This window comes from Ciceribacter ferrooxidans (assembly GCF_004137355.1).
In the GTDB taxonomy this organism is placed as follows: Bacteria; Pseudomonadota; Alphaproteobacteria; order Rhizobiales; family Rhizobiaceae; genus Allorhizobium; species Allorhizobium ferrooxidans.
In genome coordinates, this window is record NZ_SDVB01000253.1 from 664,160 (window position 1) to 714,105 (window position 49,946).

The window sequence follows — 49,946 nt, forward strand, 5'->3', positions numbered from 1 at the left end:
GTGGATCGCGAAGCTCGCCCGGTTGGCGTCGACCATCGCCTTGGTCAGCGGCAGGCCGAGCCCGGTGCCGTCGCTGCGGCCGCGCCCGCCCGCGGCGACCTGGCGGAACGGCTTCATCGCCATCTCGAGTTCGGTGCGCGACATGCCGATGCCGGTGTCGCGGATGCGCAGGACGACGCTACCGTTGCTCTCGTAGGAGGTCGACACGATGATCTGTCCGCCCGACGGGGTGAAGCGGATGGCATTCGCCAGGATGTTGAGCACGATCTGCTTGATCGAACGAAGGTCGGCGACCACGTTCGGCACAGACTGCGACAGGGCAGTGCGGATGATCACGCGCTGCGTGTTCGCCTGCGGCTGGACAAGCGAAACGGCAGACGCAACGGCTTCGTTCAGGCCGACGGCCTCGAAGTCGAGCTCCATTTCACCCGCCTCGATCTTGGAGATGTCGAGGAGGTCATTGACGATGTCGAGCACGTGGCGGCCGGAGCGAACGATGTCGTTGGCGTATTCGGTATAGCGCGGATGGCCGATCGGGCCGAAGCGCTCACCGGCCATCATGTCGGCAAAGCCTATGATGGCGTTGAGCGGCGTGCGGATTTCGTGGCTGACGCGTGCGAGGAAGTCGCTCTTGTGGGTGTTGGCGGTTTCGGCGGCGCGCTTGGCGTTGCGCAGCTCCTCCTCGGTCCGCTTCCATTGCGTGATATCGCGGATGACGGCGCAATAGCCGTTCGAGGCGGCGAGCTTGCCGATGGTCATGAACAGCGGCAGGAACCCGCCGGACGCCTCGCGGCCGATCACCTCGCGCCCGTCGTTCAGCACGCTTGCGACGCCGTGGCCGGCAAGACCCGCCAGATAGTCGAGAACCGCCTTCTGGCTCTCATGGGCGAAGAGCATCACGAAGGGTTTGCCGCGGGTCTCCGCCTCGTCGAAGTTGAAGAGTGCGCTTGCCGCGCGGTTCATCGAGCGGATGTCCCCTTCGGGACCGAGGACGACGACGCCGTCGGTGGCCGTTTCGAGGATCGAGCGCAGTTCCTCGATTTCCGCCTTCAGCGCCTGGTCTTCATCGGCAGGCTTCGGTGCCGGCTCGACGACGGTGAGCTGGACGGGTGGCCGGGTGGCCTTCACCGGAGCTTCGGTGGGGATGAGAGCAAGCAGGAGCGCACTCGACTGCTCCCAGCGCACCGACTGCAGGCGTGCGGTGACCGGCACCAGCTGATCGTCGGCGCGCACCACCACCATGCCGCTCGCCTGGTCCGCGGCGCCTTCCAGCTCCTGCCGCTGAAGCAGGGCGTCGAGGCCTCCAGCCTCTCCCAACGCCTCCAGGGAGGCGTACCCGGTGAGGTTCAGGAATTCGGGATTGGCGTGGATCAGCCGGTCGCCGACATGGACGAGCAGTGCCACCGGCATCAGGTCGACGACGTCCGGCGACAGGCCGATATCGCGACGGCTGCGCGGCAGGGCACCGGAGGGCGCCTGCGGGACTTCCCCTGCGGGCTCGTCCGGGATGGTTGTCGCGGTGTTCTCCGTAAGGACTGTGGCCTGTTCTTCCGTCTTTTCTTCCGTTTCCGGCGTCGTGGTTTGCGGCTCGGGCCTATCGATTCCGGCAACCGGCGGTTCCACCGTCTCCGCGCGGGCTTGTTCCTGTTGCGGCGCTTCGGCGCCGATCAGGCCGTTCGCTTCGAGCCGCCGGGCGATCTCGCGGAAAGCCGCCTGCTCGCCCGGCGTGAGGCCGTCGCGGCTGCGCGCGCGCCGCTCTTCGAGCTGCACCACCTTGTCGGAATGCCTTTTGCCGGGTGTCTCGGAGATGAGAAGCGCCGGCGGCTCGCCTTCTCCGGTTTCACGGGCAATGGAGGTTTCCGGCGGCACGGCTGCCGCGGCTTCCGGGGTCTCTGCGGCGGGCTCTGCGACCGGCGGCGAAACCTCGTCGGAAGGAGCGCCGAGCGTCAGGCCGGTGCCGGCGGGGTCCACCACGGCGTCCGCCAGCCGCACGATACCGAAGCCGCGGAAGCCGTCGAAATCGCGGTTGCGGTCGTAGGTGGGAAGCGCGGCGAGATCGACGGGCACACGCAAGGTCGTGCCTTCCACCGGCCAGGAAACCGAGCGCCCGGACCACGTGTCGCGACGCTTCAGGAGGTCGGCGATCTTTCCCTCTGGATCGAGGTTGAACGTCTGCGCGACTTCGATGAACGACCGCCCTTCGATCGCCGCCGAATGCGGTCCGACGGCTTCGGCAAATTCCTTCGAGACTTCGCTGAAACGGCCTTCGGCATCGATCTTCCAGACGAAGCGGGAGGCGCGATTGCTCGGACGGTAGACGAAGCCGCCGCCGGATTTCGTCTCGGACGTGGCCGCAGGCTGTTCGGAGGCGGCAACCGTTTCAACCGCAGCCGGAAATTCCGCTTCTTCGTGCAGTTCCTCCGCGGCTTGCGGTTCGACAGATGTCACGGCTTCTTCGACCGGAGCTTCCGAAGCGTACGCGACGAGAGGGACGATTTCTTCCGCCGCGACCTCTTCCGTCTCTGCTCCTTCCGCGTCCGGTGTCAGGACCTCGGGCGCCGTCTCGATTTCCTCGATGTCGCCGATCGCGTCGACCACGGCACCGTAAGCGGTTGCGGCATCCTCGACCGGCGGTTCTTCGGCCGCCGGCGATTCTGTCGCTGGCTCGTCGAAGCCGCCGCTCGGATCGAGATTGCCGAGGATCGTCTCTACTGCGAAGAGGAGATAGAGCGGCGGTTCGTCGGCGACCCTGCCGATCGCCGCCGGCAGATAGCCACGGCCGGTCGGGATCGGACGCTTCACCAGCCGGTCGCGGTCGGCATCGACGAGCGCCACCAGCGTGCGTGCCGTCTGCGGGGTGATCGACAGGCCGGAAAAGGCAGGCGAGGCCGCAACGATCCTGCCGTCGGCGGCGAGCATCGCCATGTGCGTGTCCGGATCGTCGAGCCCGGTCAGCATGTCGCTCGCGCATTCGTCGACGCTGGGCCGTCGGCCGGTCGGCGGGATTGCGAGCAGGATCACGGGCTCTCCGGCGCGGATCTCGACCATTTCCGCCGTCGCCTGGACGGGGACGCGCTGGAAACCCTGGGTCAGGCGGAGAAGCAGCGAACGCTGTTCGCCGACCTTCTGCAGCTGCCTCGCCGTCGATTCGATCTGGCGAAAGGCGAGGTCGCTCCTGTCCGGTCCCTGGTCGAGAAAGTCGTAAATGGAGCCGTTGCCGAAGAAGTGCGCGCCCGCGCCGTTCGCCCAGAGCACCTGCTCGAGTCCGGTGGAAAACAGCACAAGGGCCTCGCCGCGCGCAAAGCGCCCGCGGACACTCTCGTGCACGGCGACGTCGATGAACGGGTACTGCTGAACGGGCATGATGGACCTAAGTTAGCAACCGCCGCACTGTTCGGCAATTAACAGATTCTTAATATCTCCGGGTGTCGCGAGGGTCCAGCGCGGCACGGGGCTTTCGGGGAACACGGTTAACCGATCCGTTCATTGTGCGACGCACAAAAATGTTGCAATGCACAAGAGGGGGTGCTATATAAGGGATATCCAAACAATTCGGGACGCATCAGCGGTCCCAACAAAGGAGTGCATTGAAATGGCAAATGCAAAGAACAGCGACGTCTTCTCCTTCTCGGCCTTCGACCCGTCGAAGTTCACCGAGACCTTCCGCGACTTCGCCGAAAAGGGCGCCGCCCAGTCGAAGGACGCCTACGCCAAGATGAAGACCGCCGCCGAGGAAGCCAGCAAGACCGTCGAGAACACGATGCAGACCGCCCAGGCCGGCACCGTCGAACTCGGCCTCAAGGCCATCGAAGCCCTGCGCACCAATGCCGATATGTCGCTTTCCCACATGGAAGCGCTGCTCGGCGTGAAGTCGGTTGCCGAACTCGTCGAGCTCCAGACTGCGTTCCTGCGCAAGCAGGCCGAGGTGACCGTCGAGCAGGCGAAGGCCATGCAGGAAGCCGCCAAGAAGGTCGCCGAAACTGTCACCAAGCAGGGCAAGGAAGCCGCCGACAAGGCCATGTCCTCGCTGAAGGTCGCCTGATCCGCGCCTATCCGCATCATCGGAATAAAAGGACCGGGGCTTTGCTCCGGTCTTTTTTTGTCCATGTCGAAAAGGGCTTGAAAAAATCGCCGAGTGCTCGTATGTGACCCCCTACAACGTCCCCTGGACGCTGGTTGTGCGGTTGTAGCTCAGTTGGTTAGAGCGCAGGTTTGTGGCACCTGAGGTCGTAGGTTCGATTCCCACCAACCGTACCATTTCTCCTTTGTCCGACCCGGATACATAGGTAACAGTTTGTCCCTGAGACATGGGTAACAAGCTCGTCCCGGCCTTACCGCTATCTCTCCGCGCCGAGAAGCGACAGCGTGCGCGGATCGGGACTGCCGTAGAAGTGCGGGAGCGCCGCGCCGAAGGGATGTTCCGCGGCACCCGCCGCGAGAAACAGCGTCAGGCACGAACGGAACTTGGCGTCGTCGGGTATGCCGAAGATCGCGTTCGCGCTCCGCTCGGGATGCGTGAGCACGGCTTCGACGCATTCCGTCAGCCGAGGTCCGAGCAGGGGATGGGCGAGATAGGCGCGGGCTTCGTCGAGCGAGGCGATGCCATAATATTGCGCCATCGGCGAGTGGCCGAGGCCGGAAAGCTGCGGAAAGATGAACCACATCCAGTGCGTCCGTTTGCGGCCGTCGCGTAGCTCCCGCAATACGTCGGAATAGACCGGCGCCTGCGCCTCGACGAAGCGTTCGAGATCGAAACCGTCGCTCTCCATGTCCCTCCTCCATCTTCCCCCCACATGCGGGCGCCGCGGAACGGCTGCCCGCACCGGGCAGACGATTTTCGCGCAGCCGTGCAGGATTGCAACAGGTAGCATTCTGCCCATTTTTCGCCTGAAAGAGCCGTGATCTTGGCTGCCGGGGACAAAGAAGGCGCTCGGCGAGGACCAGCCGCGCGGAATTCCCGCCGTGACTTTGCCGTCCGAATCGGATGAGAGAGCCCGCTCGAATAAGAAGCATGAGGGAGGTAACCCTTGGATATTTCTGAAGACGACGTCACCCTGATCCGGGTGATGAAGCGCTACTTTGAAACCAAGGCCGAGGTCGGCGCCCTGAAGGCACAGCTCGAAGCGGCACGTCGCGCCGCCGGGGCGGAGATCGCGACCTTCTACGATCCGCGCAGCAATCTCGAACATGCGGATGTGATTGTCCGCCAGGAGCAGCTGAAGCGCGACATGCTGCGCCTGATGGACTGGGCCGAAGCCTGGGGGCGCGGCGAGACCAGCGGTTCGGCAGGCTAAGCCTCGCGGCGATCGGGCGATTGCGGCGAGCCCGTCGGTGGCGTTATGCTTGCGGTTCGAACGTGCAAGCTGCTCTTCGAAGGGAGATGGCCCCATGTCCTTTGCCGATCGGGAAGAGGCGGGCGAACGGCTCGCCACGGTGCTTGCCGCCTATCGCGGTACGGACGCTGTCGTGCTGGCGCTGCCGCGGGGCGGCGTCGAGGTCGGCCTGCCCGTCGCACGGGCGCTCGGCCTGCCGCTCGATCTTCTGCTCGTGCGCAAGATCGGCGTGCCGTTCCAGCCAGAGGTCGCCATGGGCGCGATCGTCGACGGTGACAGGCCGGAGGTCGTGCGCAACGAAGACGTGATCCGCTATGCGGGGGTGTCGGACAAGGATTTCGAGGCCGCCTGCCGCAAGCAGCTCGAAGAGATCGAGCGCCGCCGCGGTGTCTACCTCGAGGGGCGCGAGCCCGTCCCGGTCGGCGGCAGGACCGCCATCGTTGTGGACGACGGCGTGGCGACCGGGGCGACGCTGAAGGCGGCGCTGAAGGGCCTCGCCGCAAAGGACCCGCGCCATATCGTCGTCGCCATGCCGGTGATCCCCGCAAGCCTGATCCCGGAGCTGGAGGAACTCGCCGAAAAGGTCATCTGCCTCGAAGATCTCGGTCCGATCGGTGCCGTCGGCGCCCACTATCGCTATTTCCCCCAGCTCGAAGACGCCGACGTCGTCGCCTGCCTGGATGCCGCGGCGAAGCCAACCGCCGCAAGTCCGGCGGGCGGTGGCCCTCCGCCGGCCTGAGATCGCGGGCGATCAGTCGCCGGAAGGCACCTGGCAGCGAGTGATGGCCGCCGCGAAGGTCTCTGCGACCGAAACGGTTGCCAGCCGTTCGCCGAGCGGCGAGGCGGCGGCATCGACCTGCACGGTGTCGGTGATCAGCAGTTCAGCGATCGGCGCCCTGGCGAGACGTTCCTCCGCCCCTTGCGAAAACAGCGCGTGGGTCGCGATAAGCCGGACCTCCCTGGCGCCGCGCGCCATGCAGGCTTCGGCCACCCGAACCATCGTTCCGCCGGAGCTGATGAGATCGTCGATGATGATCGCCACCCGATCCTTCACGTCGCCGGCGAAAAGGTCGCCGGAAACGACGCCGGCGCTCCGCTGCTTTTCCATGAAGGCCTTGCCGACCGGTCGCCCGAGCTGCTTCTCCAGCCGCTCGCGGAAGCTGTCGGCGCGTTTGCCGCCGCCGAGATCGGGGGAGACGACGGTGACCTCTGCAGAGCCGACCTTTTCCGCGGTGTGGCGGGCGAAAGCGTCATAGGCGTCGAGGTGCAGCGTCGGAATGCGGAAGGACGACTGGTAGGCCGCGACATTGTGAGCTTCGATCGTGATCACGCGGTCGGCGCCCATCGCCTCGATGAGTTCGGCGACGTAACGGCCGGTCAACGGATCGCGCGACTTGGTCTGACGATCCTTCCGGAGATAGCAGAGATAGGGTGTGACGGCGGTCACGCTCTTCGCCCCGTTGGTCTTCAGCGTGGCGATGAAGAAGAGTAGCCGGCAGAGCCGGTCATTGGTCGAATGGCCACCGCCACCATTCAGGCTCGCGATGACGAAGGCGTCACGGCCACGCACGCCTTCGAGCGGTCGGGCCTTGTGCTCACCGTCCTCGAATTCCCGCTCTTCGAGCAGGCTCAATTCAAGTCCCATCGCGCGTGCGACCCTGCCGCCGAACTCGATATCGCGGGCGAAGGCGAAGAGGAGGGGCGCGTCTGTGGATGTGGTCCTGGCCGGGGCGGCCGCGGCCACGGCGACCGGGCGCAACAGCACGCCGCCGAATACCGCGTCGACCGATCGACCATCGCCGGAGAGGGGCGCGACGACGAGCTCGGCAACGATGCGGCCGCCGTCCGCGGCATGCGTCGTGAAGGTGGCGGAGATCGGTTCTCCCGTCCGGCAGACGAATTCGAACAGCATGCGCAGGCGCACACTTCCGCGCGGAAAGGCCGCATCCGACAGCAACCGTGTGTCGCCTTCCTCGCCAATCAGCGGGCGGACGGCTTCGGCGCCTGTATGGAGCACGTAGTCGCGCTCGGCCGTCTTTGCCCGGCGAAAGATGAAGGCCGCCCGGGGGCTGGCCAGCGCCGCGGGTTCGAGCGCGGCGACCGTTGGGGCGATCAGGTCGGCGCGCTTGTCTTTCCAAACATCAAGAAGCGTCGCGAGTACCTCGTCGCGCGGACTGGGCGCGCTGTCGATGCGGTCGAAGAACTGCTTCAGGCCGGGGTCGAGTTGGGCAAGCACCGTCATGATAACCTCGCATTGGATGCGTGAGCGTCGGCCTTGAGCCTTGTCACGTCTGCAGGGCCTCCGTCTTGATCGGCATCAAAAGACAGTACGCGGCCTTCCGCAAGACGCACGTTGACACGCGTCAAGGCATCCCTGTCTAATCCTTCGCATATTATGATGCCTTCATGAACGGAAGCCATAGGCCTCATGCCGGTTACGATCGAAGAAAAGCTCGACGCGCTCCGAAATCCCGCGATCTACGGCAACGCGGCGGGTGAGGTGAAGGCCGTAGAAACCCATATGTCCTGGGTCTTTCTCGTCGGTGACGAGGTCTACAAGATCAAGAAGCCGGTGCATTTTCCCTTCGTCGACTTTACGGCGCTCGAGGCGCGCGAGCACAATTGTCGGGAGGAGGTGCATCTGAACCGCCGGCTGGCGCCGGATGTCTATCTCGGCGTCGTCGCGCTGGTTCGCCGGGCAGACGGTTTCCTCGCGCTCGGAGGACCCGGCGAGGCGGTCGACTGGCTCGTCCGGATGCGTCGTCTGCCGGCCGAAAACATGCTGAGCGCGGTGCTCATTGCCGGTGGTGCCGACGGGATAACGGCAGACCGGCTGACGCGGGTGCTCGCGGACTTCTATCGCAAGGCGGAGCGCTCGCCACTCTCCCCGCAGGAGCATGTGCAGTGTTTCGAGAGTCAGCAGGCGCAGAACCGCCAGGTGCTCTGCCATCGGGATTTCGATGTCGATGCGCAGGCGATCCGGCGGGTGCTGAACCGTATCGACGAGTGCCTGCACGCGCTCCGGCCGTTGATCGAGGCAAGGGTTGCGGCTGGACGTTTCGTCGAGGGACACGGGGACCTGCGGCCGGAACACGTCTGCCTTACCGAGCCGATCACCATCATCGACTGCCTGGAGTTCAGCTACCTGCTTCGCCTTGTCGACCCCTTCGAGGAGATCGCTTTCCTCGGCATGGAATGCGCCTTCCTGGGCGTGCCTGAGATCGGCCGGGAGCTCTTCGCCCGTCTCGGGGTGGCGTTGAACGATACGATCGCGCCGGAACTCTATCAGTTCTATTCCGCCTTCCGGGCGGCGATGCGAGCCCGCATGGCGCTCGGCCACCTCGTCTACGGGCCGGCGACGAACCGCGCCGCCTGGGAACACAAGACCGACCGCTACATCGCACTTGCTGGGCATTTTCTCGCCATGCCGGAACTGGCGGCCGTCTCCATCCGCGGTATGTAATGGACGCCGCGCCGGACCTGCCCCGCGCGGAACAGGGGAGATGTGATGCTGCTTCGACTGCGAAAGGTCAGCAAGTCCTACATGACGGCCGAGGGGCCGCTCGAAATCCTGCACGAGGTCGATCTCTCGCTCGATGCCGGAAGCACGCTGGCGCTCACCGGGGAATCGGGTAGCGGCAAGTCGACCCTCCTTCATCTGGCCGCCGGCCTCGACGCGCCGGATTCAGGTGTGGTCGAGGTTGCAGGTCAGGAGATCGCGACCCTCGACGACGCAGGGCGGGCGGCGCTGCGGCGCGGCACCGTCGGGCTCGTCTTCCAGCAGTTCAACCTCATTCCCTCGCTCGATGTGGCGGCGAACCTTGCCTTTCATGCGCGGCTCGCCGGCCGACATGATCCCCGTTGGCAGGCGGAGCTGACCGAAAGGCTCGGCCTGACCGGTCTCGCGCGGCGCTATCCCGAGCAGCTTTCCGGCGGCCAGCAGCAGCGGGTGGCGATAGGCCGGACGCTTGCGGCACGCCCGAAGCTGGTTCTCGCCGACGAGCCGACCGGCAATCTCGACGAGCCGACGGGCGACGCCGTGCTGGCCTTGATGCTGACTCTGGTCGCCGAGACCGGGGCCGCTCTCCTGATGGTCACGCATTCTGAGCGGCTCGCCGCGCAGCTTGATCGTCGCGTCCACCTCAAGGCCGGGCGGATCGCGTGATGTGGCTCGCGGGGCTTGGCGCACTCCTTTCCCACTGGCGGCGCCAACCGCTGCAATTCGCCATGCTGTTTGCCGGGCTGGCACTTGCGACCGCACTCTGGTCGGGCGTGCAGGCGATCAATGCCGAGGCGCGGTCAAGCTATGGCCGGGCTGCAGCCATGCTCGGGCAGAACCGGCTCGAACAATTGGTGGCGAAGGACGGGGGATCGATCGCCGGTGACCGGTTCGTGGCGCTTCGACGTGGCGGCTGGCTTGCCTCGCCAGTGGTCGAGGGCGAGTTGCGGGTGGGCACCCTGCGCCTGCGGCTGATCGGCATCGATCCACTGACCTTGCCTTCGGAAGCGCGGCAGGTCGAGGTGACGGGTGGTGAGGCACTGCGCCGCTTCTTGACGCCGCCAGGCCTCCTCTTTGCAAATCCCGAGACGGCAGGGCAACTCGTCGGTGAAAGTCTCCCTCCCGTCGAGGTCTCGGAGGATCTGCCGGCGGGAACCGTCATCGCCGATATCGGCGTCGCCCGACGGCTTCTCGGGCAGACGGATTCCGTATCGCGCTTCGTGCTAGCTCGGGAGCAACCGCTCGGGCGGGCACCGCTCTCGGTCATCGCGCCGGATCTGGCGCTGCGAAAACCCGACGCGCAGGGCGATCTCGCCCGCCTCACCGACAGCTTCCACCTGAACCTCACGGCCTTCGGCATGCTCGCCTTCGTCGTCGGCCTCTTCATCGTCTATTCGGCGATCGGTCTTGCCTTCGAGCAGCGGCGGCCGACCTTGCGCACGCTTCGTTCGCTGGGCCTTCCGGCTTACGCCCTGACTGTCCTGCTCGTCGCCGAGCTGGCAACCCTTTCGCTGGTCGCCGGGCTCGTCGGCGTTGCGCTCGGCTATCTCGTCGCCTCGGCGCTGCTGCCCGATGTCGCGGCGACGCTCCGCGGCCTCTATGGCGCCGACGTGCCGCGGACGCTGCAGCTGCGGCCGGAATGGTGGGCGACGGGGCTCGCGATCGCCGTCGCCGGAACGCTCGCCGCCGCCGGCCAGAATCTCTGGCGTGCGGCCCGGATGCCGCTTCTCGCGCCGGCCCAGCCACGCGCATGGGCGCGCGCCTCGGAGGCGGGGCTGCGGGTACAGGCGGGCGCCGCCGTATCTCTGTTTGCCGTGGCACTCGCGCTTGCCCTCTGGGGACAGGGCCTCGTCGCTGGCTTCGCTCTGCTCGGCGCCTTGCTGCTCGGCGCGGCGCTCCTGCTGCCGGTGCTGCTGATGGTGCTGCTTGCGCTGTTCGAAAGGCTTTCGTCGGGACCGGTCTCGGCCTGGTTCTGGGCCGACACGCGTCAGCAGCTGCCGCGGCTTTCGCTGGCGCTCATGGCGCTGTTGCTGGCGCTTGCCGCCAATGTCGGCGTCGGCACCATGGTTGCGAGCTTCCGGCTCACCTTCACCGGCTGGCTCGACCAGCGGCTGGCCTCCGAGCTCTACGTCACCGCAAGGACGGAGGACGAGGCGCGTGTGCTGCGCAGCTGGCTTGAACCGCGCGTCGATGCCGTGCTGCCGATCTGGCATGTCGAAGGAGAGGTGCTGGGCCAACCGGCGGAAATCTACGGCGTCGCCGATCATGCGACCTACCGGGAGAAATGGCCGCTCATCGAGTCCGTGCAGGGAGTCTGGGACGCCGTTGCTCGCGGAGACGCAGCGGTGGTCAACGAGCAGCTCGCCCGCCGCCACGGGGTCGCGCCCGGCGACCGGCTGGCCCTGCCCGGTGGATGGAGGGTTACGGTCGCCGGCGTCTATTCCGACTATGGCAATCCGATCGGACAGGTGATCGTCGGCATCGATGCACTCACCACGCACTACCCTGAGGTGCCACGGCTGCGCTTCGGCCTCAGGCTTCCGCCGGCCGAAGCACCGGCGCTTGCCGAAGCTTTGCGGACGGAATTCGGCCTGCCGCCGCAGAACGTCCTCGACCAGGCGAGCATCAAAGAGCGCTCGCTGCAGGTCTTCGAGCGCACCTTCGCTGTGACGGCGGCACTCAACGTGCTGACGCTCGGGGTTGCGGGCGTGGCGATGTTCGCGAGCCTGACCACCCTTTCCGGCATCCGCCTCGCGCAGATCGCGCCGGTCTGGGCGATGGGCCTCACGCGAAGGCGTCTGGTTCTGCTCGAACTCCTGCGGACAATGCTGCTTTCGGTCTTCACGCTGGTTGCGGCGCTTCCCACCGGCATCGGCCTCGCTTGGGTGCTGCTTTCGGTCGTCAACGTCGCTGCCTTCGGCTGGCGGCTGCCGATGCACCTCTTTCCGCTCGACTGGCTGCGCCTCGCCTTCTTCGCCGGACTTGCCTCACTCGTTTCGGTTGCGTTACCGTTGCGGCGGCTCGCACGGGTGACGCCGGCCGATCTTCTCAAGGTCTTCGCCAATGAACGCTAGGGCGTACCTCCTTCTTCTGGTTCTTTCGGTTGTCGTCGCGGTGCCCGCTTCACCACAGGCGCAGGGGTTCGCCGGCCTCGGCACGCAGGCCGAGGGTTTTGCCGTTCCCGAGCGGGGCGTGCCGCTTGCCTTCCCGCGCGATCACGGCGCTCATCCCGACTACCGTATCGAATGGTGGTACCTGACGGCGAACCTGAAATCGGCCGACGGGCGAAGCTTCGGACTGCAATGGACGCTGTTCCGCTCCGCGCTGGAGCCCGGCGGCAAGGATGCCTCGCAGATCTGGATGGGACATGCGGCTGCGACTTCGGCCGAGCGACATTTGGTCGCCGAACGTCTCGCCCGCGGCGGCACCGGGCAGGCGGGTGTGACATTGGCGCCGTTTTCGGCCTGGATCGACGAGTGGAAGATGGAGACTCGCGTGGGCGAGGAGGCACTTGCCGCCGGTGCCGACCCACTGTCGAAGCTCGTCCTCGGCGCCTCGGGCACGGATTTCCGTTACTCGATGGAGCTGGAGGCGAAGGGGCCGCTGGTGCCGCAGGGGGACCGCGGCTATTCGGTGAAATCGGCCGAGGGGCAGGCGAGCTACTATTATTCGCAGCCCTTCTACACGATCAGTGGCACGCTGGTTCTGCCCGAAGGCGAGGTCGAGGTCACGGGCGAAGCCTGGCTCGACCGCGAATGGTCGTCGCAGCCGCTCTCCGCCGGCCAGACCGGCTGGGACTGGTTCTCCCTGCATCTCGAAAGTGGCGAGAAGCTGATGGCCTTCCGGCTGCGCGGCGATGCTCAGGGCTACATGTCCGGCACCTGGATTTCCGCCGACGGGCGGCCGACGCCGCTCGGCCCCTCCGATCTCGTGGTCACGCCGCTCGACACCGCGAGGGTGGCCGGCCATGTCCTGCCGGTTCGCTGGCGGGTGGAGGTTCCCGGCCACGGCGTCGACGTGACCACAGAAGCACTGAACGACGATGCCTGGATGGCCGTCTCGTTTCCCTACTGGGAAGGGCCCATCCGCTTTTCGGGATCGCATGAGGGACAGGGCTATCTGGAAATGACCGGATACAAATAGCCGCCCGGTTCAGGCGAGTTCGATCCCGTGCGAGGCGAGGTTGGCGGCCAGCTCCACGGCATTCCGGGCCTGCATCTTGGCGAGGATACGGGCGCGGTGGACCTCGACCGTGCGCATGGAGATGGAAAGCGCATCCGCGATCTGCTTGTTCAGCATGCCGGCCATCAGCAGCTTCAGAACATCGACCTCGCGTGACGAAAGCTGCTGCAGTTGCTGTTCGATGATCGCCCGCTGACGGCTCTCCGACATCTTGCCGAAGCGCTTTTCGAGGCAGGCGATGACGGTGTTGACGAGCTGGTTGTCGTTGAAGGGCTTCTCGATGAAATCGGCAGCGCCGGTCTTCAGCGCCTCGACGGCGACCGGCACGTCGCCGTGTCCGGTGAGGAACACCACGGGCGCCTCGGAGCCGGCGGCCTTCAGCCGGTTGAAGGTCTCGAGCCCCGACAACCCGCCCATGCGCATGTCGAGAATGATGCAGGAAAAGGGTTCGAGCGGCAGCGCGGCAAGCAGTGCTTCGCCGCTCTCGAACGGAATGGCGCGCATGTGCCGGGACATCAGGAGGAAGGCGAGCGAATCGCGGATGGCCGGATCGTCGTCGACCAGATAGACGGCGGCGTCCTTCAGGAAGGGCTTTGCTGAGATCATTCCGCCGCCGCCCTTTCGGGTTGAGGCACCGGCAGAACGATCGAGAAGATGGTGCCGCCGGTCGGGTTCGGCCGGTGTTCCAGGCGTCCGTGATGGAGCTCTATGATCGTCCGGCAGATGTTGAGCCCCATGCCCATGCCGTCCTGCTTGCTGGTGACGAAGGGCTCGAAAAGACGACCGGCGACCGTCGGCGAGATGCCCGACCCGCTGTCCCGGACCTCGATCACCTGGTGATCGTCCTCCTGGCGCAGCTCGACCTCCAGCCGCACGCGCCGCGTCGGCGGCCCGGCCATCGCCTCGATGCCGTTACGCATCAGGTTGATCATCACCTGCTCCATCAGGATGCGGTCGGCCCGCACCGGCGCCAATCCCTTCGGCGCGACGACCTTGATCGTCGCGTGGCGGTTGCTGGCATCGGCTTCGAGGAAGGAGGCCGTCTCGACGATGACGGAGGCGAGCTCGACATCCTGGAACTTCGGGTCGCGCTTGCGCACGAAATCCTGGATGCGGCGGATGATCTGGCCGGCACGCTCGGTCTGGACCGAGAGCTTCTCGAGCGCCCCGACCACCTGCCGGTGATCGCAATCGGGAGACTGCAAGAGGTTCAGCGAGCCCGCCGCATAGCTCGCGATCGCCGCCAGTGGCTGGTTGAGTTCATGGGCGAGGGAGGACGCCATCTCGCCGAGCGTGACGAGGCGGCCGGTGCGCTGCAAGTTCTGCGACTGGATGCGGGCGATCTCTGCGGCCCGCTTCTGGTCGGAAATGTCGATGATCGAGCCCATCCAGCCGCGATGCCGGCCATGGGCGTCGACGAGCGGCGCCTCGAAGACCTGCACCTCAAGGTCGGAGCCGTCGCTGCGACGGAAGCATGTCTCGAAGCTCTGGATCTTGAGCCCGCCCTTGTTCAGCGCGTCGTGGCGTGCGAGCGTCTCGGCGATGCGGTCCTCATGCCAGTAGGGCATCGGCGGCTTGCGCCCGGTCAGTTCCTCGACGGTGAAGCCGGTCATCTGGCAGAAGGCGTTGTTGACGTAGAGGATCTTGCCGTCGTGGTCGCGGGCGCGCAGGCCGACGGTCAGGCTTTCCTCCATCGAGCGCCGGAAGGCCATCTCCGAACGCAGCCGCATTTCCGCCGCCTGGCGCTTGAGGCCGTTGCGGTAGAGGACGAGGAGCGAGAAGACGGCGAAGAGCGACAGCCCCAGAATACCGGCGACCAGCAGGTTGTTCGAAAGATTGCCGCCGACACGATAGCTCGAAATGGTAAGCCACGCACCGGCGAGCGGCGGGTCGAAGCTGATCTTGTGTGTGAGGCCGGTATCCGTCGGCTCGACGCGGGTCTTTTCCGCAAGCACCACATTGTCGATGTCGACGAGCTGTACGGCATATTTCTCGGTGATCCACCAGGGGATCTGGCGTGCGATCAGCGAGCGGATCGATATGATCGCCGAGACACTGCCGCCGTCCCCCAGCGCCGTCGAGATGCTGGTGACGAGATCGCCGTCGGCCGTCCTGGTGAGCGGCCCGTAGATCGGCCGGACGCTCGCAGCCGCGGTTGCCCGCACCGGAAGCGGCGACGTCCCGTCGCCCCCGGATGCGGCACCTTCCGGAACGGAGAAGACCGGCCGGCCATCGGCGTCGAAGAGGGCGATGCTCAGGACTTCGGGATTGTTCTGCAGATGGATGCGGGCGCGGTCGCCGAACTGCGGCAGGCCGATCTGGTGATGGGCATGATCGAGCGCCAGCCGCGCGATGGCGTCCTCGTCCACCGAGAGCTGGAAGCGCAGCGTCTGTTCCACCCAGAGCGCGTCCGAGATCAGCGTGGTGCGCAGCCGCTCGTTCTCGTTGTAGTTGATGGCCCAGAGAAGCAGCGAAATCATTGCCGTGAGTACGACGATAGTGACGAGCGGGATCACCTGCAGCAGGTCGTGCCTGCCGCCGTCACCGGAATCGGGTCCGTCACTGCTGGATCTGAAGATCGTCAAGCCGCTTTTGATGCCTCCCAGCGCGACTTCTACGCCAAAAGCTGCGGGATTTCGACAAAAAAGCGCACCGGCGTCCAGCCGCCGGAGCAGGCATCAAGGGACGGTGTGGCGGTCATGATCCGGCGTTCCGGCTCGGCGACGGGCCGGGCACGCTTCGGCGGGGAAAGGGCCGCGACGCTCAGTCGGTCAGCCGCTTCTTGCGTTCGTCGAACTCCTGATGGTCGATCTCGCCGCGCGCATAGCGATCCTTGAGAAGGTCGAGCGCCTTGCCGCTGCCGGACGCGTTCGAAGGCAGGTTGATCGCGCCCATGTACTTGAGGGCGTAGATGATCCCGACGACGATCGCCACCAGGATGAGAATCATGAAGATCGGGCCGAATATCATGCCGAAACCTCCCCATTGATCGCCCCACATCATGCCGTGGCCGTAGTAATACGGCCTGTCCCGAGGGTCGGACCCGGCCTGGGCGAGAACCGGAACTGCCGATGCTGCGAAGATTGCGGCTGCGGCCGCCGTGTGGGCGAAAGTCTTGCTGTACATTTGAGACTCCCAAGCTGGCGAAAATTCACGATGAGCTCAATTAGTAACCCGGAAAGTACTTTCCGGCAATGCCGGACCGCTGCGACAAATGCGCGAAGTGATTGACGGAACGTGAAAATTGGCTTTCCCGAACAGGCGGAAAAGCGGGCCAGAGGAGCGGGCGTCGAGAGGATATTTGCACCAGCTCCCGTCCAGGCCCGGGCACGTCATGTGGAAATCCACAATAGCGCCACATTTCACGAGGGCCTAAGACAACGACAGTCCGGGTGGTGGAACGCGGGGGGACAGTTCTCGCGTGGGCCCGGAGCATACCAGGAGGAGATATCCAATGTTCGACCGCCGCACGTTCCTGCGGACTGCTGCCGCAATCTCGCTTTCCGTTTCCGCCTTCGCGCTCGCCGCATCCGGCGCCGCCGCTGCCGATCCGATCGTGATCCGTTTCTCGCATGTCGTCGCACCCGATACGCCGAAGGGCAAGGGCGCCGACAAGTTCAAGGAACTCGCCGAAAAGTACACGAACGGCGGCGTGAAGATTGAGGTCTACCCGAACTCGCAGCTCTACAAGGACAAGGAAGAGCTCGAAGCCCTGCAGCTCGGCGCCGTCCAGATGCTTGCACCGTCGCTCGCCAAGTTCGGTCCGCTCGGTCTCAAGGAATTCGAAGTCTTCGACCTTCCTTACATCTTCTCCGGCTATGACAGCCTGCACAAGGTGACCTACGGCCCCGTCGGCAAGAGCCTGCTCGACAAGCTCGGCTCCAAGGGCATCCAGGGCCTCGCCTTCTGGGACAACGGCTTCAAGATCATGAGCGCCAACAGCCCGCTGAAGACGCCTGACGATTTCCTCGGCCTCAAGATGCGCATCCAGTCCTCGAAGGTGCTCGAGGCTGAAATGAACGCACTCGGTGCCGTTCCGCAGGTCATGGCCTTCTCGGAAGTCTATCAGGCGCTGCAGACAGGCGTCGTCGACGGCACCGAAAACCCGCCGTCCAACATGTATACCCAGAAGATGCACGAGGTGCAGAAGCACGCCACGCTCTCCAACCACGGCTATCTCGGCTATGCGGTGATCGTGAACAAGAAGTTCTGGGACGAACTGCCGGCTGACGTCCGCGGTAACCTCGAAAAGGCGATGACCGAAGCGACCGAATATGCGAACGGCATCGCCAAGGAAGAGAACGAGAAGGCTCTCGAAGCGATGAAGGCCGCCGGCACCACCGAGTTCCACGAACTCACTGCCGACGAACTCGCCGCCTGGCATAAGGCGCTGCTGCCGGTTCACGACGAGATGGCCGACCGTATCGGTGCCGACCTCATCAAGCAGGTGCAGCAGGAAGCCGGCGTCGCCAACTAAGGCGCGCCTCAGCGATAATCGGCGCCGCATCGTCCCGCTCCTCGACGCGGAGCGGTGCGGCGCACTTTACGGACAATCGGCCCGCGCCGGTCCGGCCTTTCGGGGTATCGGCAAGCGGGCGTGACCGGCACGACCCAGCAGCCCGCCAGACGGTTCGATGCTCCGGCTTTTCCGGAGCCGACGAGCGGGCAAGCTTGGAACCGACCGATGCGACCGAGGAGGTCCCTTTCATGCTTCGTATCCTTGACAGGCTCGAGGAAATCCTGATCGCCACGCTGATCGCCGTGGCGACCGTGATCATCTTCGTCGCCGTCGTTCACCGCTACTCGCTCGGCCTTCTCGCCGATCTCGTGACTTTTTCGCGAGGGCTGGAAAACGCCTGGCTGATGGGCTTTTCGCGCACGCTCTATTTCGGTCTTCGCTCCGTCAATCTCGTCTGGGCGCAGGAACTCTGCATCATCCTCTTCGTCTGGATGGCCAAGTTCGGCGCCGCCTACGGCGTGCGCACCGGTATCCATGTCGGTATCGACGTCCTGATCAACCGCATGCAGGCCAAGAACCGCGCACGAATGGTCCTGTTCGGCCTCCTCGCCGGCGCCTTCTTCACCGGCGTCATCGCGACGCTCGGCGCGAACTTCGTCTACCACATGTACCACACGGACGCGATTTCGCCGGACCTCGAACTGCCAATGTGGCTCGTCTATCTCGCAATCCCGCTCGGCTCCGCGCTCATGTGCTTCCGCTTCCTGCAGGTCGCCTGGAGCTTCAGCCGCACCGGGGAACTGCCCCACCACGACCACGGACACGTGGACGGGATGGACGAAGAGGCCGAGGCGATCGCCGCGAGCCCGCTGACTGCGAAGGATCACTGAGCCATGAACGCGACACTCATCTTCGGAGGGCTCGTGGCCCTCATGCTGACCGGCATGCCGATCTCGATTGCGCTCGGCCTCACGGTTCTTGCGTTTCTCTTCACGATGACGGCGGTGCCGATCGACACCGTGGCGCTGAAACTCTTCACCGGCATCGAAAAGTTCGAGATCATGGCGATCCCGTTCTTCATCCTCGCCGGTAACTTCCTGACCCACGGCGGCGTCGCCCGCCGCATGATCAACTTTGCGACTTCGATGGTGGGGCACTGGCACGGCGGGCTCGGGCTTGCGGGCGTCATCGCCTGCGCGCTCTTCGCAGCCGTATCCGGCTCCTCGCCGGCGACGGTGGTGGCGATCGGTTCGGTGATCCTGCCGGCGATGACCCGACAGGGCTTCCCGAAGCAGTTCGGCGCCGGCGTCATCACCACCTCCGGCGCGCTCGGCATCCTGATCCCGCCGTCGATCGTCATGGTCATGTATTCGGTCGCGACCTCCGGCATGCAGGCGATCGGCCCCGACGGTCAGGTGGTTTCGGCGGCCTCGGTCGGCGAACTCTTCATGGCCGGCGTCATCCCGGGGCTCATCCTCGCCTCGCTGCTTGCCGCCACCACCTGGCACCGCGCGTACAAGAACGGCTACCCGCGGCTGCCGAAGGCGAGCTGGCTCGAGCGCTGGCAGACGTTCCGCAAGGCCGTCTGGGGCTTGCTGCTGATCATCATCGTCATCGGCGGTATCTACACGGGCGTCTTCACGCCGACCGAAGCCGCCGCGATGAGCGCCGTCTACGCCTTCTTCATCGCCGTCTTCGTCTACAAGGACCTGAAGCTCTCGGACATTCCGCGGGTGCTGCTGTCCTCGGCCAACATGTCGGCGATGCTGCTCTACATCATCACCAACGCCGTCCTGTTCTCCTTCTTGATGACGCACGAGAACATTCCGCAGGCGCTCGGCGAATGGATGGTGAACTCGGGCCTGAACTGGTGGATGTTCCTGATCGCCGTCAACATCCTGCTGCTTGCCGCCGGCAACTTCATGGAGCCGTCGTCGATCGTGCTGATCATGGCGCCGATCCTTTTCCCGGTCGCCGTGCGTCTCGGTATCGATCCGGTGCATTTCGGGATCATGATCGTCGTCAACATGGAGGTCGGCATGTGCCACCCGCCCGTCGGCCTCAACCTTTACGTAGCGTCGGGCATCACCAAGATGGGGATCACCGAGCTGACGGTCGCCGTCATGCCCTGGCTGCTCACCATGCTGGCCTTCCTCATTGCGGTGACCTACATCCCGGAAATCTCGCTCTTCCTGCCGCGTTTCCTCGGCATGTAAGGAGAATTTCCGACCACCGGGCGAACACGCGTCCGCCCGGTGGAGCGATCGGGAGATGCGCTCCCTGTTACGCCTCGCCGTTCGCCGGCGGGGCGACCCCGTTTTCGAGGTTCAGCAACTCGCGCAGCTGGGCCGAACCGTCCGCGGCGGCCGTGGCAATGTCGTCGAAGAGCAGGCTCGCTTCGGCGAGCAGACCGGGGTCCGGGTCAATTCCGGTGATCGTGTCGAAATCGTAGAGCAGCCCGAGCAGTGCCGCGATCTTGTGCTGCTGGTCGTGGGCGGCGGCGAGCAGGCGCTTCTGCTCCTTCTTCCGTTCCATCTGCTCCATCCGCGTGAGCGCGCTTTCCACCTTCTCACGGCAGGCGCAATCGAGCGCCGTGTTCATCACCACCGTGCGCACCTGGCCGATCGCCTCGCGAAGGCCGCGTCGCTGCAATGGTGCCGGCGAGGCGTTGTCGATGACGGTGAAGGTGTCGCGCGTCATGCCTGGGCCCCGTGCGCGGTGTTGCGGGCCCGCGCGACCCAGGCCGCACCTTCCCGTGCATGGTGGAAGCCGTTCGAGAGCGGCACGTCGGGATAGACCGTCCCGATGCGGGCGACGGCCTCCTCCGCATCGATCCGTTCGGCGAGCGCGTCCTCGTAAATGCGGGCGATTGCCGCCATGTCGCAGTCCTGCGGCGAGAGGCGGAAGCGTGAGACGCCGGCGGCGACGAGATCCGGCAGTTCGCCGACCAGTGCCTGGCAGGTGTGGGAGACGGTCTGGACGCCGTTGAGCGCCAGGAAGGATTGCTTGTCGAGCGTGCGGACCGGCATTCCGTCCGGCTCCTCGCCGCAGACGAACTGGCAGTTGTCCTTGATCTGTCCCTTGGCACGCGCATGCGCACAGCGCGCGGAAATCGCGAGCGGAATGCGACCGAAGGCGAAGACCTCGAAGGCGATGCCGGGAGCGCCCGCCGCGATCTCGGCGACGGAAGTCATGGAAAGCTCCGGCGGCAGGCAGATCGAGGTCGCCCCGCGCCCGGCGAGAAGCTTCGCGGTGGCGGCGTTGTAGACGTTGATCAGCGGCCCGACCGTGTGCCGCTTCCCGGCCAGAAGTCCGAGCGCGGAAAGGTCGTTCGCCTCGACGATATGGGCGCTGTCGCGGATGAGGTTGCGGACGTGCTGGGCCTCGCGCTCGATCGTCACCAGCGCCAGCGTCGAAAGCCGCACGGACTTGCCCGCAGCCTCCAGCCGCTCCACGACCTCGGCGAGATGCGGCTCGGTGAAGTGCAGGCGCTTCGAGCAGACCGTCTCGCCGAGCACCACCTCGCCGACAGGGGCCTCGTCGGCGATGCGGAAATAGAAGTCGCGCCATTTCGGTCCGTCCCAGAGATAGAGAACGGGCCCGAGCACCAGTGCCGGATTGGCTGAAACCATGGTCATGTCCTTGTTATCTCCAGCGCTTTTCGTAGGCGCCGGACGTCGTCTTCTGGCCTTCGCTGAGGAGCCTGAGACGGGAGAGCAATGCCGGCCGCGCCGCCGCATCGGCCGAAAGAGCCTGCCGCAGCGTCGAGACCACTTCGGCGACATAGGCCTTGCCGCGTTGCCGCCCCTCGACCTTGAGCGCTGAGACGCCCGCTGCCCGAAGTGCATCGAGGTGATCCATGACGTCGAGCGAGACCGGGTCCTCGAAGGCGTAGCCGCTGTCGCCGCCGGTTTCGAAACGGCCTTTGCACAGCGTCGGGTAACCCGCGGCCTCGCCGGCCGGGAAGCGGTTGATCGTGTACTCCCCGAGCTCGGAAACGAGTTCGGTATCGTCCTGGCGATAGCGCACGTGACTTGCCGGCGAGCACACGCCGTTCATGTTCGGCGATTTGCCGGTGGCATAGGAGGAGAGCGAGCACCGACCCTCGGCCATGACGCAGAGCCCGCCGAAGACGAAGACCTCGATCTCGCAACGGATCTGCGGCGCGAGCCGGGCGATGTCGGCAATCGTCAGCGTGCGCGGCAGCACCACGCGCTTCGCCTTGAAGGCGTCGACCAGGAAATTGATCGCGTCGGCATTGGAGGCGGAGGCTTGCACCGAGACGTGCAGGCGCTGGTCGGGATGCTTTTCCGCGACATAGGCCATGAGGCCGAAGTCGGCGAGGATCAGCGCATCGGCGCCGAGCCGCACGGCCTCGTCGGCCGCCTTGTACCAGATGTCCTCGGCGCCCGCGCGCATGAAGGTGTTGAGCGCGACGAAGGTCATGACGCCCTTGCGCTTGGCGAAGGCGATCGCCTCGCCGAGTTCGGCGGGCGTGAAGTTGAGGCCGGGGAAGTTGCGGGCATTGGTCTCGTCGCGGAAGCCGCAATAGACGGCGTCCGCGCCGGCATTGACTGCCTCGCGGAAGGCGGCGGGCGTTCCCGCCGGGCAGATCAGTTCCATTGGCCGGCCTCCCCGGTCAGCGCACGGTCGCGGACATAGGTGAGTGCCCTGCTGACGAGGGGCGCGAAGGGGCCAGAAGCCTGGCCGAGATCCTTCGGCAGGTCGATATTGCTGTCGTCGAGAGCGTTCCTCAGTGCCAGCATCGCCTCCATGTCGCCGGTGACGGTCAGGTCACGCGAAAAGAACAGCGCGTCCGCGTCGCAGCGGCCTTCGAGCAGCGCCAGCAGCAGAAAGAGCGGTCCCTCTACGGCGGCGTCGGCCTCCGGCCGCTTCGGCTTGCGCACGACGGTGAGCGAGAGGCGGGAAGGTTCGACGAGGAAGCCGATCGGCAGGTCGTCCGGCACGAAGCCGTAGCGCTTCTGGCGATAGTCGCCGAGCCGTTCGAACAAGCCGGGATGGGCTTTCAGGACCCGGGTGAAGGCCAGTCTCGCCGCACGTTCGATCATGAAGACCGGAATGACGCCAAGGGGGTCGGCGAGGGCAGGCGGAACACGCATCAGGAACACCTTTCGAAAGGGGAGGTCGCGCCATGCTAACGGCATCGAGGACGCGATCATTTGAGCCAGCGCAAAGACATGCAGGTTTTCCTCCGCCACAGAGGCGGGATGACCCAAGCTCCCCCAGCCATCCGCCGCTTCTCCGATCTCCAGCATTTCATGGGCGAACTCGAGCGGCGCGGCCGCCTGAAGCGGGTGGAAAGGCCCGTCTCGCTCGTCCACGAGATTACCGAAATCCACCGGCGGACGCTGGAATCCGGCGGCCCGGCCCTGCTCTTCGAAAAGCCGGTCGATGCCGCGGGCAAGGTTTGCGACGTCCCGCTTCTTGCCAACCTCTTCGGCACCCGGGAGCGGATCGAATGGGGCTTCGGGCTCGAGAACGGCGGCCTGCCGCGGCTGGCCGCCATGCTCGCCGACCTGCGCGACCCCCGTCCGCCGAAATCCATGCGCGATGCATGGGGCAAGCTGCCGCTTTTGAGGGCCGCACTGTCCATGCGCCCGCGAAACGTCAGCCGTCCGCCGGTGCAGGACATTGTCTGGCGCGACGAGGAGATCGATCTCGGGCGCCTGCCGATCCAGTGGTGCTGGCCGGGCGAGCCGGCGCCGCTCGTCACCTGGCCGCTGGTCATCACCCGGGCGCCGGACGATCCCACCGACGTCAATGTCGGCATCTACCGCATGCAGGTGCTCGACGGACAGCGCCTCATCATGCGCTGGCTCGCCCATCGCGGCGGCGCCCGCCATCACCGCATGTGGCAGAAGCTCGGGCAGGACATGCCGGTGACGGTCGCGATCGGTGCCGATCCGGCGACGATTCTTGCCGCCGTCATGCCGCTGCCGGAGGGCATGAGCGAGATGAATTTCGCCGGACTGCTGAAGGGCAGGCGTTCCGAGCTCGCCCCGGCGCTCACCGTCCCGCTTTGCGTGCCGGCCAATGCCGAGATCGTGCTCGAGGGCACGGTGTCCGCAAGCGAGACGGCGGAGGAGGGGCCTTACGGCGACCATACCGGCTACTACAACAGCGTCGAGCGCTTCCCGGTCATGACCCTTTCGGCGATCACCACGTGCCGCAATCCGGTCTATCTCTCGACCTACACCGGCCGACCGCCCGACGAGCCATCCGTGCTCGGCGATGCGATGAGCGAGATCTTCCTGCCGCTCGTCAAACGCCAGTATCCGGAGATCGCCGATCTCTGGCTGCCGCCGGAGGCATGCTCCTACCGCGCCATGGTCGTGGCGATCGACAAGCGCTATCCCGGACAGGCGCGGCGGGTGATGATGGGATTGTGGTCGATGCTTCCGCAGTTCAGCTACACGAAACTCATCATCGCCGTCGACCCGGATATCAATGTGCGCAGCTGGCCCGACATCGTCTGGGCGCTGTCGACCCGCTTCGATGCGAGCCGCGACGTCACCGTGATCGCCGACACGCCGATCGACTATCTCGATTTTGCCTCGCCGAAGCCCGGCCTCGGCGGCAAGCTCGGCCTCGACGCGACGACGAAGATCACGCCGGAAAGCGAACGCGAATGGGGCCGGGTGCTGAAGATGTCGCCGGAGGTCATGGCGAAGGTCGATGCGCTCTGGGCGGACCTCGGGATCGGAGAGGCACCATGAGCCGGATGCGCATCGTACTCGGCGTCTCCGGTGCCTCGGGTGCGGCCATTCCGCTTCGCATCCTGGAGCGGTTGCAGGAGGTCGAGGATGTCGAAACCCACCTCGTCGTTTCCGAGGCGGCACGGCGGACACTGTCCCACGAATGCGGCCCCGGCGCGCTCGGGCGCCTTCTGGCGATGGCGACCGAGAACCACGCGATCCGCGACGTGGGTGCCACGATCGCCAGCGGCTCCTTCCGCACCGCAGGCATGATCGTCGCGCCCTGCTCGATGCGCACGCTTGCGGCGGTCGCGACCGGCATCGCCGACAACCTTCTCGTCCGTGCCGCCGATGTCCATCTCAAGGAGCGACGCCGGCTGATCCTGCTGGCGCGGGAAACGCCGCTTCATCTCGGGCACCTGCGCAACATGTGTTCAGTCGCGGAAATGGGCGCGATCGTCATGCCGCCGGTTCCTGCCTTTTATCACAGGCCCGAAAGCGTCGAGGCGATCGTCGATCATATCGCCGCCCGTGCAATCGATCTCCTCGGCCTGCCGATCCCGCCGCTTGCGCGCGAATGGGAAGGCTGAGCGTCAGGAGCCGGCGAGCAGAAGAGGATCGGCGCCGAAGAGGAAGAGATGGCCGCCGGCGAGCAGCCAGAAGGTGATGACCGCCGTCAGCACGAAGGCCGCGATCGTCTCCCGGTCGATCCTGAACGAGGCCCGTCCGGCAAGGATTGCCGCGAAGGGAATGAGCGGGGCGCCGGCCGTCTCGGTCGTCCAATCGCCGGTCAGTCGCCGGCGGGCGCGACGGTCGAGCATGAAGAAGCCGCCGACGGAAAAGAGTGCCAGTCCGCCGAAGAGCAGAAGCGAACGCAGGTCGCCGTTCGGCACGAGGTGCCCGAGCGCCCAGAAGGTGAAGCCCCACAGCACCGGATGGCGGGTGACGGCGACGATCGCGCCCGTCGGCGCCTCGGAACTGCGCAGCGTGATCGAGAAGGGATTGCCGGAGAAGAGCCCGGCCAGCACGAAGAACACACCGACCGGCGCGGCGACTAGCGTCACCATCGCCTGCCAGGGCGCGGGCTCCCATAGCTCGACATAATCCATCCGGAGCGCCGCATAGAACAGCCAGGCGATGGCGGCGATCGAAGCGAGCGAATAGAGGCCGAGATAAAGCCGCCGGCCGAGCGTGGCGATCAGCCGCCCTCGGATGGCCGGGATCGCCGGAACCGAATGCAGCGCAAGGAACACGGTGAAGGCCATCACGAATTCGGTCATGGCCGCGAGCTTACATGACGCTATCGGGCGTGCCAAACATTTCGATCAGGCTCTTTTCCGCGGCAACATGGCGGCGCAGGCATTCGAAGAAGCCGCGCAGCATGTAGCCGACCGTCTCGAAGGAAAGGCCGCAGTGATTGTCGAGCACCGCATTCAGCGTCAGCGCCACCTCCTCGGCGGCGAGTCTGTCGCACATGTGCTCACCCTTCAGCCGGTCGATCGTCATCGCGGAGAAGCAGGAGCCGGCGCTTTCCTCGAGAAAGGGGTAGAGGACCAGTTCCTCCACGGTCTGCGTGCGGGTGAGCACGGGAACGATCTCCGTGGCAACCTGCTGGCAGAGTTCATAGTCGAGGCTGAAGGGCAGCGAATCGGCAATTGCCTCCAGGCGGTCGCAGAGGTTCAGAAGTTCCTCGTGGTTGTGCCGGATCGCCTCGGTCCTGGTGCTGGGGGGCATCATCGCGAAGGTCCTAGCGGTCGATGAAGAGCACGGCGGCGATCGCCACCGAGGCGAGCACGGCCGAGATCGCGCCGGTGCGCTGCAGGACGCCCATGCGATAGAGCATGAGCGCGAACGCGACGATGACGGGGGTGGCCACGGAAAGGCCGATATGGGCGTCGGTCATGGGGAATTCTCCTGTTCTGCCGCAATCCTAGGCCGCCTGCCGTGCCGTTCTTTGTGATTTCGCAAAGAAGCATGCGTCCCATCCTCTAAAGAGAGGCGACCGAAACGGAACGGGGTGCCCTTGCCATGGCCGATATGACCGTAACGACTTTCGCGGAGAGCGAGGAGGGCGACACGCTCCTCCTGTGGATCCTCGCCTGGAGCGAGCTCGTCGCCTTCGGCATCCTGATCGGTGCCTTTCTGATCGCCTCGGTCATCGATCCGCTGGCCTTTTCCACCGCGCAGGCGCATCTGCGCCCAGGGCTCGCCGCAATCAACACGCTCGTCCTGCTGACGAGCGGCTGGCAGGCCGCACTCGCCGCCCGTCCCGGTGCTTCGCTTGCCGAGACCCGCCGCGGGCTTCTGTTGGCCGCCCTGTTCGGCCTCGTTTTCCTTGCGGTGAAACTCTTCGAGTACAGCGGCGAGATCGGTGTGGCCGGCGACGAGAGCTTCGGGGCCTTCTTCGAACTCTATTTCCTGGTGACCGGCTTTCATCTGCTCCACGTCGTCTTCGGCTCCGCGGTGCTTGCGCTGGTCGCCTGGCGGCCCACGCGCAGCAACGTCGCGCTCATCACGACGCTCTGGCACGTGATCGACCTCGTCTGGATCGTCCTTTTCCCGCTCTTCTATCTGGTGTGATGCCATGGCCCACGGAACCGCAAGACAGCTCAATCTCGCCTACGCGATCCTGATCGCGCTGGCGCTTTCCGGCGTCATGCTCGCGGCGTGGGGCGCCGCGGTGCCTGCCGCAGGAGCGGGAATCCTCGTCCTTGCGGTGCTGAAGGCGCGCTTCGTCATCATCGATTTCATGGGGCTCGGCAACGCGTCACCGGCCCTGCGTATCGCCCTCGTCGCCTGGCCGGTCGCCTTCGCGCTCGCCGGTCTCGGCAAGATCGCACTCTCGGCGGTACTCGCCGGCTGAGCCTCCGTTCTGATCTTTGCCAAAACGCAAAGAACGGATCGGGGGAAGCTCTAGAAGAGGCTGGTCCCATCCAGTGTGCGCACTCCCAGCGACGTCTGGCACGGGACACGGGGGACAACCCACGCCGGCGCGCCGACGCGCCCGCCTGGACTAGGAAAGGACCATGGGATGGCAGAGCGCCTAACCAAGACCGGGGCCCGCAACGTCTTTTATGGCGGCTCCATCTTCTTCTTCACGATCTTCGTGGGCCTCACGGCCCACAGCCACTACTACATGAAAACGACCTCCACGGACGAGACGACGCTGACCGACGGCGTCGCACGCGGCAAGCATGTCTGGGAGAAGAACTCCTGCATCAACTGCCACACGCTGCTCGGCGAAGGCGCCTATTTCGCGCCGGAGCTCGGCAATGTCTGGAAGCGTTGGGGTGGCGACACCGATCCCGCCGCCGCGCGCGACACCCTCAAGGCGTGGATGGCCGCCCAGCCCTCCGGCATCGAGGGACGCCGCCAGATGCCGCAGTTCAACCTGACGGAACAGGAGCTCAACGATCTCGCCGACTTCCTCGAATGGACAAGCAAGATCAAGACGCAGAACTGGCCGCCGAACGACGCTGGTTGAGAGCGAGCGACAAGGAGAAAAGACGATGAAATATCAAACACAAAAGGTCGCGATGCTGTATTTCTACGGCGCGCTCGGCCTCTTCCTCGCGCAGGTTCTCTTCGGTGTGCTCGCCGGTACGATCTACGTGCTGCCGAATACGCTTTCCGAGCTTGTGCCCTTCAACATCGTGCGCATGGTCCACACCAATGCGCTGATCGTCTGGCTGCTCATGGGCTTCATGGGCGCCACCTACTACCTGATCCCGGAGGAGACCGAGACCGAGCTCTTCAGCACGAAGATCGCCGTCGCCCAGTTCTGGATCTTCCTCGGTGCCGCAGCGGTTGCCGTGGTCGGCTATCTCTTCCACATCCACGAGGGCCGCGAGTTCCTCGAACAGCCCTTCGCGATCAAGGTCGGCATCGTTATCGTCGCGCTGATGTTCCTCTTCAACATCACGCTGACGGTGCTGAAAGGCCGCAAGACCGTCGTCACCAACATCCTGATCTTCGGTCTCTGGGGCGTCGCGATCTTCTTCCTCTTCGCCTTCTACAATCCGATCAATCTCGCGCTCGACAAGATGTACTGGTGGTACGTCGTCCATCTGTGGGTCGAAGGCGTGTGGGAACTGATCATGGCCTCCGTGCTCGCCTTCCTGATGATCAAGCTCAACGGCATCGACCGCGAGGTCGTCGAGAAGTGGCTCTACGTCATCGTCGGCCTGGCGCTGTTCTCCGGCATCCTCGGCACCGGCCACCACTTCTACTGGATCGGCGCTCCGGGTTACTGGCAGTGGATCGGTTCGCTCTTCTCGACGCTCGAAGTGGCTCCCTTCTTCACCATGGTGATCTTCACCTTCGTGATGACCTGGAAGGCCGGCCGCAAGCATCCGAACCGTGCCGCACTCCTTTGGTCGATCGGCTGCTCGGTCATGGCTTTCTTCGGTGCCGGCGTCTGGGGTTTCCTGCATACGCTGTCCTCGGTGAACTACTACACCCACGGCACGCAGGTCACCGCCGCCCACGGCCACCTCGCCTTCTTCGGCGCCTACGTGATGCTGAACCTCGCGGTGATGGCCTATGCCGTGCCGGAAATCCGCGGGCGTGCGCCGTATAACCAGTGGCTCTCCATGGTCAGCTTCTGGGCGATGTGCACGGCGATGTCGGTAATGACCTTCGCCCTCACCTTCGCAGGCGTCCTTCAGGTGCATCTGCAGCGCGTCCTCGGCGAGAGCTACATGGACGTACAGGACCAGCTCGCCCTCTTCTACTGGATCCGCCTGGGTTCGGGTGCGGTGGTGCTGGTTTCGGCGCTGATGTTCATCTGGGCGATCCTGGTGCCGGGCAAGAAGCGCGAGCCGAGCTACACAAGTCTGGCGCAGCCGGCGGAGTGATCTCTCCGCGACCGCTACGCTACCTCCCCGGACAGGGGAGGTAGCAGGCTCCACAAAATTCAAGCGCCCACAAAATTCAAGCGCAAGGAACATCCCCAATGAACCTGATGCTCAAGACCTCTTCCGCGTCCGCCGACATTCCGTCCTATACGCCGGCGGGCAATGAATGCGCCCTCTTCGAAACCGCCTGGACCCGGCAGTTGCCGCTGCTCCTCAAGGGGCCGACGGGCTGCGGCAAGACCCGCTTCGTGAGCCACATGGCCGCGAAGCTCGGCGTGCCGCTGTCCACCGTTTCCTGCCATGACGACCTTGCCGCCGCTGACCTGACCGGCCGCTATCTGCTGAAGGGCGGCGATACCGTCTGGGTCGACGGCCCGCTCACCCGGGCGGTGCGCGAAGGCGGCATCTGCTATCTCGACGAGGTGGTGGAGGCCCGCAAGGACGTCGCCGTGGTGCTGCATCCGCTGACCGACGACCGTCGCATCCTGCCGCTCGAACGGACCGGAGAAGAGCTCGAAGCCCCTCCCGGCTTCATGCTCGTCGTCTCCTACAATCCCGGCTACCAGAATCTCCTGAAGACGCTGAAGCCTTCGACGCGCCAGCGCTTCGTGGCGATCGAGTTCGATTTCCTGCCGAAGGAACAGGAGATCGCCGTCGTCTCCGCCGAAAGCGGCCTGCCCGAAAGCCGGGTCGCCGCGCTCGTCGAGCTTGCCCGCAAGCTCCGGGCGCTGAAGGGCCACGACCTCGAGGAAGGCGTCTCGACCCGTCTGCTCGTCTATTGCGCGAGCCTGATCGATGCGGGGCTGCCGATCCGTGAGGCGGTACGCTCGGCGATGATCGAGCCTCTGACCGACGAGCCGGACGTGCGTGTCGGGCTTCTCGAAGTCGCCGACGCGGTGATCCGCTGAGAGGGGCAGGACCATGCTGGATTTCCTCGAACTCGAAGAGACGGTCGGGCGAGCCTGGCATCGTCTGGCGGGCAACACCCGCACCTGGCCTTGCTATCCCGCGGACGCGGTGAGCCTTGAAGAAATCCAGCCCGTGCTCGCCGTCTGTTTCCGCGGGTTCGGCGGTGAGCACGCCGTGCAGGTCGCACCCGCCCGCGGGCGCACGTCCGGCCACCGGCTGAAGCTTCGCCAGCGGCTCGGACTGGGCGAGGAGAAACTGGTCCAGCCCGGCCGTGACCACGCAACGCTGATGCTGCCGCCGACGATCGACCTCTTCCCGGACAAGGCGCTCAATCGCGACCTTTATATCTGGCTCGCCGCCACCATGGCGGTGATGCCGCTCGAAGCGCTGGACGCACGTGATCCGCTCATTCGCGATCTCGAGGCTCTCGCCCGCGCGGAGGCGACGGTCGCGACTGTCCTGTCTGCCTTTCCGGGGCTCGAGCCGCGCTATCGCAGGCTCTGTGCCGCGGTGCTGAAGGAGCGTCGCCGCGGTGCCCTGCCGGCCGTCGAGCAGCGTGTCGAGGACCGCATACGCGACCTCTTGCTGAAAGGTGTCGGTCGGCTTGCCGAGCCGGAGCCGCGACAGTTTCCGGAGCGCGCGCCGCCCGGCTACCTGCCGATGCTGCCGGTGCCGCTCTGGCCGGACGCATTGATCCGCGAGGAGAGTGACGCCCGGACGGACGAGGATTCGCCGGCCTCTGCCGCAGACCGCCAGGCCGGTATGGCCGGCCGCCATGTCGCGACCCGCGAAAAGAAGGACGGACGCGAGCAGTCCCGCAGCCCCTTCATCCTCAACCGCTTCGAAAAAATCCTCGCCATGGCCGAAATGGTCAATGTCGACCGCCCCGGCGACGACAGCGACGACCATGACGCCGCCGCGGCGGAGGAACTGGACGACATGACGCTCGGCGAGCGCAAGGGCCGCCCCTCGGCACGCTTCCGTTTCGATCTCGACCTGCCGCCGGAGGCGCTGGACCGCACGCCGCTCACCGCGGATCTCACCTATCCGGAATGGGACTACCGGTCGAACGCCTATCTGAAGAACCATTGCCGTGTATTCGCGAGCCCCGCCCCGGTGGAGGGCGAAACGCTGGAGGCCCGCGACGAGATGCGCAGTCTCATCCGCCGGGTGAAGCGGCAATTCGAGGTGCTGCGGCCGCGCCGCGAGGTGCTGCGGGCACAGATCGACGGGTCGGACCTCGACCTCGACGCCGTGGTGCGCGCGAGGACCGATCTTGCCGCCGGCGGACAGGGCAGCGATCGTGTTCACCTGATGAGCCGCCCGCAGGCACACGATCTCGCCGTCTCGATCCTCGTCGACGTCTCGCTGTCGACGGATGCGTGGTTCGACGACCGCCGGGTGCTGGACGTCGAGAAGGAGGCCCTGCTGGTGCTCGCGCACGGGCTTTCGGCCTGCGGCGACAACCATTCGATCGTGACCTTCACCTCGCGCCGGCGCTCCTGGGTGCGGGTGGAGACGGTCAAGGATTTCGGGGAACCGATGAATGCTACGGTGGAACGCCGGATCGCGGCGCTGAAGCCCGGCTATTACACCCGCATCGGGGCGGCGATCCGCCACGCCACCGCGGGGCTCAAGGAACAGCCGAACCGCCGTCGCCTGCTGCTGGTGCTGACTGACGGCAAGCCGAACGATGTCGATCACTACGAAGGACGTTTCGCGCTCGAAGACAGCCGCCGTGCCGTCATCGAGGCGCGCCGGTCGGGCGTCCAGGTGTTCGGCGTGACGGTGGACAGGGAGGCACAAGCCTACGTGCCGGCGATCTTCGGTCAGAACGGCTACGCGATCGTCTCGCACATTGCCCGGCTGCCTTCGGCGCTGCCGGCGATTTACCGCGGCCTGGCTGGATAGGGCGGAAGGCCGGCTGCGGGAAGGCCCGGCGAGGTGGGGATCGCCGGGCCTTACACTATTTTCGGGAACCGAATTTAGCGCGCGGCGAGCCGCCTCAGCCGGTGGGCGAGGAAGAGGCCGAAACGGCTGATGAAGGTTGTCAGCACAAAGGCGATGGGCCAGGCGATGGCGAACTGGCGCGGCCATATCCGGAGCCACTCGGCACTCGGCCCGAGTGCAATCAGCGACATGATGCCCGACATGGAGAGGGCCATCATCAGGGTTATCAGGAGTTGTGTGAGCAGGCGTGTAAGTCTATCCATCATGGTTGTTCCGTTGTTGCGGAGGTGCCATGACAGACCATGCGATCTATGTGGCACCTACCCAAAAGAGGTTGGTGCCGTGGGATCGCGCGTCGCGACTATATCCCGCCTCGGGCGGGGACCGGAATAACCGTACCGGTCTTTAATCTTTTCGGCATCCGCTATATGGGTCCCGACGGATCGATTGTCAATACCGTGTCCGGCAGCGCGCGTTCGTCGTCACGCCACCTTGGAATAGGTCCTGCCCGCCTCTGCCAGATAGGCGTCGAAGCACGCCGCGACGGAGCGGATGAGGAAGCGATGGTCGGGCTTCACCGTGAGTACGCCGTTCTCGAATTCCACGACGCCGTCTCCTTTCAGCCGTTCGAGCATCGTGTTCGCTTCGAGAAGCACGTCCGGCTCAAAGCCGTGCTCGCCGGCAATCCCGTGGAGATCGGCGCGGAAATCGCACATCAGTCGCTCGATCACCGCCGCCCGCAGCCGGTCCTCGGCCGTCAGGCGATAGCCCTTTGCGGTCGCGAGCCGGCCAGAGGCGACGTGCTGGGCATATTGCCCGATCGCCACCTCGTTCTGGGCATAGCCCTCCGCGGTGCGTCCGATCGCCGAGGCGCCGAGCCCGATCAGGGTCTTGCAGGCGTCTGTCGTATAACCCTGGAAATTCCGGTGCAGCCGCCCCTGCCGCTGGGCAAGCGAGAGCTCGTCCTCGGGAAGGGCGAAATGGTCGAGGCCGATGCGCTGGTATCCGGCTGCGACGAGCGTTTCGGCGATCGCCTCGGCCTGCGCGTTGCGTTCGGAGGCACCTGGAAGCGCCGCCTCGTCGATCATCCGCTGGTGCTTCTTGAAGGCCGGGATATGCGCGTAGCCGAAGACGGCGAAACGATCCGGCCGCATGGCGATCGCCGTCTCAGCGGTTTCGACGCAGGAGCGCACGGTCTGGTGCGGCAGGCCGTAGATGAGGTCGAAACTGATGCTGTCGACGCCGGTCCGGCGCAACCCCTTTGCCGCGTCTTCCGTCTGTTCGACGGTCTGGATGCGGTTGATCGCCTTCTGCACGACCGGATCGAAGCTCTGCACGCCGAGGCTTGCGCGGTTGACGCCGGCCTGTCCGAGGGCGGCGATCATTTCGGCCTTCAGCGTGCGCGGGTCGATCTCGACGGCGACCTCGGCCGCAGGCGAGAAGTCGAAGTTTTGCTGCAGGAAGGCCATGAGGTCGAGGAACTCGGCGGCTTCCATGATCGTCGGCGTGCCGCCGCCGAAATGCACGTTGCCGACACGCAGTTGCCGCTTCGCCGCGGCGCCGACGGCGCGGACCTCGCGCTTCAGCACCTCGAGATAGTCGAGGATCGGTTGGTCTTTCTGGGTAATCGAGGTATGGCAGCCGCAATACCAGCACATCGACCGGCAGAAGGGGATATGCAGGTAGAGCGAAACCGCCTCGCGCGCCGGAATTGCCGCCAGCCAGTCGCCATAGGTGCCGGCGCCGATCGCGGCGGAGAAGCGGGGAGCGGTCGGATAGCTGGTGTAGCGCGGCAGGCGCGCATCGCCATAGGTTTCGATCAGGTTCTTGTCCATGTCGCTTCAACCCTCGTTCGGTGATGAAGCGCACGCTAGTGCTGGGACGAGACTTGTTCTTTGTTAAATCCCAAGGAGCGGCACGATTGCCTCTCCGGCAAAAAATTGACCTAGACCAGCAGGTAATAGACGCCGCTCGCGGTAATCAGACCGCCGAGCGCGCGCACGACGTAGCCGTGATAGAGCCGGCCGAGCGCGAAGCCGATGCCGATGCCGAGGATGTGGATGAGGCCGGTCGAGACGACGAAGCCGACGGTGAAGGCGGCGGGATCGGTCGCCCGCAGCGTCAACTGTCCGTGCGGATAGCCGTGGAAAATCGCGAAGAACGCGACGATCACGAGGGCCGCCCACTCCGGCGCCACCCAGCGGGCGGCGATCACGCCGCCGAGCACCAGCAGCGAGACGGCAATCGCGATTCGGATGAGGTCGTCGGGAAAGAGTCCGAGCATTCCGGCGAAGCCGCCGACGCACATGATGAGCGGGAAGGTGGCCGGAAGCGACCACACGGAGCGGCCGCCCATCTGCGCGCCCCAGAGCCCGACCGCCAGCATTGCGAGGAAGTGGTCGAGACCGGCGAGCGGATGGCCGAAGCCGCTGCCGAAGCCGCCCATCACGCCACCGAGTACATGGGCGGAAGCCTCTGCGGGCACGCCCGCCACGACGAGCGCCGCGAGCATGCTCGACAGGAAAGATGTCCCGAGGCGGTGGATTGTCGGCCGGCGGGGAGACTTCAGCAGGCGGATCATGGCATTTCTCCAGGCTACGCGACGGCGGACGACGGCGACCTCCGACACGATCCATCTACAATTTCCGGTGATTCGGATATAGTCGAGGCCGACTCGCCGGCTGCCTGCCGGGACCTCGACACGTCGAACGGGAGATCGCACGCATGCAGTTTTCGAATGCACCGCGTCGCATTGCGGCGGTTCTGCTTTCCGGCCTTGCATTGGCGACGATGCCGGGCGCGGCGCAGGCCCACATCCTGCAGGGCCAGGCGGGCGGTTTCCTCCATGGCTTCGAGCATCCCCTTTCAGGCGTCGACCACATGCTGGCGATGTTTTGCGTCGGCCTCTGGGGCGCGCAGATGGGCGGCCGCGCCGTCTGGAGCCTGCCGATCGCCTTTCCGCTGGTCATGGTGGTCGGCGGCGTACTGGGCATCGCCGGCGTTCCGCTGCCGGCCGTCGAAAGCGGCATTGCCCTTTCGATCATCGTCCTCGGCGTCTCGATCGCCGTGCTATGGCGTCCGCCGGAATGGCTCGCGCTCGCGGTGATCGGCGTCTTCGCGATCTTCCACGGCTATGCCCACGGCGCCGAACTGCCGAACGCCACCGACCCGGCCGACTACGCGATCGGCTTCGTCGTCGCGACGGGGCTCATCCATATCGCCGGCATCGCGGTCGGCCTGCTCTTCCAGCGCGTGCGCGCGGGCGAGCTGTCGCGTGCGCTCGGCGGGCTGATCGGTCTCGGCGGCCTCTATTTCCTCGTTTCCTGATGTCGTTGCAAAAGCCGGTGGCGGCGCCGTCGCGCCGAAGTCTTCGTCCGGCGGCGTGTGCGTTTGCACTCGCCGGCGCGGTGGTCCTCGCAGCGTTGGCCTACCGGGCAGGCGGGCAGGGCAATTGGCTTCTCGCCTCCGTCTTCACCGCCGAACGCATCCTGCCGCTTCTCGGCCTCGGCCTTCTCCTCGGCCAGTTGCCGCGGCGGGCGTTGCCGTTCGCTCTGGCGTCCCTCGTGTTGGGCGCGGCGGTCGGCGTTCTCTTCCGCGAGCCCTTCTTCACGCTGATGGCGCGGGTGCCGGGTGCTGCGGCACATCTCTTCCTCACAGGGCCGATCGCCTGCGTGCTCATCGGCCTGCCGCTCGTGCTGCCGCGTGGCGCGCGGGCCTGGATCGCCCTGCCGCTGCTGGCGCCGGCGGGCGCGGCTCTCGCGATTGCGACGCTTCTCGGCGACCCGACCCTACACGAGTGGAGCTATCGGCCGCTGGCCCTTGCCGCCGAAATCTGGATTTCGGCCACCGTGGCGCTCGCCGCGTCCGCCTTCGACCGGACCTGGCTCACGGTTGCCGCCCGCATCTTCGCGAGCTGGCTGATCGCCATCGGCTTTCTCTACGGCGGGGCATATATGGCGGCAAAGCGCACGACGCTCGAACCGCCGACGTTTCCGACGCTGCCGGCTGATGGCGAATTCCCGGGCTTTGGGCGCGTCCTGCAGGAACTCGACGGAAAGGAGCCTGCAGGATGATCCGCCGTTCTTTGCCGGTTCGGGCGTTCGTCGCCTCTCTCTTCTGGCTGGCGTCCGCGGGTCTCGCGGCGGGCCATCCGGATATCGCCGTGACCGCGCGCGTGCTGTTCGATGTAGAGGCCGGCCGGCTGGTTGCGGTCGCCGAGAGCCTCGCAATCGACGAAGCCTCGAGCCGCCGGATGATCGGCCGGTTCGATGCGAATGGTGACGGCATCTTCGACCCGGCGGAGCGCGCGGTGATGCGTCGAGCACTGACCGGCGACCTCGGTCGACTCAACTTCTTCGCGGAGCTCTCGGCCGACGGGGAGCGGGTGGCGCTCGGCCTACCGGACGTCTTCGACGCGACCATCTCCGATGGCATCGTGACCGTCGTCTTCGGCTTCCGGCTCGATGACCCCGTCGCAGTCGCCGGCCGCAAGATCGATTTCATGTTGCGGGATCGCGACTATACGGCCGCGGTGGCCTTCGACGGGGATCGGCCCGCGCTCGTCCGAGGCGGCGAGGGCTGCACTGTCAGCCGCGAGATGCGTCCCGCCGACGCGTATTTCGGCGGCTTGGTCGTGCCTGAAGCCGCCGTGCTCGCCTGTCGGTGAGCGTCAGAGGAAGATTTTCCGTTCCTCGTTCACCAGCTCCTGCAGGTATTGCACGACCGTGCGCACGCGCGTCAGATCGCGGGCGCTTTCGTGGAAGATCGTCCAGTAGGCGCGCCGGATCGCCACCTCCGGCAGCACCCGGCAGAGCTCGGGATACTGGCGGGCGATATAGGTGTGCAGGATGCCGATGCCGGCGCCGGAGCGCACCGCCTCGGTCTGCCCGATCGCGCTCGAGATCTCGAAGGCGGAATCCCAGTTGCGCGAGATTTCGCCGGTATAGTTCAGCGAGGCCGAGTAGATGAGATCCTCCACGTAGCCGATCAGGCTGTGTTCCTTCAGCGCCTCGACGTTCGCCGGTCCGCCTGTCTCCGCGAGATAGTCGCGGGAGGCATAGAGGCCGAGGGTATATTCCGTGAGCTTGGAGGAAACGAGCCGGCCGGTCTCCGGGCGCTCGACGGTGATCGCGATATCGGCCTCCCGGCTCGACAGCGAGAAGGCCCGCGGCACGGGTACGAGCTGGATCTTGAGCTGCGGATGGCGATCGATGAGCCGCCCCAGCCGGGGCGCGAGGAAGGCGACGCCGAACCCGTCCGGGGCGCCGATCCGGACCGTTCCGGCGACCGCCGTATCGGTTCGCCCGAGCCGGGCCTGCGCAGCAAGCATCTCGGTTTCGATGCGTTCGGCGGAGACGAGAAAGCCTTCGCCTTCGGCGGTCAGCTCGCAGCCGTTGGTCCGCCGGACGAAGAGCCGGGTCTGCAGCGCCTCTTCCAGCGCGGTCAGACGTCGCGACAGCGTCGCATGATTGACGCCGAGCCGTCTTGACGCGGCAAGGATCTGGCCGGCTCGCGCCACCGCAAGGAAGATGCGAACGTCATCCCAGTTCATGACGAGCCTCGAGGAAGCATCAATTTCTGCACAACAGATGCGTATATCATCGCGTTGTGTTGTGCAAATTAAAGTGGGATGGTGGTTTCAGCGAAAAACCTGAGGAGGCACATCCATGTATGAGATCGGGCATTTCATCGACGGCAAGCGCGTCGCCGGCACCAGCGGCCGCACCGCCCCCGTCTACAATCCTGCGACCGGCGAAGTGCAGGCGCAGGTGGCGCTTGCAAGCGCCGCCGAACTGAACGCCGCGGTCCAGTCCGCCAAGGCCGCGCAGCCGAAATGGGCTGCCACCAACCCGCAGCGCCGCGCCCGCGTGTTCATGAAGTTCGTCCAGCTCCTGAACGACAACATGGACGAGCTTGCCGAGATGCTGTCGCGTGAGCACGGCAAGACCATCGAGGACGCCAAGGGCGACGTCGTCCGCGGCCTCGAAGTCTGCGAATTCGTGATCGGCATTCCGCATCTTTCCAAGAGCGAGTTCACCGAAGGCGCCGGCCCGAACATCGACATGTACTCGATCCGCCAGCCGGTCGGTATCGGCGCCGGCATTACGCCGTTCAACTTCCCCGCGATGATCCCGATGTGGATGTTCGCGCCTGCCATCGCCTGCGGCAACGCCTTCATCCTGAAGCCCTCCGAGCGGGACCCGTCCGTGCCGATGCGCCTTGCCGAACTGATGATTGAAGCCGGGCTGCCCGCCGGTGTGCTGAACGTCGTCAACGGCGACAAGGAAGCCGTCGACGGCATCCTGACCCACCCGGAAATCGGCGCCGTCTCCTTCGTCGGCTCGACCCCGATCGCCCGTTACGTCTACGGCACGGCCGCGATGAACGGCAAGCGCGCCCAGTGCTTCGGCGGTGCCAAGAACCACATGGTCATCATGCCCGATGCCGACCTCGACCAGGCCGCCAACGCCCTGATCGGCGCCGGCTACGGTTCGGCCGGCGAGCGCTGCATGGCGATCTCGGTCGCGGTTCCGGTCGGCGAGGAAACCGCCAACCGCCTGATCGACAAGCTCACCCCGATGGTCGAGTCACTGCGCATCGGCCCCTACACCGACGAAAAGGCCGATATGGGCCCGCTCGTCACCAAGGAGGCACGCGAGCGTGTCCTCGGTCTCATCAACCGCGGTGTGGAACAGGGTGCGAAGCTCGTCGTCGACGGCCGCGATTTCAAGCTGCAGGGCTACGAGAACGGCAATTTCGTCGGCGGCTGCCTGTTCGACAACGTCACCCCGGACATGGACATCTACAAGACCGAGATCTTCGGACCGGTTCTCTCGGTTGTCCGCGCCAAGAACTATGAAGATGCGCTCTCCCTGCCGATGAAGCACGAATACGGCAACGGCGTCGCGATCTTCACCCGTGACGGCGATGCCGCCCGCGACTTCGCAAGCCGCATCAACATCGGCATGGTCGGCGTCAACGTTCCGATCCCGGTTCCGCTCGCCTACCACTCTTTCGGTGGCTGGAAGGCTTCCTCTTTCGGCGACCTGAACCAGCACGGCACGGACTCGATCAGGTTCTGGACCCGCACCAAGACGGTGACCTCGCGTTGGCCGTCCGGCATCAAGGACGGCGCCGAATTCTCCATCCCGACGATGAAGTGAGACGATTGCCCTACCCCTCGGCCTTTGCCGGTCGAGGGGGCGGTCGCAAAGCAAACGGGCCCTCGCGGGGCCCGTTCGTGTTTCATGAGTGAGGCGTTCGCCGATTACATAGACGGGCCGTCGTTGAGGCCGACCTTGTCGACCAGCTCGGAGGCCTTCTTGCGGTTCGCGGCGACGTCGGCGAGTGGCAGCGTGTCCGGCTTGATCTCGCCGAAGGAGGCGACGACCTCGGAAACCTTGGCGCCCGGCATGACCGGATATTCGAAGACCTGTTCGGCATAGATTTCCTGCGCTTCCTGCGAGGCGAGGAATTCCATGAACTTCACGGCGTTGTCCTTGTTCGGCGCGTATTTCGCAAGTGCCATGCCGGAGATGTTGACATGGGTGCCTCGGTCGGCGGCATTCGGGAAGAGGACCTTGATGGCGGCCGCCCATTCCTTCTCTTCCGGCTCCTTGTCGTTGGTGATCATCAGGCCGACGTAATAGGTGTTGCCGAGCGCGATGTCGCATTCGCCGGACATGATCGCCTTGGCCTGGCTGCGGTCGTTGCCGTCGGGCTTGCGGGCGAGGTTCTCCTTCACACCGCGCAGCCACTTCTCGGTGTATTCCTCGCCGTGGTGGGCGACCATGGAGGCGAAGAGCCCGATATTGTAGGAGTGCTGGCCGTCACGCATGCAGATCTTGCCCTTCCACTTGGGATCGGCGAGCTCTTCGTAGGTGATGGCTTCGTCCTTTACGCGCTCCTTCGAGGCATAGACGACGCGGCCACGGGTGGTGAGGCCGAACCAGTCGCCCGCCGGATCGCGGTACTGGGCGGGGATCTGCTTGTTGATCGCCTCGTCTGCGAGCGGCTGGGTGACGCCGCCGGCCTTCGCCTCGACCAGGCGGCCGATGTCGACCGTCAGGATCACGTCGGCCGGAGAGTTGACGCCTTCGGCGCTGATGCGCTCGACGAGACCCTTGTCGAGGAACAGGACGTTCGCCTCGATGCCGGTTTCCTTGGTGAAGGCATCGATCAGCGGCTGGATGAGTTCCGGCTGGCGATAGGAGTAGATGTTGACCTCGCCGTCGGCCAGCGCCATCTCGCCCGCTGCGAGAAATGTCGCCGAAGCGAGAAGACCCGCACGCAGCATCCGTGAAAACGTCATGAAGGTGTCCCTTCCTGTCTGGTGTTGCATATTCTTGAGCGTAATAGTCATGAATGCGGAAGGGTGTCAACGGACTCTTCGTCGCAGTGGCGGTGGGGAAATGTGAACTTGACTATTTTGGAATTGTTCAAAAGTAGAAAAGGCACTATATAGAGGTCAACCCAAGCACGAGGAGTCATGCATGCGTTTGACGAAGCAGACCAATTATGCCGTGCGCATGCTGATGTACTGCGCGGCGAACAAGGACCGTCTGAGCCGCATCCCGGAGATCGCCAAGGCTTACGGCGTTTCGGAACTGTTCCTGTTCAAGATCCTGCAGCCGCTGAACAAGGCGGGTCTGGTGGAGACCGTTCGCGGCCGCAATGGCGGCGTACGGCTCGGCCGTCCGGCCGACAAGATCACCCTGTTCGACGTGGTGAAGGTCACCGAAGACAGTTTCGCGATGGCCGAATGTTTCGAGGATGACGGCGAGATCGATTGCCCGCTCGTCGACAGCTGCGGGCTGAACGCAGCCCTGCGCCGCGCGCTCGGCGCTTTCTTCGAGGTCTTGACGGAATACACGATCGAGGACCTGGTCAAGGCGCGGCCGCACATCAACTTCCTGCTCGGCCTGCCCGAAGCGCCGGCAAAGACGGTCTCCGCCCCGGCGGCCTGATCGCGACAGCAGCCTTTTTCATCGAACCCCGCGGACCGAAAGGTCGGCGGGGTTTTCGTTTGCCCTGTCCCTCTGAAATCGTGGGGTGAGCGAACGTGCCCTCTTGAGCGGCCGCCGTTGTCGGTTTACGTATACGTAAACGGAAAAGCGACGCCGTGGAGTGTTGCACCGCCGGGGCCTTGGGAGGGGACCATGTTCGACTATGTGATCGCCGGCGGCGGCTCGGCGGGTGCGGTTCTGGCTGCGAGATTGAGCGAGGATCCGGACGTCAAGGTCTGTCTATTGGAGGCGGGCGGCATGGGGCGCGAACTGCTGCTGCGTGTGCCGTCGGGTGCGGCCGCCGTCGTGCCGGGGCGGTTGCCCTTTGCCAACTGGGCCTTCGAGACCGAGCCGCAGGCAGGCTTGAACGGCAGGCGCGGCTACCAGCCGCGCGGACGCGGTCTCGGCGGGTCGAGCCTCATCAATGCGATGCTCTATGTTCGCGGCCATGCCGGCGACTACGACGACTGGGCGGCGGCCGGGTGCACCGGCTGGTCCTTTTCCGAGGTGCTGCCCTGGTTCCTCAAGGCGGAGGACAATATCCGCGGCGCCGGTCCGCTCCACGGCGCCGGCGGGCCGCTGCAGGTGAGCGATGCCGACTGGGCGCGGCCGGTGAACCAGGCCTTCATCGCCGCCGGCGAGGAGCGGGGTTTTCGCCGCAACGACGATTTCAACGGTCCGGACCAGGAGGGGATCGGCCTCTACCAGGCGACGCAGTTCTGGCACGGGCCGCGCAAGGGCGAACGCTGCTCGGCCTCAGCCGCCTACCTGGCCGACCATCTCGACCGGCCGAACCTGACGATCGTCACCGGTGCGCGGGCAAGCCGCGTGCTTTTCGAGCACGGCCGCGCATCTGCCGTCGCCTACCGGGTCGGCCGCCGCGAACTGGTCGCCCGTGCGGGGCGCGAGGTGATCGTCGCCTGCGGTGCACTGCAGTCGCCGCAACTCCTGATGCTTTCGGGCATCGGCCCCGCGGACGACCTACGCCGCCACGGCATTGCGGTCGTCGCCGACAGTCCGGAGGTCGGGCGCAACCTGCAGGACCACCTCGATTTCACCATGATCTACCGTTCGCGCGACCGCGACATGATCGGCATCGGCCTCCACGGCGCCGCCGACATCGCCCGATCGTCGCGGGAGTGGCGGCGCGAGGGCACCGGGCACCTGCGCTCGACCTTCGCGGAGTCGGGCGCCTTCCTGAAAACCGACCCGGCGCTCGACCGCCCGGACATCCAGCTCCATTTCGTCGTCGCCATGGTCGACGATCACGCCCGCCGGCTGCACATGGGCTACGGCTATTCGTGCCATGTCTGTCTGCTCAGGCCGCATTCGCGCGGGACCGTGACGTTGAAGAGCGCCGATCCACTTTCCGCTCCCCGCATCGACCCCGCCTTTCTCTCCGATCCGCGCGACATGGCGGGCGTGCTCGCCGGCACGAAAGTGATGCGCGACATCATGGAGGCGGGCGCGCTCGCCGGCTACCGCAAGCGCGAGCTCTACGCCGAGGCCGGCGGATCGGATGCAGCACTCACCGGGCGCATTCGCGCTCGCGCCGACACGATCTACCATCCCGTTGGCACCTGCCGCATGGGGTCCGACGACCGCGCCGTCGTCGGCCCGGCACTCAGGGTCCGTGGCGTCGAGGGGCTTCGCGTGGTCGACGCCTCGGTGATGCCGACGCTGATCGGCGGCAACACCAACGCGCCGGTCATCATGATGGCCGAAAAGATCGCCGCCGAGATGCTTGCGGGTTGACCGTAGATCACGTTCACCGCGGGTGGACTTGGACGCGCCGATCACTATCTTCCGCTTCGTCGCAACGAGTACGGCAGGAGCGGACAGGTGGAGCGGACGAAGACGGCAACGCCGGGAGCGATTATCGTGATGGGGGTCTGCGGCTGCGGCAAGTCGTCCGTCGGTGCTGCGATCGCAGAACGCCTCGGCCTGCCCTTCATCGAAGGGGACGTCCTGCATCCGGAATCGAATGTCGAGAAGATGTCACGCGGCGAACCCCTGAATGACGAAGACCGCTGGCCGTGGCTCGAAATCATCGGCCGGGCGATGGCCGACGCATTGGGCCGCGGCGAGGGGATCGTCGTCTCCTGCTCGGCGCTGAAGAAGGTCTATCGCGACCGGCTCCGGACTGCGACCGGCGGCAGCCTCTCCTTCGTTTACCTCGAAGGAACGCGCGAACTGCTGAGCGAGCGGATGGGGTCGCGCACCGGCCATTTCATGCCGACCTCTCTCCTCGACAGCCAGCTTGCCACGCTCGAAGTGCCGACCGGCGAGCCGGGGGTCGTAACAGTCGATATCGATCGCGGCATCTGGGAGATCGTGGACATGGCGGTCAGCGGGCTTTCGCCAGCTGCGAGCCGCTGAAGGCCGCCCACGGCCTGCCTCGCGATGGAGGTCAGGACAATTCCGACTGGTCGATCACCGGCACGTGCGGCAGGTCATAATAGTCGCCGGCGGATTCCGTGTGAATCTGGCTCTCCATCCTGAGGCCGGTCTGTCCGTCGATCGTCCCGGCCCAGATCGAGATGTAGGGATTGTCGTGCCGCCGCCAGAACAGGTTGCTGCCGCAGTTACCGCAGAAGCCGCGTTCCGCCGTGTCGGAAGACCGGAACCACCGGAGGGTGTCACCTCTGATCGTCACGTCGGCCCGCGCGGCTTGCGTCGCTGCAACATAGTGGCCGGACGTTTTCCTGCACTGGTGGCAATGGCAGGCGACCACCGGTCGCAATTCTCCCCGAACGTCGTAGGTGACGCCGCCGCAAAGGCAGCCACCCGTTTTCCGTTGCTCCACCGCTCTTCTCCCAAACGAAATCCGATTGGGCGCAAGTTGCCACACAATCGTCACGCCGGCTGGCGCCGGCGCGACGGCATCCGGCTCGTTGTCGACGGGCTTTCGCTCAGACGCCGAGCTTGTCGCGCAGGCCGTACCACCACGCGCCGAGAACGGTGAGCGGCACGCGGAAGGTCCTGCCGCCGGGGAAGGGAAGCGCCGGCAGCGAGGCCCAGACGTCGAAGCGACCGGCATGTCCGCGGACTGCTTCGCCGAGGATCTTGCCGAGCAGATGGGTCGTCGTGACCCCGTGGCCGGAATCGCCGTGGGAGAAATAAACGTTCTCCGAAAGCCGTCCGATATGCGGAATGCGCGTGAGCGTCAGCGCGAAATTGCCGCTCCAGGCGAAGTCGATCCGGGCACCCTTGAGCTGCGGGAAGGTCTTCAGCATGTTCGGGCGGATGACGCCCGTGAGGTTCGCGGGGTCATGCCCGCCATATCCGATGCCGCCGCCGTAGAGCAGCCGGTTGTCGGCGGTGCGGCGATAGTAGTCGAGCACGTAGTTGGCATCCTCGACGCAGTAGTTGGCCGGAAGCAGGTCCTCGATCAGCTTCGCGTCGAGCGGTTCCGTCGCCATGACCTGCGAGGAGACCGGCATCATCCGGTCGGTGATCTTCGGCAGCATCGAGCCGAGATAGGCGTTGCCGCAGACGAGCACGTATCTCGCCTTCACCCGGCCCCTGGCCGTCTTCACGACGGGGCTCGCCCCCATGTCGAGCCCGGTGACCCGCGACTTCTCGAAGATCCGCACGCCCAGCCCTTCGGCGGCGGCGGCCTCGCCGAGCACCAGGTTCAGGGGATGGATGTGGCCGCCGAGACGATCGATCATGCCGCCGACATAGCGGTCCGTCTTGACGTAGCGGCCGACCTCGGATTTCGAGACCATCTCGAGCCCGGTATGCCCGTGCTTTTCCCAGTTCGCCTTCACATGCGCCATCTCCTTGACCTGCTTGTCAGTGAAGGCGGCGAAGAAACCGCCGTCGACGAGATCGCAGCGAATGCCGTATGTCGCGACGCGGCGGCGGATGATCTCGCCACCCTCGAGCGACATCTCGCCGAGCTTCACGGCCTTCTCTTGGCCGTAGCGCCTGGCGATCACGTCGAGGTCACGGCTGTAGCCGTTGACGATCTGGCCGCCGTTGCGGCCGGAGGCACCGAAGCCGATGCGCTCGCCTTCGAGCACCACCACCGAGAAGCCGTTCTCGGCGAGTTCCAGCGCGGCGGAAATGCCGGTGAAGCCGGCGCCGATCACGCAGACATCGGCCTCCGTCTCGCCTTCGAGTTCGGGACGGACGCGCTTGTCGTTGGCCGTTGCCGCATACCAGGAATTGGCGTGGCCGGGATTGTTCGGGGAAGTCTGCATCGTCCTGTTCCTCTCAAACGGTCCGGATATAGGCGTCGTATTCCACGTCGGTGACGCGGAGCGAGAATTCCGAGATTTCCTGTTGCTTGCAGGCGGTGTAGAGCCCGCGATACTTCGGGCCGAGGGCCGCATAGGCGAAGCTCGACTTCGAAAAACGCTGCAGCGACTGGTCCCAGTTGGTCGGGAGCGGCTCGTGGTTGATCGCGTGCTCGTCGCCGCTGATCGCGCCGCCCGGCTGCGTCTTCTCCCTCATGCCCGCGAGCGCGGCGCTCAGGATCATCGCGACGACGAGATAAGGGTTCGTATCGGCGCCGGCGACGCGATGCTCGATGCGGGTCGCGGGTCGGCTCGCGGTGATGACGCGCACCGCCGCCGAGCGGTTGTCGAAGCCCCAGGAGGCATAGGTCGGTGCATGCTCCGACGGCCGCAGCCGACGGTAGGAATTCTGGTGGGGCGCGAAGACCGCCATGCTTTCGCCCATGGATTCCAGAAGCCCGCCGACCGAATGGAAGAGCGCCTCCGACGGCCCGTCTTCACCGGCGTAGATGTTGGCACCGGTCTCGTCGAGCACCGAGAAATGCACATGCATGCCGCTGCCGGCCTGCATGCCGTAGGGCTTCGCCATAAAGGTGGCGTCGAGATCGTGGCAGCGGGCGACGCCCTTGACGATGCGTTTCAGCAGCACTGCGTAGTCGGCGGCCGCGAGCGCATCCGGCACGTGGTTCAGGTTGATCTCGTACTGGCCGGGGCCGTTTTCGCGCAGCGTCGTGTCGGCCGGCACCTTCTGCGCGCGTGCCGCGGTGGAGATCGCGTGGAAGACCTCTTCGAAATCCTGCAGTTCGGCGATCGAAAGCACCTGCGTCTGGCCGGTATGCCAGCGGCCTTCGCGGGTGTTCGGCGGGCGCACCGGATCGAGCGCCGAGCGCACCGGATCGATGAGGTAGAATTCGAGTTCGGTGGCGACGACCGGAGTCAACCCGAGCTTGCGGTAGCGCTCGACGACGCTTGCCAGCACGTTGCGCGGATTGGCGTAGAAGCCGCTGCCGTCCGGATTGCGCATCTCGAGCAGCACCTGCGCCGTCGGCCGCGACAGCCAGGTGACGCGCGACAGCGTGCCGGGAACCGGAAAACAGAGCCCGTCGGGATCGCCGGTGCCCTCTGCGAGCCCCGCGGCATTGACGTCGCGTCCCCAGACATCGAGCGCATAGACCGAGCGCGGCATGGCCATGCCCTTGGTCAGGACGTCGAGGGCGCGTTCGCGCGGGATCCACTTGCCCCGCGGAACGCCGTTGACGTCGATGACGAAGGCTTCCAGCACTTCGATGTCGGGGTTTGCTTCGAAAAAGGTTTTGGCTTGGCTTTCAATATCCATAAGGCACCGGCAGTGGTTTCAACGATCTGACCCGCGCATGCGGAAAAACGCACGCGCAAACGGTATCGAACGACGCTAACGGTCGCCGAAATCTCCGTGGTAGTTCAGAAAGCGAAACATGCCTCAGCCTCTACAGTCTCCCGCCGGGATGCATCGGAAGGTGCGAAGACAAGGATCGGCCCGGCGGTTTCCGCGACCGCGCGGAAACTTGGTCTTTCGACCGAAGACACCGCTATCACGAAATTGCCGCATTTGCCAGCCCCGCCGCGAGGTGCGCGGCAGGGCGGCAGATTACGTTATGGCTTGAACCGTTCCGGACGCCAGGCGCTCATGTCGAGGAACGGCTTCTCGCCGGTGACGGCCTCGGCGATCAGCCGTCCGGTGACCGGGCCGAGGGTGAGCCCGTGATGGGCGTGCCCGAAGGCGAACCAGAGGCCGTCGTGGCGCGGCGCCTTGCCGATGATCGGCATCATGTCCGGCGTGCAGGGCCGCGCCCCCATCCACGGTTCCGGATCGAGCCGTTCGCCGAGCGGGAAGATCGTGCGCGCCACCTTTTCGGCGCGCTCGACCTGCACCGGCGATTTCGGCGCGTCGCGGTCGGCGAATTCCGCACCCGTGGTCAGACGGATGCCCTTGTCCATCGGCGCGAGGAAATAGCCGCGCTCCTTGTCCATGGTCCAGTTGTTGAGGACGGCATTGCCCGCCGGCGCGTAATGCATGTGGTAGCCGCGCTTGACGCCGACGATGAAGCTGTAGCCGAGCGTGCGGGTCACGTCCTCCGACCAGGGGCCGAGCGCCAGCACGACATCCTTGCCCTCCACAGTTCCGTCGACGGTCTTCACCTGCCAGCCCTTGCCGTTGGCGGCGGGTTTCAGCGTCGTGGCGTCACCCCTGATGAACTTGCCGCCGAGGCTTTCGAAATAAGCGAGATAGGCCATGGTCAGCCCGTGCGGGTCGGTCACCGACCAGGGGTCGTTCCATTTCAGCGCGCCGACGAACTTGCCCGACAGGTGCGGCTCCACGCGGGCGAGGTCGTCCGCCGACAGCGCCGTGAAGTTGATGGCCGCGACCTTCGCCAGCCGCTCGGCCTCGGCGACTTCCTTGTCCATCGCCGCCCTGGTGCGGAAGGCTTCCATCCAGCCGTCCTTGCGAATCAGGCGCTCGGCACCCGCCGCCTTGATCAGGTCGGCATGTTCCGAGACCGAATTTTCGATGAGCGGCGCGTAGGCGTTGGCGATCGCCTGATGGCGCACCTCGTTCGAATGCCACCAGTAGCGCGACAGGAACGGCACCAGCTTCGGCATGGCCGTCGGATGGTAATGCGCGTCGATCCGGTTGTTGAGGCTGTAGCGCACCAGCATGCCGACTTCCTGCGGGAAGCCGTAGGGCACGATACCCTCGCGCTGGATCAGACCCGCATTGCCGAACGAGGTTTCCTCGCCGGCACCCCGCCGGTCGACAAGCACCACAGAGCGGCCGCGGCGGGCGAGATGGATGGCGGTGGAAACGCCGACGATACCGGCGCCGAGCACGATTGCATCTGCAGACATTCTTTTCAGGATTCCGTTGCTGTCACGTCTTTCGCTGAACATTGCAATTGTCGATGCCGCCGCGCAAATGGAAAAATGCAAGGATTTGCCGATTGCCGACAGGCGTTGCAAAAATGCGCGAAGTCTTCGCAGACTCTTCGACAAAGGCCATGAAGGTAGCCACGATCCGTCGTCGAAGCGGCTCCGGATCGCAGGTTTCGTCAGGCCGTCATACCGATCGGGTCAAGCCGCCGTCGACACGGATATTCTGCCCGGTGATGTAGGCGGCGCCATCGGAGGCAAGGAAAGCGACGGTCGCCGCGATCTCAGCGCTGGTGCCGTAGCGTTTCATCGGCACGGCCGAGCGGCGTTCCTCGGTGGCGGGCAGGCTGTCGATCCAGCCGGGCAGGACGTTGTTCATGCGGATATTGTCGGCCGCGTAGGTGTCCGCGAAGATCTTGGTGAAGGCGGCGAGGCCGGCGCGGGCGACGGCGGAGGTGGGGAACATCGACGACGGCTCGAAGGCCCAGGCGGTCGATATGTTGATGATGACCCCGGATTTCTGCTTCTGCATGATCGGCGTGACGAGGCGTGTCGGGCGTACGGCGTTGAGGAAATAGATATCCATGCCCGTATGCCAGTCTTCGTCGGTCAGGTCGAGCAGCGGCTTGCGCGGCCCGTGGCCGGCGCTGTTCACCAGCACGTCGACCCGCCCCCATTTCTCGACGGTCGTGTCCACGAAACGTTTGAGATCGTCATTCGACTGGTTGGAGCCGGTGATCCCGATGCCGCCCAGCTCTTCGGCGAGCGCCTCGCCCTTTCCGGACGAGGAGAGGATCGCGACGTTGAACCCGTCCGCCGCCAGACGCCGGGCGCTTTCCGCACCCATGCCGCTGCCGCCCGCAGTGACGATGGCTACCTTCTTTACCGACATTGCAAGAGCCTCTCTTCCACGATGGGGCGCCCTGACGTAGGGCCGTCACGTGGTAACGAAAGGGGTCCTTGTCCTTTTGGCAAGAAAAAAAGAGATAATGGCGTTACGCGCCGGAAGACGCCGTCGCTCGACGGGCATCAGGTCGCCAATGATGCCAAAACGATATCCGGCACGACTGGAAAATCAAGGAATTAAGGGGATTTAGCGAGAATTGGCTGGGGAACCTGGATTCGAACCAAGATTAACGGAGTCAGAGTCCGTCGTTCTACCGTTGAACTATTCCCCAGCAGTGGACCGCGTGAGTGTGCGATCCGTCGGTGAGGCGGGCTTATAAACAAAAGCCGACGGCTTGCAAATACCTGTTCTCAAAAAAATCGGAAAAAATTCCGCTACCGCGAAGACGCGCCCGTAGGCCCGGTTGCGCGCCGGATTTCGACGGAAAAACAGTTTGGCTAAAACCGGACCCGCTGATATTATCGCGCCAACGAAAATCGAATATGGCGCCAGCGGCATGCCGCAGTCGGCCTTGCGCGGCGCAACGGAATAGATAAGTGACAGACCCCGATCGCGGCCTCAGGCCGTCAAGCGAGGGGGCGTCGGCAGAAAGCCGCAGCGGGGAGGCAACCCTCCGGCGCGGCAAGGCCAAGACGAATGCGCCGAAGGTTTCGGGCGCCGCCGTCGTGGCCGGCGAGGGGCAGGCGGCGACGTCGGCTCCGGCTGGACGTTCCGCCACCAACCAGGCGCATGAGCCGGTTCGCAAGCGAAAGCGCCGGCGACGCGGCCGTTCGGGACAGGCCCAGACCGTCGATCTGCCGCATTCCGCAAATACCGACAAGACGGCGGCGCCTGCGGCAGAGGCCGACCATCCCCATTCCGGAAAACCGGGCAAGAAGCGCCGTCGCAACCGCAATCGCCGCAGCCTGCAGGGGCGGCCGCTCGCCTCGGGCAAGCCGGCCACCGTCCAGCCGGCCTCGCCGGCGCCGGCCGCGGCTCC

At 65.4% G+C, this 49,946-nt stretch carries 48 protein-coding genes, 2 tRNA genes and 1 pseudogene (1 of these 51 cut by a window edge); 27 read left to right on the forward strand and 24 right to left on the reverse strand.

Annotated features, from left to right (window positions below):
* On the reverse strand, positions 1 to 3,363 hold the 5' portion of the coding sequence (locus tag EUU22_RS19790; protein ID WP_129333687.1) for a sensor histidine kinase. It extends 66 nt beyond the left edge of the window; only the first 3,363 of its 3,429 coding nucleotides appear in the window; the start codon lies at positions 3,361 to 3,363; the stop codon falls past the left edge of the window.
* 229 nt (positions 3,364 to 3,592) lie between these two features.
* Here EUU22_RS19790 and EUU22_RS19795 point away from each other — a divergent pair, with 229 nt between their 5' ends.
* Complete coding sequence (locus EUU22_RS19795) at positions 3,593 to 4,042, forward strand: phasin (protein ID WP_129333688.1); 450 nt, start codon at positions 3,593 to 3,595, stop codon at positions 4,040 to 4,042.
* 138 nt (positions 4,043 to 4,180) lie between these two features.
* Positions 4,181 to 4,257 (forward strand) — tRNA-His (locus tag EUU22_RS19800).
* 80 nt (positions 4,258 to 4,337) lie between these two features.
* Here the strand turns inward: EUU22_RS19800 and EUU22_RS19805 are convergent.
* On the reverse strand, positions 4,338 to 4,769 hold the full coding sequence (locus EUU22_RS19805) for a DUF1810 domain-containing protein (protein ID WP_129333689.1): 432 nt from the start codon (positions 4,767 to 4,769) through the stop codon (positions 4,338 to 4,340).
* Positions 4,770 to 5,027: 258 nt separating this feature from the next.
* Here EUU22_RS19805 and EUU22_RS19810 point away from each other — a divergent pair, with 258 nt between their 5' ends.
* Both EUU22_RS19810 and EUU22_RS19815 read left to right on the forward strand, forming a co-directional pair.
* On the forward strand, positions 5,028 to 5,294 hold the full coding sequence (locus tag EUU22_RS19810; protein ID WP_205687922.1) for a hypothetical protein: 267 nt from the start codon (positions 5,028 to 5,030) through the stop codon (positions 5,292 to 5,294).
* 94 nt (positions 5,295 to 5,388) lie between these two features.
* Complete coding sequence (locus EUU22_RS19815; protein WP_129333690.1) at positions 5,389 to 6,072, forward strand: phosphoribosyltransferase; 684 nt, start codon at positions 5,389 to 5,391, stop codon at positions 6,070 to 6,072.
* Between the two features lie 12 nt (positions 6,073 to 6,084).
* Here EUU22_RS19815 and EUU22_RS19820 read toward each other — a convergent pair whose 3' ends face one another.
* Complete coding sequence (locus EUU22_RS19820; protein WP_245485145.1) at positions 6,085 to 7,575, reverse strand: ribose-phosphate diphosphokinase; 1,491 nt, start codon at positions 7,573 to 7,575, stop codon at positions 6,085 to 6,087.
* 186 nt (positions 7,576 to 7,761) lie between these two features.
* Between EUU22_RS19820 and EUU22_RS19825 the strand changes: the two genes are divergently transcribed.
* From EUU22_RS19825 to EUU22_RS19840, 4 genes are read left to right on the forward strand one after another with little or no spacing between them, the layout of a single operon-like run.
* On the forward strand, positions 7,762 to 8,796 hold the full coding sequence (locus tag EUU22_RS19825) for a hypothetical protein (RefSeq protein ID WP_129333691.1): 1,035 nt from the start codon (positions 7,762 to 7,764) through the stop codon (positions 8,794 to 8,796).
* Between the two features lie 45 nt (positions 8,797 to 8,841).
* Positions 8,842 to 9,498, forward strand: a complete 657-nt coding sequence (locus tag EUU22_RS19830) for an ABC transporter ATP-binding protein (protein ID WP_129333692.1) — start codon at positions 8,842 to 8,844, stop codon at positions 9,496 to 9,498.
* A complete protein-coding gene (locus tag EUU22_RS19835) occupies positions 9,498 to 11,906 on the forward strand; it encodes an ABC transporter permease (protein ID WP_129333770.1) in 2,409 nt (802 codons plus the stop codon). The genes EUU22_RS19830 and EUU22_RS19835 overlap by 1 nt, the downstream gene beginning before the upstream one ends.
* Positions 11,896 to 12,975 carry a lipocalin-like domain-containing protein gene (locus EUU22_RS19840; RefSeq protein WP_129333693.1) on the forward strand — a complete coding sequence of 360 codons (1,080 nt, stop codon included), beginning with the start codon at positions 11,896 to 11,898 and terminating at the stop codon, positions 12,973 to 12,975. Before EUU22_RS19835 ends, EUU22_RS19840 begins: the two co-directional genes overlap by 11 nt.
* Positions 12,976 to 12,984: 9 nt before the next feature.
* On the opposite strand, the gene EUU22_RS19845 is transcribed toward EUU22_RS19840, so the two are convergent.
* From EUU22_RS19845 to EUU22_RS19855, 3 genes are all read right to left on the reverse strand, one after another.
* Positions 12,985 to 13,620 (reverse strand): response regulator transcription factor, encoded by a 636-nt coding sequence (locus EUU22_RS19845; RefSeq protein ID WP_129333694.1) that lies wholly within the window; start codon positions 13,618 to 13,620, stop codon positions 12,985 to 12,987.
* On the reverse strand, positions 13,617 to 15,599 hold the full coding sequence (locus tag EUU22_RS19850; RefSeq protein ID WP_205687923.1) for a PAS domain-containing sensor histidine kinase: 1,983 nt from the start codon (positions 15,597 to 15,599) through the stop codon (positions 13,617 to 13,619). The genes EUU22_RS19845 and EUU22_RS19850 overlap by 4 nt, the downstream gene beginning before the upstream one ends.
* A 178-nt stretch (positions 15,600 to 15,777) precedes the next feature.
* Complete coding sequence (locus EUU22_RS19855) at positions 15,778 to 16,140, reverse strand: SHOCT domain-containing protein (RefSeq protein WP_205687924.1); 363 nt, start codon at positions 16,138 to 16,140, stop codon at positions 15,778 to 15,780.
* Positions 16,141 to 16,468: 328 nt separating this feature from the next.
* On the opposite strand from EUU22_RS19855, the gene EUU22_RS19860 reads away from it, so the two are divergent.
* The 3 genes from EUU22_RS19860 to EUU22_RS19870 all read left to right on the forward strand — a co-directional run bounded on the left by EUU22_RS19860 (position 16,469) and on the right by EUU22_RS19870 (position 19,689).
* Positions 16,469 to 17,491 (forward strand): TRAP transporter substrate-binding protein, encoded by a 1,023-nt coding sequence (locus tag EUU22_RS19860; protein WP_129333695.1) that lies wholly within the window; start codon positions 16,469 to 16,471, stop codon positions 17,489 to 17,491.
* A gap of 230 nt (positions 17,492 to 17,721) precedes the next feature.
* A complete protein-coding gene (locus tag EUU22_RS19865; protein ID WP_129333696.1) occupies positions 17,722 to 18,363 on the forward strand; it encodes a TRAP transporter small permease in 642 nt (213 codons plus the stop codon).
* Between the two features lie 3 nt (positions 18,364 to 18,366).
* The gene (locus EUU22_RS19870) at positions 18,367 to 19,689 is read left to right on the forward strand and encodes a TRAP transporter large permease (RefSeq protein WP_129333697.1); all 1,323 of its coding nucleotides are present in this window, start codon (positions 18,367 to 18,369) and stop codon (positions 19,687 to 19,689) included.
* A 67-nt stretch (positions 19,690 to 19,756) separates the two neighbouring features.
* Here the strand turns inward: EUU22_RS19870 and EUU22_RS19875 are convergent, their stop codons facing one another.
* The 4 genes from EUU22_RS19875 to ubiT are packed head-to-tail and all read right to left on the reverse strand — an operon-like array spanning position 19,757 to position 22,596.
* Positions 19,757 to 20,173 carry a hypothetical protein gene (locus EUU22_RS19875; protein WP_129333698.1) on the reverse strand — a complete coding sequence of 139 codons (417 nt, stop codon included), beginning with the start codon at positions 20,171 to 20,173 and terminating at the stop codon, positions 19,757 to 19,759.
* Positions 20,170 to 21,105, reverse strand: a complete 936-nt coding sequence (gene ubiV, locus EUU22_RS19880; protein ID WP_129333773.1) for a ubiquinone anaerobic biosynthesis protein UbiV — start codon at positions 21,103 to 21,105, stop codon at positions 20,170 to 20,172. The genes EUU22_RS19875 and ubiV overlap by 4 nt, the downstream gene beginning before the upstream one ends.
* A 13-nt stretch (positions 21,106 to 21,118) precedes the next feature.
* Complete coding sequence (ubiU, locus tag EUU22_RS19885; protein ID WP_129333699.1) at positions 21,119 to 22,096, reverse strand: ubiquinone anaerobic biosynthesis protein UbiU; 978 nt, start codon at positions 22,094 to 22,096, stop codon at positions 21,119 to 21,121.
* Positions 22,087 to 22,596, reverse strand: coding sequence for a ubiquinone anaerobic biosynthesis accessory factor UbiT (gene ubiT, locus EUU22_RS19890; RefSeq protein ID WP_165351235.1), 510 nt, complete (start codon positions 22,594 to 22,596; stop codon positions 22,087 to 22,089). Before ubiT ends, ubiU begins: the two co-directional genes overlap by 10 nt.
* 105 nt (positions 22,597 to 22,701) lie before the next feature.
* Between ubiT and EUU22_RS19895 the strand changes: the two genes are divergently transcribed.
* Both EUU22_RS19895 and EUU22_RS19900 read left to right on the forward strand, forming a co-directional pair.
* Entirely contained in the window at positions 22,702 to 24,210 is a 1,509-nt protein-coding gene (locus EUU22_RS19895; RefSeq protein ID WP_129333701.1) for a UbiD family decarboxylase, read from the forward strand.
* Positions 24,207 to 24,779, forward strand: coding sequence for a UbiX family flavin prenyltransferase (locus EUU22_RS19900; RefSeq protein WP_129333702.1), 573 nt, complete (start codon positions 24,207 to 24,209; stop codon positions 24,777 to 24,779). Before EUU22_RS19895 ends, EUU22_RS19900 begins: the two co-directional genes overlap by 4 nt.
* 3 nt (positions 24,780 to 24,782) lie before the next feature.
* Here the strand turns inward: EUU22_RS19900 and EUU22_RS19905 are convergent, their stop codons facing one another.
* From EUU22_RS19905 to EUU22_RS19915, 3 genes are read right to left on the reverse strand one after another with little or no spacing between them, the layout of a single operon-like run.
* Positions 24,783 to 25,469 carry an NnrU family protein gene (locus tag EUU22_RS19905; RefSeq protein ID WP_129333703.1) on the reverse strand — a complete coding sequence of 229 codons (687 nt, stop codon included), beginning with the start codon at positions 25,467 to 25,469 and terminating at the stop codon, positions 24,783 to 24,785.
* Positions 25,470 to 25,479: 10 nt separating this feature from the next.
* Positions 25,480 to 25,926, reverse strand: a complete 447-nt coding sequence (locus EUU22_RS19910; protein WP_129333704.1) for a hemerythrin domain-containing protein — start codon at positions 25,924 to 25,926, stop codon at positions 25,480 to 25,482.
* 10 nt (positions 25,927 to 25,936) lie between these two features.
* A complete protein-coding gene (locus EUU22_RS19915) occupies positions 25,937 to 26,092 on the reverse strand; it encodes a hypothetical protein (RefSeq protein ID WP_129333705.1) in 156 nt (51 codons plus the stop codon).
* A 125-nt stretch (positions 26,093 to 26,217) separates the two neighbouring features.
* Between EUU22_RS19915 and EUU22_RS19920 the strand changes: the two genes are divergently transcribed.
* The 6 genes from EUU22_RS19920 to EUU22_RS19945 all read left to right on the forward strand — a co-directional run bounded on the left by EUU22_RS19920 (position 26,218) and on the right by EUU22_RS19945 (position 31,865).
* The gene (locus EUU22_RS19920; protein ID WP_129333706.1) at positions 26,218 to 26,769 is read left to right on the forward strand and encodes a cytochrome c oxidase subunit 3; all 552 of its coding nucleotides are present in this window, start codon (positions 26,218 to 26,220) and stop codon (positions 26,767 to 26,769) included.
* A gap of 4 nt (positions 26,770 to 26,773) precedes the next feature.
* A complete protein-coding gene (locus EUU22_RS19925) occupies positions 26,774 to 27,052 on the forward strand; it encodes a cytochrome C oxidase subunit IV family protein (RefSeq protein ID WP_129333707.1) in 279 nt (92 codons plus the stop codon).
* A gap of 168 nt (positions 27,053 to 27,220) precedes the next feature.
* Positions 27,221 to 27,673 carry a c-type cytochrome gene (locus EUU22_RS19930; protein ID WP_112689113.1) on the forward strand — a complete coding sequence of 151 codons (453 nt, stop codon included), beginning with the start codon at positions 27,221 to 27,223 and terminating at the stop codon, positions 27,671 to 27,673.
* Between the two features lie 25 nt (positions 27,674 to 27,698).
* A complete protein-coding gene (locus EUU22_RS19935; protein WP_129333708.1) occupies positions 27,699 to 29,045 on the forward strand; it encodes a nitric-oxide reductase large subunit in 1,347 nt (448 codons plus the stop codon).
* Positions 29,046 to 29,143: 98 nt separating this feature from the next.
* Positions 29,144 to 29,953 carry a CbbQ/NirQ/NorQ/GpvN family protein gene (locus EUU22_RS19940; protein WP_129333709.1) on the forward strand — a complete coding sequence of 270 codons (810 nt, stop codon included), beginning with the start codon at positions 29,144 to 29,146 and terminating at the stop codon, positions 29,951 to 29,953.
* A gap of 13 nt (positions 29,954 to 29,966) precedes the next feature.
* Positions 29,967 to 31,865: a nitric oxide reductase activation protein NorD gene (locus EUU22_RS19945; protein ID WP_129333710.1), complete on the forward strand. Its 1,899-nt coding sequence runs from the start codon at positions 29,967 to 29,969 to the stop codon at positions 31,863 to 31,865.
* 74 nt (positions 31,866 to 31,939) lie between these two features.
* Here the strand turns inward: EUU22_RS19945 and EUU22_RS19950 are convergent, their stop codons facing one another.
* From EUU22_RS19950 to EUU22_RS19960, 3 genes are all read right to left on the reverse strand, one after another.
* Entirely contained in the window at positions 31,940 to 32,170 is a 231-nt protein-coding gene (locus EUU22_RS19950) for a DUF2798 domain-containing protein (RefSeq protein ID WP_129333711.1), read from the reverse strand.
* Positions 32,171 to 32,386: 216 nt separating this feature from the next.
* Complete coding sequence (hemN, locus tag EUU22_RS19955) at positions 32,387 to 33,739, reverse strand: oxygen-independent coproporphyrinogen III oxidase (RefSeq protein WP_129333712.1); 1,353 nt, start codon at positions 33,737 to 33,739, stop codon at positions 32,387 to 32,389.
* Positions 33,740 to 33,849: 110 nt separating this feature from the next.
* Entirely contained in the window at positions 33,850 to 34,485 is a 636-nt protein-coding gene (locus tag EUU22_RS19960; protein WP_129333713.1) for a HupE/UreJ family protein, read from the reverse strand.
* 143 nt (positions 34,486 to 34,628) lie between these two features.
* Here EUU22_RS19960 and EUU22_RS19965 point away from each other — a divergent pair, with 143 nt between their 5' ends.
* The 3 genes from EUU22_RS19965 to EUU22_RS19975 are packed head-to-tail and all read left to right on the forward strand — an operon-like array spanning position 34,629 to position 36,570.
* Complete coding sequence (locus tag EUU22_RS19965) at positions 34,629 to 35,231, forward strand: HupE/UreJ family protein (RefSeq protein ID WP_129333714.1); 603 nt, start codon at positions 34,629 to 34,631, stop codon at positions 35,229 to 35,231.
* Entirely contained in the window at positions 35,231 to 35,977 is a 747-nt protein-coding gene (locus EUU22_RS19970; RefSeq protein WP_129333715.1) for a hypothetical protein, read from the forward strand. Before EUU22_RS19965 ends, EUU22_RS19970 begins: the two co-directional genes overlap by 1 nt.
* Complete coding sequence (locus tag EUU22_RS19975) at positions 35,974 to 36,570, forward strand: DUF1007 family protein (RefSeq protein ID WP_129333716.1); 597 nt, start codon at positions 35,974 to 35,976, stop codon at positions 36,568 to 36,570. Before EUU22_RS19970 ends, EUU22_RS19975 begins: the two co-directional genes overlap by 4 nt.
* A 3-nt stretch (positions 36,571 to 36,573) precedes the next feature.
* On the opposite strand, the gene EUU22_RS19980 is transcribed toward EUU22_RS19975, so the two are convergent.
* Positions 36,574 to 37,455 carry a LysR family transcriptional regulator gene (locus tag EUU22_RS19980; protein ID WP_129333717.1) on the reverse strand — a complete coding sequence of 294 codons (882 nt, stop codon included), beginning with the start codon at positions 37,453 to 37,455 and terminating at the stop codon, positions 36,574 to 36,576.
* 115 nt (positions 37,456 to 37,570) lie between these two features.
* On the opposite strand from EUU22_RS19980, the gene EUU22_RS19985 reads away from it, so the two are divergent.
* Positions 37,571 to 39,067, forward strand: a complete 1,497-nt coding sequence (locus tag EUU22_RS19985; RefSeq protein WP_129333718.1) for a CoA-acylating methylmalonate-semialdehyde dehydrogenase — start codon at positions 37,571 to 37,573, stop codon at positions 39,065 to 39,067.
* A gap of 104 nt (positions 39,068 to 39,171) precedes the next feature.
* On the opposite strand, the gene EUU22_RS19990 is transcribed toward EUU22_RS19985, so the two are convergent.
* Positions 39,172 to 40,200, reverse strand: a complete 1,029-nt coding sequence (locus EUU22_RS19990; RefSeq protein WP_245485176.1) for a Fe(3+) ABC transporter substrate-binding protein — start codon at positions 40,198 to 40,200, stop codon at positions 39,172 to 39,174.
* Positions 40,201 to 40,396: 196 nt separating this feature from the next.
* Here EUU22_RS19990 and rirA point away from each other — a divergent pair, with 196 nt between their 5' ends.
* From rirA to EUU22_RS20005, 3 genes are all read left to right on the forward strand, one after another.
* Positions 40,397 to 40,870 carry an iron-responsive transcriptional regulator RirA gene (gene rirA, locus EUU22_RS19995; RefSeq protein ID WP_129333720.1) on the forward strand — a complete coding sequence of 158 codons (474 nt, stop codon included), beginning with the start codon at positions 40,397 to 40,399 and terminating at the stop codon, positions 40,868 to 40,870.
* Between the two features lie 192 nt (positions 40,871 to 41,062).
* Positions 41,063 to 42,664, forward strand: coding sequence for a GMC family oxidoreductase (locus tag EUU22_RS20000; RefSeq protein WP_129333721.1), 1,602 nt, complete (start codon positions 41,063 to 41,065; stop codon positions 42,662 to 42,664).
* A 129-nt stretch (positions 42,665 to 42,793) separates the two neighbouring features.
* On the forward strand, positions 42,794 to 43,288 hold the full coding sequence (locus EUU22_RS20005; protein WP_129333774.1) for a gluconokinase: 495 nt from the start codon (positions 42,794 to 42,796) through the stop codon (positions 43,286 to 43,288).
* Between the two features lie 31 nt (positions 43,289 to 43,319).
* On the opposite strand, the gene EUU22_RS20010 is transcribed toward EUU22_RS20005, so the two are convergent.
* From EUU22_RS20010 to EUU22_RS20035, 6 genes are all read right to left on the reverse strand, one after another.
* Positions 43,320 to 43,715 carry a GFA family protein gene (locus EUU22_RS20010; RefSeq protein ID WP_129333722.1) on the reverse strand — a complete coding sequence of 132 codons (396 nt, stop codon included), beginning with the start codon at positions 43,713 to 43,715 and terminating at the stop codon, positions 43,320 to 43,322.
* A gap of 106 nt (positions 43,716 to 43,821) precedes the next feature.
* Positions 43,822 to 45,117, reverse strand: coding sequence for an NAD(P)/FAD-dependent oxidoreductase (locus EUU22_RS20015; RefSeq protein WP_129333723.1), 1,296 nt, complete (start codon positions 45,115 to 45,117; stop codon positions 43,822 to 43,824).
* A gap of 13 nt (positions 45,118 to 45,130) precedes the next feature.
* Positions 45,131 to 46,489 carry a glutamine synthetase family protein gene (locus tag EUU22_RS20020; RefSeq protein WP_129333724.1) on the reverse strand — a complete coding sequence of 453 codons (1,359 nt, stop codon included), beginning with the start codon at positions 46,487 to 46,489 and terminating at the stop codon, positions 45,131 to 45,133.
* Positions 46,490 to 46,785: 296 nt separating this feature from the next.
* Complete coding sequence (locus tag EUU22_RS20025; protein WP_129333725.1) at positions 46,786 to 48,039, reverse strand: NAD(P)/FAD-dependent oxidoreductase; 1,254 nt, start codon at positions 48,037 to 48,039, stop codon at positions 46,786 to 46,788.
* A gap of 208 nt (positions 48,040 to 48,247) precedes the next feature.
* Positions 48,248 to 48,952, reverse strand: coding sequence for an SDR family oxidoreductase (locus EUU22_RS20030; protein WP_129333726.1), 705 nt, complete (start codon positions 48,950 to 48,952; stop codon positions 48,248 to 48,250).
* Between the two features lie 212 nt (positions 48,953 to 49,164).
* Positions 49,165 to 49,238, reverse strand: a tRNA-Gln gene (locus tag EUU22_RS20035).
* 265 nt (positions 49,239 to 49,503) lie between these two features.
* Here EUU22_RS20035 and EUU22_RS20040 point away from each other — a divergent pair.
* Positions 49,504 to 49,946 (forward strand): annotated as a pseudogene (locus EUU22_RS20040) (Ppx/GppA phosphatase family protein); the annotation flags it as partial.

Excerpts from the sequence above, each read along its gene's own strand:
- EUU22_RS19795 (WP_129333688.1), top strand. The coding sequence starts at position 3,593 with ATGGCAAATGCAAAGAACAGCGACGTCTTCTCCTTCTCGGCCTTCGAC.
- EUU22_RS19805 (WP_129333689.1), bottom strand. The coding sequence starts at position 4,769 with ATGGAGAGCGACGGTTTCGATCTCGAACGCTTCGTCGAGGCGCAGGCG.
- EUU22_RS19815 (WP_129333690.1), top strand. The coding sequence starts at position 5,389 with ATGTCCTTTGCCGATCGGGAAGAGGCGGGCGAACGGCTCGCCACGGTG.
- EUU22_RS19820 (WP_245485145.1), bottom strand. The coding sequence starts at position 7,575 with ATGACGGTGCTTGCCCAACTCGACCCCGGCCTGAAGCAGTTCTTCGAC.
- EUU22_RS19825 (WP_129333691.1), top strand. The coding sequence starts at position 7,762 with ATGCCGGTTACGATCGAAGAAAAGCTCGACGCGCTCCGAAATCCCGCG.
- EUU22_RS19830 (WP_129333692.1), top strand. The coding sequence starts at position 8,842 with ATGCTGCTTCGACTGCGAAAGGTCAGCAAGTCCTACATGACGGCCGAG.
- EUU22_RS19835 (WP_129333770.1), top strand. The coding sequence starts at position 9,498 with ATGTGGCTCGCGGGGCTTGGCGCACTCCTTTCCCACTGGCGGCGCCAA.
- EUU22_RS19840 (WP_129333693.1), top strand. The coding sequence starts at position 11,896 with ATGAACGCTAGGGCGTACCTCCTTCTTCTGGTTCTTTCGGTTGTCGTC.
- EUU22_RS19845 (WP_129333694.1), bottom strand. The coding sequence starts at position 13,620 with ATGATCTCAGCAAAGCCCTTCCTGAAGGACGCCGCCGTCTATCTGGTC.
- EUU22_RS19855 (WP_205687924.1), bottom strand. The coding sequence starts at position 16,140 with ATGTACAGCAAGACTTTCGCCCACACGGCGGCCGCAGCCGCAATCTTC.
- EUU22_RS19860 (WP_129333695.1), top strand. The coding sequence starts at position 16,469 with ATGTTCGACCGCCGCACGTTCCTGCGGACTGCTGCCGCAATCTCGCTT.
- EUU22_RS19865 (WP_129333696.1), top strand. The coding sequence starts at position 17,722 with ATGCTTCGTATCCTTGACAGGCTCGAGGAAATCCTGATCGCCACGCTG.
- EUU22_RS19870 (WP_129333697.1), top strand. The coding sequence starts at position 18,367 with ATGAACGCGACACTCATCTTCGGAGGGCTCGTGGCCCTCATGCTGACC.
- EUU22_RS19875 (WP_129333698.1), bottom strand. The coding sequence starts at position 20,173 with ATGACGCGCGACACCTTCACCGTCATCGACAACGCCTCGCCGGCACCA.
- ubiV (WP_129333773.1), bottom strand. The coding sequence starts at position 21,105 with ATGGTTTCAGCCAATCCGGCACTGGTGCTCGGGCCCGTTCTCTATCTC.
- ubiU (WP_129333699.1), bottom strand. The coding sequence starts at position 22,096 with ATGGAACTGATCTGCCCGGCGGGAACGCCCGCCGCCTTCCGCGAGGCA.
- EUU22_RS19895 (WP_129333701.1), top strand. The coding sequence starts at position 22,702 with ATGACCCAAGCTCCCCCAGCCATCCGCCGCTTCTCCGATCTCCAGCAT.
- EUU22_RS19900 (WP_129333702.1), top strand. The coding sequence starts at position 24,207 with ATGAGCCGGATGCGCATCGTACTCGGCGTCTCCGGTGCCTCGGGTGCG.
- EUU22_RS19905 (WP_129333703.1), bottom strand. The coding sequence starts at position 25,469 with ATGACCGAATTCGTGATGGCCTTCACCGTGTTCCTTGCGCTGCATTCG.
- EUU22_RS19910 (WP_129333704.1), bottom strand. The coding sequence starts at position 25,926 with ATGATGCCCCCCAGCACCAGGACCGAGGCGATCCGGCACAACCACGAG.
- EUU22_RS19915 (WP_129333705.1), bottom strand. The coding sequence starts at position 26,092 with ATGACCGACGCCCATATCGGCCTTTCCGTGGCCACCCCCGTCATCGTC.
- EUU22_RS19920 (WP_129333706.1), top strand. The coding sequence starts at position 26,218 with ATGGCCGATATGACCGTAACGACTTTCGCGGAGAGCGAGGAGGGCGAC.
- EUU22_RS19925 (WP_129333707.1), top strand. The coding sequence starts at position 26,774 with ATGGCCCACGGAACCGCAAGACAGCTCAATCTCGCCTACGCGATCCTG.
- EUU22_RS19930 (WP_112689113.1), top strand. The coding sequence starts at position 27,221 with ATGGCAGAGCGCCTAACCAAGACCGGGGCCCGCAACGTCTTTTATGGC.
- EUU22_RS19935 (WP_129333708.1), top strand. The coding sequence starts at position 27,699 with ATGAAATATCAAACACAAAAGGTCGCGATGCTGTATTTCTACGGCGCG.
- EUU22_RS19940 (WP_129333709.1), top strand. The coding sequence starts at position 29,144 with ATGAACCTGATGCTCAAGACCTCTTCCGCGTCCGCCGACATTCCGTCC.
- EUU22_RS19945 (WP_129333710.1), top strand. The coding sequence starts at position 29,967 with ATGCTGGATTTCCTCGAACTCGAAGAGACGGTCGGGCGAGCCTGGCAT.
- EUU22_RS19950 (WP_129333711.1), bottom strand. The coding sequence starts at position 32,170 with ATGATGGATAGACTTACACGCCTGCTCACACAACTCCTGATAACCCTG.
- hemN (WP_129333712.1), bottom strand. The coding sequence starts at position 33,739 with ATGGACAAGAACCTGATCGAAACCTATGGCGATGCGCGCCTGCCGCGC.
- EUU22_RS19960 (WP_129333713.1), bottom strand. The coding sequence starts at position 34,485 with ATGATCCGCCTGCTGAAGTCTCCCCGCCGGCCGACAATCCACCGCCTC.
- EUU22_RS19965 (WP_129333714.1), top strand. The coding sequence starts at position 34,629 with ATGCAGTTTTCGAATGCACCGCGTCGCATTGCGGCGGTTCTGCTTTCC.
- EUU22_RS19970 (WP_129333715.1), top strand. The coding sequence starts at position 35,231 with ATGTCGTTGCAAAAGCCGGTGGCGGCGCCGTCGCGCCGAAGTCTTCGT.
- EUU22_RS19975 (WP_129333716.1), top strand. The coding sequence starts at position 35,974 with ATGATCCGCCGTTCTTTGCCGGTTCGGGCGTTCGTCGCCTCTCTCTTC.
- EUU22_RS19980 (WP_129333717.1), bottom strand. The coding sequence starts at position 37,455 with ATGAACTGGGATGACGTTCGCATCTTCCTTGCGGTGGCGCGAGCCGGC.
- EUU22_RS19985 (WP_129333718.1), top strand. The coding sequence starts at position 37,571 with ATGTATGAGATCGGGCATTTCATCGACGGCAAGCGCGTCGCCGGCACC.
- EUU22_RS19990 (WP_245485176.1), bottom strand. The coding sequence starts at position 40,200 with ATGCTGCGTGCGGGTCTTCTCGCTTCGGCGACATTTCTCGCAGCGGGC.
- rirA (WP_129333720.1), top strand. The coding sequence starts at position 40,397 with ATGCGTTTGACGAAGCAGACCAATTATGCCGTGCGCATGCTGATGTAC.
- EUU22_RS20000 (WP_129333721.1), top strand. The coding sequence starts at position 41,063 with ATGTTCGACTATGTGATCGCCGGCGGCGGCTCGGCGGGTGCGGTTCTG.
- EUU22_RS20005 (WP_129333774.1), top strand. The coding sequence starts at position 42,794 with ATGGGGGTCTGCGGCTGCGGCAAGTCGTCCGTCGGTGCTGCGATCGCA.
- EUU22_RS20015 (WP_129333723.1), bottom strand. The coding sequence starts at position 45,117 with ATGCAGACTTCCCCGAACAATCCCGGCCACGCCAATTCCTGGTATGCG.
- EUU22_RS20020 (WP_129333724.1), bottom strand. The coding sequence starts at position 46,489 with ATGGATATTGAAAGCCAAGCCAAAACCTTTTTCGAAGCAAACCCCGAC.
- EUU22_RS20025 (WP_129333725.1), bottom strand. The coding sequence starts at position 48,039 with ATGTCTGCAGATGCAATCGTGCTCGGCGCCGGTATCGTCGGCGTTTCC.
- EUU22_RS20030 (WP_129333726.1), bottom strand. The coding sequence starts at position 48,952 with ATGTCGGTAAAGAAGGTAGCCATCGTCACTGCGGGCGGCAGCGGCATG.